This is a genomic window from Metamycoplasma orale ATCC 23714, assembly GCF_000420105.1.
Lineage (GTDB): Bacteria > Bacillota_I > Bacilli_A > Mycoplasmatales > Metamycoplasmataceae > Metamycoplasma > Metamycoplasma orale.
Genome location: NZ_ATUH01000007.1, coordinates 1 through 41,610, shown reverse-complemented (window position 1 = coordinate 41,610; position 41,610 = coordinate 1). Strand labels below are relative to the sequence as shown.

General features: G+C 24.0%; 37 protein-coding genes and 1 pseudogene. 30 read left to right on the top strand and 8 right to left on the bottom strand.

The window, feature by feature from the left end; genetic code table 4:
• Both F795_RS06600 and def read right to left on the bottom strand, forming a co-directional pair.
• Nucleotides 1-264, bottom strand: a pseudogene (locus F795_RS06600) (IS3 family transposase); the annotation flags it as partial.
• A gap of 152 nt (nt 265-416) precedes the next feature.
• Entirely contained in the window at nt 417-977 is a 561-nt protein-coding gene (gene def, locus F795_RS0101915; protein WP_022936047.1) for a peptide deformylase, read from the bottom strand.
• A 124-nt stretch (nt 978-1,101) separates the two neighbouring features.
• Here def and F795_RS0101910 point away from each other — a divergent pair, with 124 nt between their 5' ends.
• The 5 genes from F795_RS0101910 (at nt 1,102) to F795_RS0101890 (ending at nt 7,102) form a co-directional block, all read left to right on the top strand.
• Entirely contained in the window at nt 1,102-2,340 is a 1,239-nt protein-coding gene (locus F795_RS0101910) for a hypothetical protein (RefSeq protein ID WP_129619150.1), read from the top strand.
• A gap of 118 nt (nt 2,341-2,458) precedes the next feature.
• A complete protein-coding gene (locus tag F795_RS0101905; RefSeq protein WP_022936045.1) occupies nt 2,459-3,718 on the top strand; it encodes a CNNM domain-containing protein in 1,260 nt (419 codons plus the stop codon).
• A gap of 281 nt (nt 3,719-3,999) precedes the next feature.
• Complete coding sequence (locus tag F795_RS0101900; protein WP_022936044.1) at nt 4,000-4,851, top strand: HAD hydrolase family protein; 852 nt, start codon at nt 4,000-4,002, stop codon at nt 4,849-4,851.
• A gap of 126 nt (nt 4,852-4,977) precedes the next feature.
• Entirely contained in the window at nt 4,978-5,955 is a 978-nt protein-coding gene (locus F795_RS0101895; RefSeq protein WP_022936043.1) for an ABC transporter permease subunit, read from the top strand.
• Nucleotides 5,948-7,102, top strand: coding sequence for an ABC transporter permease subunit (locus F795_RS0101890; protein WP_022936042.1), 1,155 nt, complete (start codon nt 5,948-5,950; stop codon nt 7,100-7,102). The genes F795_RS0101895 and F795_RS0101890 overlap by 8 nt, the downstream gene beginning before the upstream one ends.
• Here the strand turns inward: F795_RS0101890 and F795_RS06595 are convergent.
• Nucleotides 7,099-8,118 carry an HxHSH motif-containing lipoprotein gene (locus F795_RS06595; protein ID WP_022936041.1) on the bottom strand — a complete coding sequence of 340 codons (1,020 nt, stop codon included), beginning with the start codon at nt 8,116-8,118 and terminating at the stop codon, nt 7,099-7,101. The two genes, F795_RS0101890 and F795_RS06595, sit on opposite strands and share 4 nt — an antisense overlap.
• A gap of 1 nt (nt 8,119) precedes the next feature.
• The gene (locus tag F795_RS06590) at nt 8,120-10,057 is read right to left on the bottom strand and encodes an MAG3240 family lipoprotein (RefSeq protein WP_022936040.1); all 1,938 of its coding nucleotides are present in this window, start codon (nt 10,055-10,057) and stop codon (nt 8,120-8,122) included.
• Between the two features lie 87 nt (nt 10,058-10,144).
• Between F795_RS06590 and F795_RS06585 the strand changes: the two genes are divergently transcribed.
• The 4 genes from F795_RS06585 to F795_RS06575 all read left to right on the top strand — a co-directional run bounded on the left by F795_RS06585 (nt 10,145) and on the right by F795_RS06575 (nt 15,612).
• Nucleotides 10,145-11,176, top strand: a complete 1,032-nt coding sequence (locus F795_RS06585) for a ZIP family transporter (protein WP_022936039.1) — start codon at nt 10,145-10,147, stop codon at nt 11,174-11,176.
• Nucleotides 11,155-13,668 carry an OppA family ABC transporter substrate-binding lipoprotein gene (locus F795_RS06580; protein ID WP_022936038.1) on the top strand — a complete coding sequence of 838 codons (2,514 nt, stop codon included), beginning with the start codon at nt 11,155-11,157 and terminating at the stop codon, nt 13,666-13,668. Before F795_RS06585 ends, F795_RS06580 begins: the two co-directional genes overlap by 22 nt.
• 11 nt (nt 13,669-13,679) lie before the next feature.
• On the top strand, nt 13,680-14,135 hold the full coding sequence (locus tag F795_RS0101865) for a hypothetical protein (RefSeq protein WP_129619148.1): 456 nt from the start codon (nt 13,680-13,682) through the stop codon (nt 14,133-14,135).
• 61 nt (nt 14,136-14,196) lie between these two features.
• Nucleotides 14,197-15,612 carry a hypothetical protein gene (locus tag F795_RS06575; RefSeq protein ID WP_022936036.1) on the top strand — a complete coding sequence of 472 codons (1,416 nt, stop codon included), beginning with the start codon at nt 14,197-14,199 and terminating at the stop codon, nt 15,610-15,612.
• A gap of 38 nt (nt 15,613-15,650) precedes the next feature.
• Here F795_RS06575 and F795_RS06570 read toward each other — a convergent pair whose 3' ends face one another.
• The gene (locus F795_RS06570) at nt 15,651-16,355 is read right to left on the bottom strand and encodes a hypothetical protein (RefSeq protein WP_022936035.1); all 705 of its coding nucleotides are present in this window, start codon (nt 16,353-16,355) and stop codon (nt 15,651-15,653) included.
• Nucleotides 16,356-16,484: 129 nt separating this feature from the next.
• On the opposite strand from F795_RS06570, the gene gap reads away from it, so the two are divergent.
• The gene (gene gap / locus F795_RS0101850) at nt 16,485-17,489 is read left to right on the top strand and encodes a type I glyceraldehyde-3-phosphate dehydrogenase (RefSeq protein ID WP_022936034.1); all 1,005 of its coding nucleotides are present in this window, start codon (nt 16,485-16,487) and stop codon (nt 17,487-17,489) included.
• A gap of 673 nt (nt 17,490-18,162) precedes the next feature.
• Here the strand turns inward: gap and rsmA are convergent.
• Both rsmA and F795_RS0101835 read right to left on the bottom strand, forming a co-directional pair.
• Nucleotides 18,163-18,945 (bottom strand): 16S rRNA (adenine(1518)-N(6)/adenine(1519)-N(6))-dimethyltransferase RsmA, encoded by a 783-nt coding sequence (gene rsmA / locus F795_RS0101840; RefSeq protein ID WP_022936032.1) that lies wholly within the window; start codon nt 18,943-18,945, stop codon nt 18,163-18,165.
• Nucleotides 18,945-19,706, bottom strand: a complete 762-nt coding sequence (locus tag F795_RS0101835) for a TatD family hydrolase (protein WP_022936031.1) — start codon at nt 19,704-19,706, stop codon at nt 18,945-18,947. Before F795_RS0101835 ends, rsmA begins: the two co-directional genes overlap by 1 nt.
• A 658-nt stretch (nt 19,707-20,364) precedes the next feature.
• On the opposite strand from F795_RS0101835, the gene F795_RS06565 reads away from it, so the two are divergent.
• From F795_RS06565 to F795_RS06540, 19 genes are all read left to right on the top strand, one after another.
• On the top strand, nt 20,365-21,060 hold the full coding sequence (locus F795_RS06565; RefSeq protein WP_022936030.1) for a PHP domain-containing protein: 696 nt from the start codon (nt 20,365-20,367) through the stop codon (nt 21,058-21,060).
• Nucleotides 21,061-21,076: 16 nt separating this feature from the next.
• The gene (locus tag F795_RS0101825; protein WP_022936029.1) at nt 21,077-22,735 is read left to right on the top strand and encodes an ATP-binding protein; all 1,659 of its coding nucleotides are present in this window, start codon (nt 21,077-21,079) and stop codon (nt 22,733-22,735) included.
• A gap of 2 nt (nt 22,736-22,737) precedes the next feature.
• Nucleotides 22,738-23,040: a hypothetical protein gene (locus F795_RS06560; RefSeq protein WP_022936028.1), complete on the top strand. Its 303-nt coding sequence runs from the start codon at nt 22,738-22,740 to the stop codon at nt 23,038-23,040.
• 160 nt (nt 23,041-23,200) lie between these two features.
• A complete protein-coding gene (rpmH, locus tag F795_RS0101815) occupies nt 23,201-23,347 on the top strand; it encodes a 50S ribosomal protein L34 (protein WP_022936027.1) in 147 nt (48 codons plus the stop codon).
• Between the two features lie 29 nt (nt 23,348-23,376).
• Entirely contained in the window at nt 23,377-23,718 is a 342-nt protein-coding gene (gene rnpA / locus F795_RS06555) for a ribonuclease P protein component (protein ID WP_022936026.1), read from the top strand.
• Nucleotides 23,696-25,798, top strand: coding sequence for a membrane protein insertase YidC (yidC, locus tag F795_RS03665; RefSeq protein ID WP_022936025.1), 2,103 nt, complete (start codon nt 23,696-23,698; stop codon nt 25,796-25,798). Before rnpA ends, yidC begins: the two co-directional genes overlap by 23 nt.
• Nucleotides 25,799-26,239: 441 nt before the next feature.
• Nucleotides 26,240-27,061 carry a Cof-type HAD-IIB family hydrolase gene (locus tag F795_RS0101800; RefSeq protein WP_022936024.1) on the top strand — a complete coding sequence of 274 codons (822 nt, stop codon included), beginning with the start codon at nt 26,240-26,242 and terminating at the stop codon, nt 27,059-27,061.
• Between the two features lie 42 nt (nt 27,062-27,103).
• The gene (locus F795_RS0101795; protein ID WP_022936023.1) at nt 27,104-29,032 is read left to right on the top strand and encodes a transketolase family protein; all 1,929 of its coding nucleotides are present in this window, start codon (nt 27,104-27,106) and stop codon (nt 29,030-29,032) included.
• A gap of 3 nt (nt 29,033-29,035) precedes the next feature.
• Nucleotides 29,036-29,911 (top strand): class II fructose-1,6-bisphosphate aldolase, encoded by an 876-nt coding sequence (gene fba, locus F795_RS0101790; RefSeq protein ID WP_022936022.1) that lies wholly within the window; start codon nt 29,036-29,038, stop codon nt 29,909-29,911.
• 189 nt (nt 29,912-30,100) lie between these two features.
• Nucleotides 30,101-31,462: a chromosomal replication initiator protein DnaA gene (gene dnaA / locus F795_RS0101785; protein ID WP_022936021.1), complete on the top strand. Its 1,362-nt coding sequence runs from the start codon at nt 30,101-30,103 to the stop codon at nt 31,460-31,462.
• Nucleotides 31,463-31,508: 46 nt separating this feature from the next.
• Nucleotides 31,509-32,612: a DNA polymerase III subunit beta gene (gene dnaN, locus F795_RS0101780; protein ID WP_022936020.1), complete on the top strand. Its 1,104-nt coding sequence runs from the start codon at nt 31,509-31,511 to the stop codon at nt 32,610-32,612.
• A 2-nt stretch (nt 32,613-32,614) separates the two neighbouring features.
• Complete coding sequence (locus F795_RS0101775) at nt 32,615-32,833, top strand: RNA-binding S4 domain-containing protein (protein WP_022936019.1); 219 nt, start codon at nt 32,615-32,617, stop codon at nt 32,831-32,833.
• Between the two features lie 55 nt (nt 32,834-32,888).
• Complete coding sequence (gene rpmB / locus F795_RS0101770) at nt 32,889-33,086, top strand: 50S ribosomal protein L28 (RefSeq protein ID WP_022936018.1); 198 nt, start codon at nt 32,889-32,891, stop codon at nt 33,084-33,086.
• Between the two features lie 69 nt (nt 33,087-33,155).
• On the top strand, nt 33,156-33,896 hold the full coding sequence (locus F795_RS06550; protein WP_022936017.1) for an MAG0920 family protein: 741 nt from the start codon (nt 33,156-33,158) through the stop codon (nt 33,894-33,896).
• A 2-nt stretch (nt 33,897-33,898) separates the two neighbouring features.
• Nucleotides 33,899-34,696, top strand: a complete 798-nt coding sequence (locus tag F795_RS06545) for an MAG0920 family protein (RefSeq protein WP_022936016.1) — start codon at nt 33,899-33,901, stop codon at nt 34,694-34,696.
• Nucleotides 34,697-34,815: 119 nt separating this feature from the next.
• The gene (locus F795_RS0101755; RefSeq protein ID WP_022936015.1) at nt 34,816-35,502 is read left to right on the top strand and encodes a 5'-methylthioadenosine/S-adenosylhomocysteine nucleosidase family protein; all 687 of its coding nucleotides are present in this window, start codon (nt 34,816-34,818) and stop codon (nt 35,500-35,502) included.
• Nucleotides 35,503-35,770: 268 nt separating this feature from the next.
• Nucleotides 35,771-37,156, top strand: coding sequence for an ABC transporter ATP-binding protein (locus F795_RS0101750; RefSeq protein ID WP_022936014.1), 1,386 nt, complete (start codon nt 35,771-35,773; stop codon nt 37,154-37,156).
• Nucleotides 37,143-37,997: an ABC transporter permease gene (locus F795_RS0101745; protein ID WP_197724026.1), complete on the top strand. Its 855-nt coding sequence runs from the start codon at nt 37,143-37,145 to the stop codon at nt 37,995-37,997. The genes F795_RS0101750 and F795_RS0101745 overlap by 14 nt, the downstream gene beginning before the upstream one ends.
• A complete protein-coding gene (locus F795_RS06540; RefSeq protein ID WP_022936012.1) occupies nt 37,990-38,880 on the top strand; it encodes an ABC transporter permease in 891 nt (296 codons plus the stop codon). The genes F795_RS0101745 and F795_RS06540 overlap by 8 nt, the downstream gene beginning before the upstream one ends.
• A gap of 770 nt (nt 38,881-39,650) precedes the next feature.
• Here the strand turns inward: F795_RS06540 and F795_RS0101725 are convergent.
• Entirely contained in the window at nt 39,651-40,178 is a 528-nt protein-coding gene (locus F795_RS0101725) for a hypothetical protein (RefSeq protein ID WP_129619147.1), read from the bottom strand.
• A 1,245-nt stretch (nt 40,179-41,423) separates the two neighbouring features.
• Between F795_RS0101725 and F795_RS03425 the strand changes: the two genes are divergently transcribed.
• Nucleotides 41,424-41,610 (top strand): helix-turn-helix domain-containing protein (locus F795_RS03425; RefSeq protein ID WP_040538414.1); only part of this gene is annotated, 187 nt, incomplete at its 3' end.

Sequence of the window (41,610 nt, the reverse complement as noted above, 5' to 3'; positions counted from 1 at the left end):
CAATGGAAATTTTTTTCTTGGACGGCCGCTTCCTTTTCCTTTTTTAGGTGATTTACCGGTTTTAGATTCTATGTTCATACCTAAATTATATTTTTTAATTTTAATTTTTATTCAACGAATTACATATCTATTAAAAATTTTATTTGAACCGCAAATTTTTAAATATTCATATTCAAATGCTCTCTTGGAAATTTTATTATTCTTATAGTTTTCATACAAGTCAAATACTTGTAGTCACTCATTAATTTTTAATTGTCTACCCATAATTATCTCCTTTACTTAAAATGAAAAAAAAGGACTCAATTTTTTTTAATTTGAGTCCAATTTTTTTGTCCTAGTTTACAATGTTGTGCTTTTTTGATAAAAAAATTAGAATAAAATTTTGTGTTCTAGTTTTAAAAAACAAAGTATTTTAATTATTCAAGAACTTCTGTGTTCTTTGGCAAATGTCAAGGTTCCTTTTTATCAATGTGATCAATAAATAATTTTCCTTGAAGGTGGTCATATTCATGTTGCATAACTATTGCTACATAATTAATTACATCAAAAGTTTTAATTTTCTTTTCTTTATATGAATAAGCTTCAATAATAACTCTTGAGTATCTAGGAACATAACCTTCTTGGTGTAATATATTTTGATCTACACTAAGGCAACCCTCTCCTTCGCCTAATGCAGCTTTAGAATCTGAATGACCTTTCATTTTTGGATTTACTAATGCATCATCAAATATAATGTTTTCATTTTCATCTTTTACTAATATATAAAATATATTTTTTAATATTCCATATTGCACAGCGGCCACTCCAACAGCAGGTTGGAATTTAGTGTCTTTTTCTTGACTATTTTGGACATGAAACATCATTTTTTGTATTAATAAATCGTCTTCCTTTGTTAAAGGCAAAGGAACATTATCAGATTTTTTTCTTAAAACTTCATTTGGTAAAGTAACTAGTGTAACATCTTCAAATTTAAACATAATATAAGTATTATATATTTAAAATAATTAATTACAATATAATTTATTTAATGAACAATATTAAAATTAAAATTGCAGATAAGAAAAATTGAGATGCATGTTTTACTAATTGGAGTGATTATTAATGAATAACGAAATGTTCGAATTACTTAACATGGCTCAAAGTGACATTCTGGGTAAAAAACCATCTAAAAGATTTTCTATAAATTTAGTTGGTTGCATTCTCTGAATTTTATATTCAACATTACTAGCCATTGGAGGATTTTTACATTTTAATATTAAAATAAAAACGGAAGCTCATATTATGCTAGCAACTAACATTGTTATGGGATTTGCAACAGCAGCTATTATTATTTATGATATTATTTTTGTACTTAAAGTAATTTTACTTAAATTAATTTTAGCTTATCAAAATCTTAATCCATATCTTTTTATTAAGTGGGCTATTGTATATTATTTAATTACTTTTCAATATCAATATTATAAAGAGATAAAAAAAGAATATGAGTCACTAAGAATAAAAAATATCAGTGATAAAAATTATAAAAAATTTTTAAAATATTTTGATTTTTATAATCTACAAGAATTGAAAACTATTTACATAAATAACTTTGGAAATCAAAATAAGTCAATTAATAAATGCAATATTTTCCTTGCTTTAGTAAAAGATTATGAACAAAACCAAAATTGTAAGCTTTTAAATATTTTTTTATGTTTAAACACATTTACCAATATAACCAAATTTAGATCTGTAATCAAACAAAATAATATTCAAATAAATCTAAATCTTTTTAGTGAATATTTATATTCATTCACTAAACTATCAGACATTTTTAATATTAATAAAAAGCACAATACTAAAAAGTTTCTTATTGTTAATGAAATTAATATATTTTTAATAATATTAAATTATTTTTATTTTATTGCAATGACTATTTTAGCCATTTATCATGATTCACATGGTTTTTATGGGTTGAGAGTTTATAGAGTTTATTTAGATACAGATATATTACTTAAATATATTACTTTGTATTTATTATGGGCAATAATTTTAATCTTTAATTTAATAACTTTGGTTTATTCAATTAAGTATTTGAAAACAGTTAACAATAAAGTAGCATTAATAAAATACATTATTAGATTTACATTAATTTGATTAATGAATATTAGTTTAATATTAACACATGAATTTTTAGAAAATATAACAGATGAAGAACAACATAAATATATCGTTTATGTGGGCGTTATATATTACTTATTAGGCATAGTTCCATTTGCTTTATATGTTAGTTCTGTAGCTAATATAAGTGTAAATTGAATTCAAAATCATTTTATAAGTTCAAAAACTAATCAATTAAATTAAATTATTAAAATACTTTTTAAGTTTTAATGTTAGCGCTTTGATTTTTTGCATATTAAAACTTTTAGTATATAATATTTTATTATATTTAAATTTTTTAATAAGAGGAGCTTATAAAAAAATGACCCCACTGCCGTGAGCAAAATACTTAATCTATTCAATTATTTTAATTTTACTTTTAACTTTTAGTGCCATTTTTTCTTCATGTGAAACAGCATATACTTCAATTAATCCTTCAAAAATTGAGACTATGATTGATAATAAAGAAAAAGGCGCTAAGTTAATTAAAAAGCAACACATGTTCTTTAATAGAACAATTAGTACTATACTAATTGCTAATAATTTAGTTAACATTGCTTCTTCAGCATTATTTTCTTATTTATTAAGTACATTAATTCCTACTAATAAGTCTAACTTACAAGTTATTATTTCAACTTGCGTTTTAACTCCTATTATTGTTATATTTTCAGAAGTAGTTCCAAAGGTAGTTGCTAAAGCACACCCTGTTGGAGTTATTAAATCATTTTATTGATTCATTGAAATGCTTTATTGATTATTTATTCCTTTAACTTATCCTATTAGTAAGATCGGTAAAAAAATATATATTACTAATACCGAAGAAGAAGTTAAAAGCTTAATAGATATTGCTAAAGAAGAAGGGGTTCTAGAACAAGGAGAATCTACTATGGTTCAAAATGCTTTGGACCTAGATTCTGCTAAAGTTTCACAACATTTTATAAGATTGAAAAATGTTGATTATGTTAGTTGAAAATCTTCTATGCAAGAAGTTTTAGAAAAATTTAAGGAAACAAATTATTCAAGAATACCTATTGAAAAAGATGATAACTTAATTGGAATAGTACATTTAAAAGATATTTTTTATTTACAAAAAGGGAATATTCTTAACTATATAAAGACAGTTCCTACAGTTTCAGCAAATTCAATTTTATCTGTTGCACTAGAAAAAATGCGTGATTCAAGAGCGCAAATGGCTTTTGTTGTAAACAATAATAGCTCAGATAAAGTAATAGGAATTATTACTATTGAAGATATCATAGAAGAAATTGTTGGTGAAATTTATGATGAGTTTGATAATGATGAAACCATCTATGAAATTAGCTTAGAGAAGTGTAGAGCTAAGGGAAATGTTGAAATGAAGACTCTTTGAAAGCAATTAGAATTTGAAGATTTGTTTGATGACTTTGAACTTCCTGAAGAAGAAAAAGATATGACTTTATATGAATGATTTAAAAAACAGTTACAACATACACCAAGAAAAAATTCCAAATTTGATTACAAAGAAAAAATTTCTTTTAAATTAATTGAGAAAAAAACAACCAAAAATTCAAGTGATATTTTTGAAATTGATTGAGGAAATTAATTAAAAAATTCATTTTTTAATGAAATTAATATGCATAAAAATAGAACAAATGTGCTTCAAATAAGTTAATTTGTTCTATTTTTTTTTATTAATTAAATTACAAGCTTTTTATTTAAAAACCTTTATTTGTTTTAAATGATTAATTCTATGTATTTTGTAATTAAAAGCCTTAAAATGCATATAAATAGTGCTTATTCAAGCAAGAAAGTTTATTCAAACTATTAATAAATTAAATTAATATATTATTAAAAACTTTTTATCAATATATAATTTATAACATTATGAACAAAAAAACTGATATAAAATTAACCTTTAAACCTCAAGCATTTTTTATTGATCTAGATGGAACTGCTTTAGATTCTCACAAAGCAAAATTGCATATAAGTGATGAAAATTTAAATGCAATAAAATTAGTAAATAAAAAAATTCCTGTGATAATTTCAACAGGCAGAATTAATTCTAAGATTGTAGTAGAACTAATGCAAGAGTTTGGAAGCCCATATGCGATTTGTCAAAATGGTGGATTAATAATTGATAAGGAAAATAAGATTATTGCTAAATATCCAATTCCTAGTGATGAACTAGAAGGTGTTATTAATTTCTTAAAAGAAGAAAAAATGTTTATGATGTTTAATAGTGCTGCACCTATATATGGAAAAGCTTCAAGAATTAAATGAATCAAAATGTGATCTAGACATTCTTCTGTTTTACCTTATGAAGATATTCCAGTTCTTGAAGATGGTTGCACTAAAATCTTAGCTTTTGGTAAGTCAAAGAAAAACATGTTGAAGCTAAAAGAAATACTAATGCAAAAGCATATCAATGTTGCAATTGATATTATTGCAAAAGGATACGCTTATGAAATAACAAGTTCTAAAGCTTCCAAAGGTTTAGCTGATTCTTTTATTTCTAAGTTATTAAATGTAGATCCTAAATTAACTGTTCATTTAGGAGATTCAGGTAATGACGTCACAACCATACCATTTGTTGGCGAATTTATAGCAATGGCAAACTCTATAAAATTAATTAAAAAACAAGCTAAAGTTATTGGACCCCATTATAAAAAAGCTGGCCTTGGCAAATTGCTTCTTAAACTTAGTGGTATTGATAATAATGATTCAAACAAAAAGTAGCATTTTAAAAAGTGCTATTTTTTTATTAATAATTAAATAATCTAAAAAATAATGCTAGTGTTTAAAAAATAAATTATAATTATAGATATTTATTACTTATTAAAGTAATGTAGAAACAGAAACTAAATGCGTAAAAAAACCATTTTCTTAAGAATATTAATTTATATAGCTATATTTCTTTTATCTATTATAGTTACATTTTTTGCAATTAATATTATGCTAAAAAACCAAATTGCAAAAAACTTTTCAGTATCATCAAAAATAGATAAAAACTTGTTTTCTCGTTTTATAAAATGAATTGAAAACTTCTTTCAATATAATGGAGGCAAAATTTATAGTCATGAGTTAAGTATGACTAATCAATCAATTGCATCATTATATTTTGATCAATTTAAGTGAACCATTTTATTTACATTGCTAGTCTATTTACTTTCAGTAATACTAGGAACTACATTAGGTATAATTTCAGGTTTTAATTATAATAAAGCATTAGATCAAACATTAAGCTTTATTGTAATTTTTCTAGCAACCATTCCATTAATATTAATAGCAATTATTGCTTTGAGTATGTCTTATATATTTAAATATCCATCGCAATTTTTAAATTCTAAATATACATTTAGTTCTTTATTTGTACCCATTTTAATAACTTCCTTTGAAACTATTAGTATGGTTTTCTTAATTGCAAGAAAATCAACTAAGGAAACAATTACAACTGATTACTTTTTATTTGCAAAATCTTTAGGGTTTTCTAAGAAAGAATTAATTTTTAAAATAGTTTTAAAAAATGTTGTTATAAAACAACTTCAATCTTTAGTTTCATTTTATATAGTTCTATTTTCATCTTCGCTAGTTATAGAAAGAATCTTTTCAATTCCGGGACAAAGTTTATTTTTAACATTTGCTTTTAAATATGGAGAAATAGATTTAGTTTTATATTATTTTGTTATTTCACTTTTAATTTTGTTTAGTTCTAAAATAATTATTTCCTTTATTTTAGATTATATTAATCCAATCCAACAAACTCAAATTTTTAATGCTTCATTATTAAAAGTTAAAAAACCTAACAAAATATTAATTAAGAAAGGAGTTTCAAATGCATAATAACATAAATGAATCCCTTTTAAAGTTTGCAAGTAATAAGAAAAATGAAAGCATAGAAAGTGCACACTACATTTCAACAACAAAGTTATATTGAAAAAGATTCTTTTCTAAAAAGTCCAATATTTTTGCTTTAGCATTTTTTGGCATTGTTTTATTAACATTTTTAATTATGCTTGCATTTGTCAAATATTCTCCAACTAAACCACTTTCAAACATTAATTTTGTTAGAAACTTACCTATTGCAGCTAATTCTATAGTAATAAGAAGTTTTGAAAAAGGTAAAGAATTAGACTTTATAAGAGAAATTGCGAACTTAGAAAATTTAGATAGTTCGCAAATATTTCAAATATTTTATGATTCTGCTTTAGATAGTGGCGGCGAGCTTACTGTTACTAGTGATATTGTATTTTTACAATATAACCCATATGATTTTTTAAAGGCTTTAAGTAAATATACTGATCTTAAATTAAATATTAGGCCATTAATTTTAGGTTCTAATGCTAATGGTATTGATATTTATTCTAGAACATTAATATCTATGCTTTATACTTTTTCTGTTATTTTAATAGCCATCTTTATTAATTTATTTATAGGCTTTAGTTTAGGCGCATTGTATTCATTGAACTCAAATAAATGATATGCAAAATTAATTGATTCAGTTGCTAATATTTTGAACGCAATTCCTGAAGTAATTTGGATATTTGTATTTTCAATTTTTATTGGTACTAATTGATGACAAATATTAATAACATTAATTTTATGTTCTTGAACTCAATTTTACGAAATATCGAAACACGAAATTAATGAGCTTAAATCTGAAGAATTTATTTTAGCTAGTGAATCAATTGGTTTAAATAAAATTCAAATTGTATATAGACATTTATTTAAATTAGTTTTGCCGTCATTAATTATTTTGATAGGAAGCAGACTATCAACATTAATTTTATGTTTATCATCTTTAGCATTTCTTGAATTTTTATCTGAAACTAATAATTTAAATATAGGGACAATCTTTAAAGAAGCACTTTCATCATTAACTATTAATCCTTTTTATATTGTTACTACAACAATTTTGATTATTGGATTTTGTGCATCACTTAAATTATTTTACAATGCTTTATCTGCAACTTATAATCCACAAATTTAATAAATATCATCAAAGTTTATTTTTTTAAGTCCTTCTTTAGTAGCAACAGAATTTAGCAAGAATTTTAATTTATCTAATATAACTTGTCCACTATGTTGAAACTTAATATCATTTATTTTTATTTCTATTGTATTTGATTTAAATAAATTAAGTTTGTCAATAATAACTTTTCTATTACCTTGTCAATTTATATTATTAGTATTATTAATAATATATTGATCTAATTTTTCTAAGTCACTTATTAGTTGACTGCCTTCAGTATTTAATTCCTTTAAAAGACGGTCATGTCATAAAGAAAGTTCATAAGTTAAATTAATAATTGCATGAGAGTGAGTATGCGAATTTTTATTGATTTTTAAATCTATTTTATCCAAATCTTCTTTTTTAGTTATTTTTTTTGAATTAAATAAATGAGCAACAACAAATTTTCAAACTGAAATTAAACCTTCTTGCAATTTTTCTAAAGGTATATCTTTTTTATTTAAACGGTCATCAATGATTTTTAAATTTGAAGTAAATTGTTTGCTATTAAAAGCTAAATTAGTGTCAGCTAAAACAGCCTCAACATCGGCAAAAATTAAATCATAGTTATTTAATGCAAGACCTAAATTTTTTGCTTCTTTATATTCTTTATCAGTTGAAGGGAATCAATTTTTTAAAAATTCTTTATATTCATTAAAATTAGCATTAGCTTGATTTTCGAATTTTAAATTACCATTTAAAAGACTTTTTAATATTTCATAATTTCTTTTTAAAGGTTGTCATTCCTTTTTGTATGCAAAATATTCTGTTTTTAAATTTGCAAACAAATTAGACATATCATTGGTATATAAATCATAAATATTTTTAGCAATTTGAGAATTATAAGTTATTTTTTCTGCTTTATTATCATCATTTGAAATATTATCGTCAATTTTTTCATAGTCTTCTGCTTTACATGAACTTGTTAAAATTGTTGGTAAAAAAGCAGGTATCAAACTAAAAGTTAATAAAGTTTTCTTAAATATTTTTTTCATATTAATTACCTTCACCCTCAACTATTTTTTCGATTGTTACAGTTTTACTATCTTTAGAATAATCATAGCCCTTAAATCCATTTCAATATAAAAATATTGATGCTAATGTTTTTTCACCCTTAGATTTAAATTTGTAATCTACTTTATCTTCAAAAGTAACAAACTTGAGTTTAAGATATACTCTTCCGAAATCATATGGCAAATCTAAAACTTCAATATCAATTCTTTTTATGCCACTGTATACTTTTCCTGCATTAGTTTCTAAAGAATATGAAAGCAAATAATTATTGATAAATGAATTTAACATTTGTATTTGAAATGAATCAGTATTTAAAAAACCAGCTTCATATGAGCTTCTTATGTCATTATTTCAATAAATTAATTCATCATTAAATTTACTAAATGCTTTATTTAGTAGCTTATAAAAAGCAACACTTTGATAAACCTTATTTATTTCGTTTTGATCTATTACTTCATTTGTTTTAAAAATTTTAGTATTAAAAAAATCTGTTAATTTTATACCATTAGGAATAGGACTAATGCCATCTTTGTAATTATAAAAGTTTGCAGTGTCACTTTCTAAATCTTTACCATATACATTTTTTAATATTTGTCCTTTCATTTTATGCCCGTGGTCATCAAAGTTAGAACTAATTCAAACATAGTTTTTCTTGGTTCCATCTTTTTTAATTACTTCAACTATTGCTTTGAATAGTTGGTTTGTTCCTAAATAATTAGTAAAGTCAAAACGCACTATTCTATATTTAAGATCTTCATCTTTTTTATTTTCAGGGATATTAATACTAAATACATTTTTATTTACTAAATAATTAAATAAATACATTATCCCTTTGGTTGATCAATATTCAAAAGATGCTGCGCCGCCTTTTATAAATTCATTAATATTATCAATTATGTTCATATATTTTCCACCATTAATTTCTAACAATGGGTTGGGAATATATTCATTAAATAAAGGATATTCTTCTTGTAGGCCTTGATAGCCTACACCAAATTTTTTGGTGCTTTTATAATTTCTAAAACCATTAATGTAATATGTAATATTACTTTTAGTTTTATCCATTATCGATTTACCTTCAAAATTAATAATATCTTTTATTTTAAAAGGTACATATGAACTTTCTCCTGTAAGCGAAAGTTTTTCTTCTAAAGTTCAATCTAAAATTAAATCTTTAATACCATAATTAAATTTGTTTAAATAAAGTATTAAATTATTTTTAAATTCTTCTCTTTGATTTTTATATTCATCTTGAAGTCATGTCGAAGCTTGAATGTATTCAGGATTTCACATAATATTTTTTAATACATTTTTATCTTTTGCATTAACTTTTCTTCTTGTGTTTAATAAATAGTAATTACTTTTGAAATCATTTATTACTTTGAAAATTACAGTTTGCATGTCTTCAAAATATGTATTGTCACCTTTAATATAGTCCTTATTATTTTTTTCAATTAGTTGTAATAATCATTCATCATTAAATCCATTAGCTAAATCAACTGAATCGAAACTATGTTCTACAAGTGCATCATTTACATTAGCAAAACTTTTAATATCAGTATTTGCAATATAGTAAGTATTGAAATTATTTAATTCTTGTTTTCAAAAATTACTTAATGTAAAATCTGGTTTATATATTACATTTTTATTTTTATAAGTTAAATGCATGTTTCCATTAATAACAGAAGCATTTTCATAATAAATTCTTTTGTTATGTTTTTTAAAATAAAAAATTTTGTATTGATTATGAAAATTAGCAAGCTGAAAAATATTTAATCTACTTAAATAATTTCTAGAAATTTTAGAGATATCTAAATAAGTTTCTTTTTTATTGCAACTTACAAGAGAAATACCAAAAGTAGGAACAGAAATTCCTAGTGTCAAAAAATATAGTAATTTTGGTTTATTATTTTTGTGCATTTTATTTTAAATATATTATAATTAATTTGAACATTTAAATGCAAAATAAATAAAAAAATTGCTTTGACAATTTTGTAGAAAGTAACAATGTTTTTTAATGTTGAAAAATTTAATAACAATTTTGAATTAACAATTTTTGTTAATCTTTTAATTTATTCACTAATATTATTTTCAGTACCATTACTTTTTATGGGGCTTTTATCATGCTTTAAAATTAAGATTAATAAAAAAGCAACCATATATATGTATGCATTTTCTACTGGAATGTTTTTAATAATCGGAGCAGCTGGTTTTATTAAAGAAGGATACATAGGCCTTGAAACTTGATTCCATGATTCAAGTGCTATAGGTGGATATCAATATACTGGTGGAAATGTTAGAATTGAGCAAGCGTTTATTGCTATTATAGTTTTAGTAACAGCTTTTTTAGGTTTAGGAATAGTTATTTTAAGTAAATACTTAATTGCTAAAAAATCTAAGAATGTTGAATTACATAAAGATCATGCAGAACATGGACACTCAGATCATATTATTTCATTTAATGATATTGATAACCCTAAGGCCGCTTGAGTTGCAATTCTTATGATGCTAAGTCATAGAATTATTGATGGCTTAGTTTTAGGTATATCAGTTTATCAACTTACTGCTAATGGAATAAATAAAGCTAACTTAGGTTTAATTATTACTTTTAATATTCACTTACTTTTAGAAGTAGTTTTAATTTATTATAGACAATTACAATATGGAGAAAAGAAAGGTAAAGCTATTTTATTTAATTTTGTAACTTTACTTTTAATAGTTCCAATAATGTTTATCGGAGCATTTTTAGGTAAATATATAAATAAAGTTGGTTGATTAATGCCTTCTTGAGAAATTTTTGGTGGTGTTATCATTGTCTTTATGGCTATTGTTGAATTAGTACCTGAATTTATTCACTTTAGAAATGAAGATAGAAAAACTATATTTACTACTTTAACTTTATTAGCTCTAGGAATTATTTTAACCTTAATAATGTTAAGTTTCCATACGCATAGTCAAGTGTCAAGCTCAATTAAATTTGATCCTAATTTAAAAATATTAAAGGAGGATATTAAACTATGAAAAAGATTTCATTTTTAACCTTATCTTCTTTAATCTTGGGTTGTGTTCCAACAATTTTAGTATCATGCACTAATGACTATAATAAAGATCATGATAACTTTATTATTAAAAGAAATTCTTCGAATAAAGCCGGCAATTTTGCTTATGCTTATCCTTTAAATTACAATAGTGACCTTTCAGAAATTAATTTAGCATCAGCTGCAAAGTTAATTAGATTAAGCAGCCAAAATCAGCCTAAAATTGATTTTAGGGATAATATTACAACAATTCCAACAGAACTTTGATATGAACTAGAACATTGTGAATCTATTACTATTAAACTTAATAAAGATGATCCAGGTATTATTTTTAATAATAATAGTATTAAAAAAGTAATTTATGGTTCGGCAGGTTCTGAAAGTGATATTTTATACCCTACACCAGATAAAGGAAATGGATTTTATAGCCCTTATTTATTTGTTGATTCAAGTAAAGCTAGATCAATAAATTCCAAAAATTTTTTTAATGCTTTAAAAAATGCTTATTCTATAACATTAAAAATTAATTCAGGAAGCAATCTAAAAAATTATTGAATAAATAATTTAGGTTCTAGTTTTATAGATAATAAACAATATCCAATTACTATGCGTGATTTTCGTTTGGGTTTGATAAGATCTAGATTTAAAAATAAAAACTTTAGAGACAAATTTATTCAAGACAATCCGCTGTATAAGAATTTAATAAATAAAGAATTAAGTAATTATGATGAATTAAATCCATATTTTAATGGTGAAGATATTGATGACTTTTTTGATTTTTATAATATAGACAAAAGTGTCCTAGAACCCGAGTCATTAAATGATGTAAATGAAAATGTTTTAGAGGAAATAACTTTTAAATCTAATAGTAATTTACCAATAGATATGACTGATTTTTATAAAAAAATTCTTATCTATTCAAATATAATGGATGCTTTACCATATGATTATTTAACTTTAAAATACGGTGATGATTTATTTGATTACAATAAAGGCTTTAATTGATTTTATGAATATGGAAAAACGTTTGATAAAACATTATTTTGTTCATATTATTATGTAACTTCTAACAATCAATACGAAACAAAATTATATAGAAATATTAATTATCAAACTAAGTTTACTTTTTGACAAAACCAAAGACATTTAAATGAAGTTATATATAAATATAATCCCTTACCAATAGCCAATGAAACTTTTGGATTACAAATGTTTAATGCCTTTAAGCAAAATATTGTTTCAACAGTTGATTTAAATTTATTAACTAAGAGCCAACGTGATGAAATATTTAGTAATTATGCTAATTATAATATTAGTTTTACAAAAACATTTTCGAAAAATTGTGCTCCAAGTAAAATTATTTTAAATAATTTTCCTAAAGGAAAAAATTTACATTTTAATAATCATTTTGCCAACCTTTACTATGGTCTAGAAAACTTTGATGAAAACTATGATTTAAAAAATAATCTTAATACTAAAACTATTTTATTTAAGAATTTAATAAATCAAGTTATAAATCAATATGGAATTATTGATATCTTAAATAATAATAATGAAGTTTGAGTTTCTCAGGCGCCAGTAGATTTATTAATTAATAGTTTAAATAAAAATGAAAATACAAATTATAGTAGTTTAAGAGATGCAATTCAAAATCTAAATTCAGTAATTGATTTACAAAATGGTGGCAAAATTTTGTTCCCATATATTAATAAAGAAAAAACTATTAATAATGAAAATATATTTAATATTAAAGAAAAATTAAAAGCTGCAAATTTTTCAAATATTAAAGAGAATTTATCAAACATTATTGAAGAATATTTTAAATATAAAATTAAAAGTAATATTGTTTGAGAAATTCCTATCTTATCTGACAATTTAAATAGTGACCAAAAAGAAGCAATAAAAGTAATTGAAGACATTTTTGCTGAAATTCACCCATTACTAAAAGCTAAAGTTAAATATATTGACAACTATGATTTGTATTATGAATATTTTAAAAAAGACGCATCTATTTATAAAGAACAAAGTTTAGATATTAAACAAGATAGTGCACTTTTCTTTATTAAAGAAATGTTATTGAATAATAATTGTGAATCTTTATCTTATATCATTCACTTAGTAAAATCATTGCAAGTAACAAACGAAAAAGTTTATAAAGAATGTAAATCATTGATTAAGGAAATTCAAGATGCTGACTTAATACTATATAACATGCTTTATAATAAAAAAGTTAATGATTTAATTACTAAGGAAGATCAAACTAAAATTAAAAATATATTGAACAACTATTTTAATAGAATTCAAATTAGTACAGAACAAATAATTCATTTAGTTAATGAAATTAATAATATCTTTTCATTAACAATATCATTTGAAAATAATATAGATAATAGTACATATTCAAAAGTTATATATCAAAAATTTATTGTTAAACCACTTACCTATAATGGGCTAAGTTATTTACAAGATGTTTTAATTAAGGGTAGTACGTAGAAAGGAGTACAATGCAGAAGAAATTTTATTTGTTAACAATGACTTTATTGCCAACTTTACCATTAGTTGCTGCAAAATGTAAAACTACAATTTTAAATAATGTTAAGTTAAATAGCAGTCAAATTGAAAACATTAGAAAAAAGTTTAGATTTGAATTAACTAATGCAGGTATAAATAAATACAATGATGGTAGTGGCAAAGGTAAAGAAGAAATTAAAAAATTATTATTTGATAAACAAGAACAATATAAATCAAATATTCAAAAAATAAAATTCGATCAAGAATTACGTAAGTACGTAATTATAGATTTTATGGATGTAAATAATTTGCCTTTGGGCCATGAATTAAAATTAAGAATTGTCACAGATCGTGAATTACCTGTTATTAGATGAACAGTAAGTTGTGCACAATTTGGAATTGAAAACCCTAATGGAGTTGCCGAAGAAGTACTTCTAGAGGTTTCTTAAAATAAAAAAGTATATAATATTAAATAAATACAAAAAATTACTAATTTAAGGAGAAATTAATATGAAAAAAATTAATAAAATATTCTTATCAAGTTTGGCATTATTGCCAACTACATTTGGTTTAGTAGCCGCAAAATGTAAAACTAATAATCCTAAACCAAATCCCGTACCAAATGTTGAATTTGCAAAAGCTTTAGGTATTGAAGTAGCTACAAAAGCAACAAAAGCTTCGGAATTTGATGTAAATACATTTGTTAAAGAAATTAGACAAGCTAAATCATGAGAAGCTATTGCTAAAATTTTTGACAAATATGGTATTCAATATAAATATAATCCTAAAGATTTAGAAGAAGGCGCTACTTTTGAAGTTATGGGTTCTACTCATGGACATGCCGATCAAGGAATGATTCACCTAGATATAATGAAAAAAGTTAATGGTGCTGAAAGCGGAAATACACGTTTTGAAATCTATGGTTTTAAAGTTGAAAAAATAGAAAAAGAAATTACCATTGGAAACTTTAAGTTCCAAACAAAAGCAAAAAAGGAAGCTAAAAAATTACAAATAGCTGAACTTAAAGACGAATTAGAAAAAGCACAAAAAGAAAGCTTTGATAAATTATTAGAAGTATTAGGTAAATACTTAAATTTTGAAAAGATTGATAAAACTAATACAACTTCAAAAATTTGATTTGACTTTGATGAAGCTGAAATACTTACCGATGCTGCACAATTACACTTAGAAGCATTTACTTATGAAAATGATGACTTAGCTAATAAAAAAGAAGCAGATGAATTAAAGATTACAAACCTTAATGATGGTAGCAATTCCGATTTTGAAGAACAATTAGGAATTGCTATTGGAAAAACTGCGGAAGATGCATCGAATATAAGCGCTGATGCTTTTGTTGCAGATATAAAATTTGCTACTTCTTGAGAAGATATTGCTAAAGTTTTAGACAAGTATAAAGTAGCATATAAATATGATAAAAATACTCTTGAACCTAATACTACTTTTGAAGTATCTCTATTATCACATTCACACAAAGATGCTGGATTAGTTCACTTAACAATTATTAAAAAAGTAAACGGCATTATCCAAGAAAGCTTTATGTTTGAAATATCAGGCTTTAAAGAAGAATTAGCGCCTGAAGAAATAATATTAGGAAATTATAAATTCCAAAGCAAAGCAAAAGAAGCAGCCAAAAATTTAAAAATTGATGAACTTCTTAAAGAATTAAACGATGCTCAAGCAAAAGGTTTTGACGAATTGCTTAAAGCTCTTGAAAAATATGTAACCTTTGAAAAAATTGATCCAAGTAACACTAGTTCAAAATTATTCTTTGATTTTATAAATGGAAATGAAATAGAAAGATCTAAAGGATATGTATTAATACATGCTTATGAATATCAAAATGACGATATTGCTCACAAAACATATTTTGGAAATTTAGAATTAACTAATCTTAAAACAGAATAAAATTTAGAATAACAAAAACCACAGCTGTGGTTTTTTTATTATTCTTTAAATCCACCAAATTCTTTGGCAAATATTGGGCCTAATTTATATCCTGGATCATGACGCAATATTGGTTTTTCAATTATGTTTTCTATTGCATTTCTTCATACGTGAGTTTTGTCAGTGTGATAAATTTGTGCATATAAAATAATTGTGTCACGAAAAGTTGACTTTTCAAAGTTATATCTAATTTCAAAAAATGTTTCATTATATTTTGAATATTTTGTTAAATCAGGGAAAGATATTTTAATTAAATCTAAAAGTTCTTCATTTGTTGAAAATAATTCTTCAAAGCTAATTCTACCTTCATCAAAATATCTACCATTACCTAATATATTTCTTCTAACTATATCCATCATTTTAGTATAGAATGCATCTCTAGTATATTTTTTTCCTTCTTTAGTTATATGTACGTCGAAGGAACTAAAAATATTTAGTATTTCTTCTTTACTAAAATCTTCAGCTTCAATTTTACCAATTATGGTTGTTATGGTTTTATCATTGGGCTCATTATGTTCATTAGGTCTTGAAATTAGATTATATTTAGGATTATCATAATAAGCATTTTCTAAATTATCTTTATTATTACTGCTAGTTACTTCCTTATTTCATTCTGGTTTAGGATTTGTACAAGACAAAGTCAAAGTTGGAGCTAATAAATTAGTTCCTATTATTAAAGGAAGAGTTAACAATTTCTTTTTCATAATAATGTATTATAAATTATATTATCAAATTAGGTTAGTGAACTAAAAATCTTGTATAATTAATTACATATTAATCAATATATTTAATTTAAATAAATAATAATTTTTAAAATCAAAGGAGATATAAATATGGCTAAAAAAATAGCAATTAATGGTTTTGGAAGAATCGGAAGATTAGTATTTAGAGAAATCTTTAAGGATAAAGATTTAGAAGTTGTAGCAATTAATGACTTAACAGATGCTAAAACTTTAGCTCACTTACTAAAATACGATACTGCACACCAAAAAATGGAAAATGAAATTTCATTTAAAGAAGATGCAATTATTGTTGATGGCAAATCATATCCTGTATTTGCTGAAAAAGATCCAGCACTTTTACCATGAAAAAAATTAGGTGTTGATATTGTTGTTGAAGGAACTGGTAGATACACTACACTTGAAGGAGCATCAAAACATTTAGAAGCTGGAGCTAAGAAAGTATTAATTACAGCGCCAGCAAAAGGCGAAGGTATTAAAACTGTTGTATATTCAGTAAACGAAAAAATATTAGACAAGGATGACAAAATTATTTCAGCTGCTTCATGTACTACAAACTGTTTAGCACCTATAATGAATGTTATTGAAAAAGAATTTGGTATTGAAAAAGGGTACATGACTACAGTGCATGCTTATACTGCAGATCAAAGATTGCAAGACGCACCACATTCAGATTTAAGAAGAGCTAGAGCAGCTGCGCAAAATGTTGTTCCTACTACTACAGGTGCTGCAAAAGCAATAGGAAAAGTTATTCCATCGCTTAGCGGAAAAATGAATGGAATTGCATTAAGAGTACCAGTTATTACAGGTTCAATGGTAGATGTTACATTAGAACTTAAAAAATCGCCAAGTGTTGAAGACATTAATAAAGCAGTTAAAAAAGCTGCTTCACCTTCTTTAATATATACAGAAGATGAAATTGTTTCAAGTGATATTATTGGCGCAAATGCAGGTTCAATTTTTGATTCAAAATTAACATCATCACTTACAGTTGATGGTAAAACTTTATATAAAGTTTATGCATGATATGATAATGAAAGTTCATTTGTTGGACAATATGTTAGAACTTTAAAACACTTAGCAAAACTTATAAAATAGTGTACATTAAATACGATATTTAGAAAGAAGCAATTAATTTGCTTCTTTTTCTTCTTCAATAAATAAGTAAGTTTAAATGTATAAGTTTAATGTTATAATTTTTATAATAACAAGTTGATAAAATTTTAAGGAAACAAAATGGAAAATAAAATTAAAAAATATTTTTTGACTTTTAATATTTTAATTAACATTTTGTTTTTGGCTTCTTTGATTTTTATAGCTATTTACATTATTATCGTTAATAATTACAACAGTAGATTGAAAGAGATTTGGCCACACCATATTTATTTAAAAAAAATGCAAAATTGAAAAGATATATACATTATTTCATTTATATTAATTTATTTATCATTCTTTATAATATGAATAACTCAATTTATTATATTGTTAAGAAACAAAAATAATTTAGTTAAAAGTTTTTTTGCTATATTTTATTGAAAACAACTTATTTTAATTGCAGATACTTCTAAGAAAAATAAAACTAATTTTATAATTGTGTCAATTTCATTGTTCATTTGTTTACTATCTATTATTATTTCTTCAGTATTTAATCTTATATCTGATTTTATACATTTGCCATTTATTATTTATTCCATTTATTTAATCACTATTTTTTTAATATATATTCCATTATGTATAACAACCAAAAAATAAATAACGAAAAAGAAGGCAATTAATTTGCTTCTTTTTCATTTTCAATAAACTTGAATATTTCAATTATTTTGGCTACTTCAATTTGTTCTGAACGAATTTCTTTTGGCAAATTAAATTTATCAAAAACTTTATTTATTAATGGTAATTTGTAGTTTGGTTTTAAATTATTTACCAAAGTTTTTCTTTTAAATTGAAAGAAAATTTTTAGAAAATTCAAAAACTTTTTAAAATCATAGTCAAGTTGTTTTTTATTAAAAACTATTTTGATAACACATGAATCAACTTGTGGTTTTGGATCAAAAAATATTGAAGGTACAAATATTTCATTACTGCACTTTGCAATAGCTTGAAAAGCTACAGACAATTTTGAATACTGTTTATTATTGGGTTTAGATGTAATTCTAAGGCCTACTTCATTCTGAACCATTAGAACACTATGTTTTATAAAATCGTGGTTTTCTAGTATTTTAAATAAAATTTCAGTAGTGATTGCATAGGGAATATTACCCACAATTATTTGATCTTTTTTGCCTTCTAAATTACTTTTTAAGAAATCTTGATCAATAATTCTAACATTAGAATTAGCAAATTTTTGTTCTAAAAAAGTTATTAAATCTTTGTCAACTTCATATGCAATTATACTTTTTGCGACTTTAGAAAGTGGTAAAGTTAGAGCACCTAAACCAGGACCAATTTCAATAATTTCATTATTTTTTGCTTCTGCAGTGTCAACTATTTTATTAATAATTTCGTCATTAATTAAAAAGTTTTGACTAAATTTTTTCTTTGCTTTTATTTCCATTACACACCAAAAACTTTCTTTACATTATCTCTAATTTGTTTAACTAATTCTTCTTCTTTAATATTTTTTGCATTAGCAATATATTTATATATATGTTCTACATATGGACTTATATTAGGTTTTCCACGCATAGGAGTGGGTGCTAAATAAGGAGTATCTGTTTCACAAAATATACGGTCTATAGATATAACTTGTAAAGCTTCTTGTAAACTTTTGGCATTTTTAAAAGTAACTACGCCAGAGAATGAAAAATATAAATTAGCATATTTTAAACATTTTTTAGCATATTCTATGTCACCACTAAAAGAATGAAATATCATTTTGAGATTTTTGTATTTAGGTAAGGTAATTATTTCAAAAGCATCTTCAAGTGCATCACGAATATGCAAAACAGCCACAATATTATGTTTTAAAGCAACATCTAGTTGAGCTTTAAAGCTTTCTTTTTGAGTTTCTTTTGAAGGGCTATTGTCATAATGATAATCTAAACCAATTTCTCCAATGCCTATAACATCCTTTGTAATTATAGATTCTAAAAATTCTCCATCACTTTTTCCACTGCATTCTGTTGGGTGTATTCCTATAATAGGATATAAATATTTTTCTTTTTTACAAAGTTCTAATAGTTCTAGACAATCACTTTTGCTAGTACCATTTACAAACATAAGTTCCATATTTTCTTTATATCATTCTTTTACAACATTATGAGGATTATCATAGTATTCTTTAAAAGGGTGTGTATGTATATCTATATATTTCATTTGCTTTCTCCTATAGTTTCAAAAAATCAACATTTGATTATTAAATATATTATAAAATAATTTATTTTTTCTTATCTTTCATTTTTTAATCATGATATTTAAATTTTTATTAAAAACCAAATTTATTAAGTAACTAGGAATTTTTATCTTTAATTTATATATAAATTAAAAACTACTAGATTATTAGATTTTATTTTATGATTATCAAAAATTACAAAAAATTGAAAAATTTTGCACACCTTTAAAAATAAGTGATGTATAATTTTTTTGTATGACCTATTTAAATAGTGATACAACAAATTTACTTTAATGAAATTTCTACCCCATTAGGGCTAAGTAAATTAAAAATAAGTAAATGCGTAAAAAGATATTTTTAAAATAGTCACTCGTGTTAAATACTTCATACAATTACATCAATAATAAAATAATAAGATGTAATTTAAATTAAATAAATGTAAAACATCTTTTATATTATTGTTTTAATTTATTAATTTTAAAAATAATATAAATCTATAAATACATAGTTATTTTGTAACTTATAAAAACTTAAAATCATATATTTAATATTTTTTAAATATCAGATATTTTGAAATAAATAATTTCTATTATATTTAAGAAAATCATAATTATGTTATTTTTAAAAAAATAAAGGAGTTCAATGAACTTAATTAAAATAGACCTTCATGTGCATTCAACTGATTCATCATATACTGGTAGTAATATATCAGAAGAATCTAATTTAGAAAAATTACTTATTTTGCAAAAACATAAAGTTAAAGTTGCTTCATTTGCTGATCACGATAATTTTTATTTGGATAGTTATATTAAAAGATTAAAGCTAATAGATGATAATAAAATAGATATTTTATTATTACCAGGTTTGGAAGTTAACCTTAAAAAATATAATGGTCAAATAGGCCAAGCAATAATAGTATTTGATCCTAATTCCAATTTAGAATCATTACATGCGCTTACAACTAAAGTTTTTAGGAATAATAATAATAAACTAACTTACAAAGAAGCTGTTAACTTGTTTAAAGAAAAAGAATTTAATTTTATGATTTTTCCACATGCCGGAAAAGCTCAAGATAATATGGAATGAGAAGATATTGAAGGTTCTCAAGTTGATGGGTTGGATGTAACGGATTTTAATAGCACTAACAAAAAGAAAATTTTAAAGCAAAACCCCGAATTACCTGTGGTTTACTTTAGTGATACTCATACTTGAAGAAAATACCCACAATACGGAAAGTTTTGTTCATATGTAGAAGTTAGTGATAAAAGTAATTTTACATTTAAAGAAATTAAAGAAAATATCAATAAAAAGAAAATTGATATGGACAAAATTATTTAAGAAAGGAAGCAAATAAATGTTAAAAAATTTAATTATAAAAAATAACATTGAAACAACAAAAATTGATTTGAGTAGTCAAGTTAATATTATAGTTGGCGAAAAAGGAACTGGAAAAAGTACCTTATTACAAATAATAGCTGAAGCTATTATAAATAAAAAAATGTTCAGAGATGAATATGATTGAATTAGAGATAAAGCTAATTTTGAATTAGATACTATCACAATTGATAATACCAAAATTAATGTCCAAGATTTTGGCTATTTCTTTGAGACTGAAAACAGGGAAAATTCTTTTGACTTAGCAATGTCTGAACTTCAAAAGCAACTTCCTGGATACATAAGTCAAAATGATAAAAGAAAAAATGCTTTAGATTCAACAGAATATGTAGAAGAAAGAAAATTAAAAGCTTTAAACTTATTTAGCAAAAAGATAGCATATAACGATTTAAATAGTTTAGATAAATTTTTTAATTTACGTGATAAAGTCACTGAATTTAATGCCTTATTAGATGAACGTTTACCTTTAACTACTGCAATTGACTTTGAATCTTTAAAAAGTTCAGGAGGTTCTACTAATAATATTATTTTAGTTAATTATGATAATAATGATATTTCTACAACTATATCTGAACTTTTACATGTAGTTTCTAAATATCGTGATGAATTAAAGGTAACCCAGCTTAATTGTAATTCTGTTTTAAGCGAAATTCACAAAGGAAATAGTAATTTTAATAATATGCTAATTAACGAAGAGTTAATTAAAGAATTAGAAAAAAACACCCAAGAAGCAATTAAAATAAATGCTGCTCTATATAAAACATATGATAAACATTTCAATACATTAAGCAAATATATAAGCGCTTTAAATTGTTTTAAATCTGTAATTACAAACTTGCAAAACAAGTATAAACTTGAAGTTAGAAAAACAGAAAGAGTTCAAATTGATAAAAATGAATTATTGGAATTCTTTTCAAAAGTTGGCTCATTTGCTAAAGATATTAAAAATAAATATCAAGACATTATTGAAAATGAACTTGAATTTGATGCCGAATTAGAAGAAATTGATTCTCACAATAGTAGCATTTCTTATAAAGTTAAAAAGTTTGTTATTAGCGAAGATCAAAAATATATGCTACTTAATAAAATAGTTACTGCTTCAAATAAATCACATACTGTTGCGGACGTTTTATTAGTAACACCAAAGCCCTCACAAGATAAAGAAAAAATAGTTAAGGAACTACTTAAAGATCAAATTAAAGTTTATGCAGGAAATGTAGAATATAAAAATCTTTCAACAGGACAAAAAACTTTATTTGGTGTAACTCACGCTATAAATTCTCTTAAAAATGTGCCTAATGATAACTATTTGTTATTAGACCAAATTGAAGATAACCTTGATAATAAAACTATATATGAAAATATTCTTCCTTTAATTCAAAAACAAGTTGAAAAAGGCAAACAAGTGTTTATCGTCACACATAATGCAAACATAGGTTCAATAATAAAAGGAAATAGCATTGTAACAAATATATTTGCAGATAAATTAGAAGACAAATTTGTAATTAATAAATTAATTAATAATGATGATGCAAAAATTGTATATCTTGAAGGTGGAACAAAAGCTTTCAATGAAAGAAAACAAATTTATGAACAAGATAAAAAAGGAGTTAAATAATTATGATAACAATTGATTATGTAGAAAAAAAAGATGGAAATAAATACATTACTATAACAAATAGCGCTGATTCAAAAAACAAAAATTCTATACAAATAGATTTAAGTCAGCCAAGCGACTGAAGCAAACAAAATATTAATAATTTTATTATTAGAACTGTGTCTATTGCTGAAGATAAATTAGAATTACCTAAATTAACAGAAAGTGCACAAAAACAAATTAATGAAAAAAGTGATGTTGCTGAATCAATCAAATTTATTAACGAATTATTTACCGAATTTGTTAATAAATACAATAATAAGTAGTTTATTTTCTTAAATTTTTTTCACAAAAATTAATAAAAAATCAAGTATAAAACGCAATTAATTTTCTAATTTTGAAAATATTGTAAAAATACTTGATTTTTTGGTAAAATGTTAATTATTTTATTTAATAATTTTATACACTAATTATAGGAGTAATAATATGAAAAGAACATATCAACCTAAAAAAGGTAAACATATTAAAGTACATGGTTTTATGTCTAGAATGTCTACAAAAAATGGTAGAAAAGTTTTAGCAGCTAGACGTGCTAAAGGAAGAAATAGACTAACTGTATCAGATAACAAATAATAAATATTATTTAATTTGTAATAAATAAAATGTTTAATAGAACTAATATTGTTAAAAAAAATTGAGAATTTCAAAAAATTATTGGAAAGAAAATCCAAGTTGTTTCTAAAAATTTAATAATTTATATAACAAAATCAGAATATTTTAAAATAGGCATTTCTATTCCTAAACAATTTGTAAATGCAGTAAAAAGAAATCACTTTAAGAATCAAATTAAATCAATATTAAGAAAATTAAATGTCGAAGAATATAAATTTGAATGTGTTTTAATTGCAAGAAAAACTTTTTTTGATTTAGATTTTTCAAAAAAAGTAATTGAAATTAAAAATATATTGGAGAGTGCTCAGAATGGCAAAGCAAAAAAGATCTAAATTTTATGATGATTTTAGAACAAGTGACAATAAAAGCAAGAATACTAATAATAATGCCTCAAAAAGCGTTTGACTAAAAGTATGAAAATGAATAAGAATTCTTCTTATTGTATTTTTTGTTGCTGTTGGTCTTGTAGGCTGCGTTCAATCATTTACAACAAAGACTAGTTCAAAAGTAGGCGCAGGTTATGAATTTTATGCGTCTAAGAAAGTTATACCTTCACCAAATGTTGAAGTATTAAAGTACGATAATGTAACAAATACTTTTAATGTTACTAATACAGAAAAAGATATTAAGAATAACCCATATGTAGGTCTTAATAATCAAAATCAAGATGTACTTAAAGCATTGAAAGAACAAGATGAAAAATCTGGTGCAGTTTATGCTGCTCAAGGTGGTAACTCATTAGCCATTCAATTCAAAGATTCAAATGAAAAAGAAGACATAATTCATAATAATGTTGGTGCTGATGGCATTAAACGTTATGAATATATAAATTTAAGTGATAAATTTGGGACAAAAAAATATAGTCCAACCCAAGATTTTTTATCGTGAACTGCTTTAGATATTACAGTTCACAGCGTAAAAATTGGTACAGATAATAGAAACTTACCAGAAAAATTAAGCAAGTATAGTGAATTATATGTTACTGAAAAACACTTATTAAGTGATGCTGCAATTAGTTTATTTGCACGTGATGTTTTAGAAAGTTTATTTAAATTAACTTATAAAAAGTGATTTGATGAATCTATTAATGAAGGTAAAGGAATTTCTAGAATTAATGAATTGCTTTATGATGCTAAATTTGCAAATGCTATAGGAAAACCAACTTTACCATCAAATGCTACATTTGAACAAAAACTTGAATATCTTAGATATTTACATAATGTATTTAAAGAAGCTAAAAATGATGCTAAATATGCAGATGCTGGATATATCTTTGCAAACCACCCATTTTGAAATCAAAATCTTGCTGAATTTGGCAATAAAAAATACGGTGAACTTTCAAACGAAGATAAATTAAAAGCTATTCAAAAATGAGAACTTTATGAATGAGTTCAAAAAGCGCAAACATTTTTAATATATGAAGCAGCAATGTTTAAAACATATTTCAAAATGTTTAACTACAAAGTTTCAAGCAGAGAAGTAACGAATCTTAATGGAACAAAAGAAATTGATAATTATGCACAATCTAATGTTTCAGAGTTAGGTAACTATTCATATAGAAAACCAGTATTAAGTCTTTTACCAAATGATGCTAATACTCCTCACTATGCTCTTACTTCGTGAAAAGATTATTGAAAAAGAGGTCCTTTCTTTGGATTATTCATTTATCCAATTAACTGAATTTCTACAAAGATAATTGTTGGATTAGGTACTACAGGTTGATCTGTCATTCTTGCTTTAGTTATTGTTGTTATTGTAACTCGTTTAGCTGCCTTTTTCTTAAGTCTTAAAACTTCTTTAAGTCAAGGAAAAATGGAAGAATTAAATCAAAAGAAAGCAAAAATTGAAGCTAAATATGCTGACGTTGCTAAGAATGATAAAGTAGCGCAACAAAAGAAACAAATGGAAATTTCTCAATTATATAAAGATGAAAAAATGTCTCCATTTGGTTCTATAGTCTCAATGTTTATAACCCTTCCTATTTTAATTGTGGTCTTTAGGATTATTACAGCAAGCCCTGAAATTAAACACACAAGTTGATATGGTATTCAACTAGCTGCAACTTCAATCAGAAAGATAATGAATAAAGAATTTATATATCTTCCTTTGGTTCTTGTTTCTATGTTAGTTCAAGGGTTGGCGCAATATCTTCCTAAGATATTAAATAGAAAGAAAAAATCATTGCGTATGGATGCTTATGCAAAAGCTGCTAATAAGAAATCTAACAAGATGGGAAATATGCTTCAAATTATCTTTATAGGTATTGGAATACTATTTAGTGCTGGTCTTCAAATTTATTGAATTATTAGTGGTATCTGAACAATTATTCAAACCTTGGCAGTTCATTACTTTACTAAATCTAAATTCTATAAAGAAAAAGTTGAACCAAAACTATTTAAGAAAACAGCTTAATAATTACAATGTGGGTAACCCCACATTTTTTATTATTAAAGACGCCCTAGAATATGATACCTTTTTGTAGTATAATTATTATGTCCTATAATTGGATATATATTTGCATTAATATCATAATAAAAATTATTACTTTTAAACTTTTAGGTATTTGTTAGTTCGACTTTATTTTCTACTTAAATAGCAAGTATAATTATTGGTTAATTTTTCCTTCATAATATTCTTTTATGTAATTCCATTAATTTTTATTTCCTCCTTTCTGAATTGGTTATGAATTTTCTCTCTAATTTGCAAATATATTTTTAGGACAGACATATTAGTGAATTTGTTTATTACCACTAGTAAATAAAAAAACATGTTTTAACCTCTATTTGGGCCCAATAGAGGTTTTTCTTTTTCATAAAATAAATATATTAATTTAAAAATATCTATAATTAATGTATGCAAACACATTACAATTTTAAAATTTATTTTTTAGACATGGATGGCACATTTGTTGACAAACCAGAAGAATTACCAGAAGGCAAATTAGGAATTAGCCAAGAAAATTTAGACACTGTTAGCAAACTTGCAAAATCTAAGCCTGTTATTATTTCAACAGGTAGATCAAATAGTGATTATCTTTTAAGAGTCGCAAAACTTATAAACGCACCATATTGTGTATGTCAAAATGGTTCTTTAATTGTAGACTCAAACAATAAACAACTTCAAAAGATTGAAATAGATGAGCATTCTACTCAAGAACTCATAAAATATATGCAATCAAGAAACTTATTTTATACAATGGATGAAGGTGGCGTAATTTATTATGGTAAAAATTATAATTGCGATTTTGAACGTCCATGAGTAAAATTGCTTAAAAAAGTTCCTTATAAAGATATGCCAAAAATTAAGAAGGCATGTAAATTTTTATGCTATGGTGTTGATAAAGACGGAATTAATCAAATTATTGAGGAATTAAAAGTTAAGTTGCCACATTTAACTTTTCATAAAGTATCTTATGGGTATTCAATAGAAATAACAAGTGATAAAGCATCAAAAGGTAAAGGCAATGCTTTTGTTGCTAATTTATTAAATATAGATCCAAAAGAATGCGTACATATTGGCGATACAGGAAATGATACAAATGCATTACCTGAAATTGGCTCATTTATAGCTATGGGAAATGCTACTGACGAAGTAAAATCATTTGCAATGAAAATTGCACCTGATTTTAGAAACGCCGGACTTGCAAAATTAATTAAAGAATTAGAAAATATGTAAAGAATATATCTTGCATATTTTTTTATTAAAAAAAGGAGAATAATGAAAGACGAAGAATTAATTTCAGTAATGCGTGGACTTGCTATTGATAGTATTAATAAAGCACATGGTGGACATTTAGGTATGGCAATTGGAGCAGCCCCTATTTCATATTCGATTATTGCTAAAAACTTAAATATATCTAAGGAAGATCCTAAATGAATTAACCGTGATAAATTTATTTTATCGGCTGGACATGGATCTATGTGTTTATATTCTATATACCATTTATTAGGACTATTAGATATTGATGATTTAACAGCACATAAGACCTTATATTCAAAAACTCCAAGCCACCCTGAAATTGATAAATTTAATTTTGTTGAAGCTTCAACCGGCCCACTAGGTCAAGGAATAGCTATGGGTGTTGGTATGGCCATTTCACAAAAATATTTAGCTCAAAAATATAATAAGCCCAACTTTGAAATATTTAATCATCATGTTTATGTTTTACATGGAGATGGATGTTTACAAGAAGGAGTTGCTTTGGAAGCTATTCAATTAGCTGGAACTTTAAATTTAAATAAATTAATCTTACTTCATGATTTTAATGAAACACAAATAGATAGTAAATCTTATGAAGTTAACAACATTGATTTTGTAAAGTTTTTTAAATCAAATAACTTTAATGTTTTTGATGTCAAAGATGACTCCTTAAAAAATATTTTAAAAGCTATAGCTAAAGCTAAAAGATCATCAAAGCCTTCATACATTAGAATTCATACTCATATTGCAAAAAATACACCATTTGAAAATAAACCAAAAGGACATAGTGGTTTTTTAGATGAAACTCAAACCATTGAATTTAAAAAGAAATGCAATTTAGAAAATTTTGTTCCTTTTGAGTATGATAAAAAATATTATGATTTTGCTAAAACATTATGAAAAGAAAAAGATGCAAACTATAATTCATGGCTTAAATTATTTTTTGAGTACCAAAAAACTTATCCTGTAGAAGCAAAAGAAATTAATGAATTAATAAATAAAAGTTACACTTTTAATTTATCTAAGCCGCAACTTTCAAATAAAGCAACAAGAGATTATGTTGGCAATTTATTAAATGAGTTAGAAGCTAATCCTTTTATTATAGGAGGTTCTGCTGACTTAAAAAGTTCTACTAAGGTTGGTTTTAATAAGGATTTAATTCATGGCGGTAAAAATATTAAATATGGTATCCGTGAATTTGCAATGAGTGCAATTAATAATGGAATTTATTTAGCTTCTAATTTAAGAACAGTTGATTCAACATTTTTAGCATTTGCTGACTATGCAAAAGGTGCAATTCGTTTAGGAGCGATGATGAAAATACCTGCAATACATATTTATAGTCATGATAGTTATCAAGTAGGCGGTGATGGTCCAACACATCAACCATATGACCAACTCACTATGTTAAGAGCTATAGAAAATGTAAAAGTAATTAGACCTTGTGACGAAAGTGAAACTTATCTAGGCTTGCAATATGCATTAAATCAAAACACTAATCAAATTGCTTTTATTACATGTAGACAATCAATTAAATCATTTAATGTATTAGATAAGGAATTTAAACCAGCTTATATAATTAAAAAAGCAAACGATTTTGATTTAAGTATTTTAGCTAGTGGCTCTGAAGTAGAACTTGCTTTTAAAGTGGTTGAAGAACTTAAACATAAAAAAATTAAAGCACAAATTATTTCAGTGCCTTTATTGCAAGATTTAGTAAATAATGAAAAATTAATTAAACAATTAAATATTTCAAAAAAGCCAATATTTGCATTGGAAGCAAGCAGTGACTCAATGTGATACCAACTTGCAAAATATAATAGGTTTGATTGTATGCTTGCCACTACTTTTGGCGAGTCAACTGATGGAAAAGAAATATATGAATTAAAAGGATTTAATATAATTAATATAGTAACTAAAATTAAGAAGTTATTAAATAAGGAGTAAATAATGAAAGAATTAGTAAATATAAAAAATATGTTAAAAAAAGCATATAAAGAAAAATATGCAGTGCCACACATCAATATTAATAATTTAGAATGAACTAAAACAACATTACAAGCTGCACAAGATTTACATAGCCCAATTATTATAAGTGCTTCATATGGAGCAGTTAAATATTTTGGCGGATATAATGTAGTTGTAGGTCTTGTTAAGAACTTAGTTAATGATTTAAATATTACAGTTGATGTTGCTTTACATTTTGATCATGGTACTTATGAACAATGCATTAAAGCATTAGAAACAGGTTTTAGTTCAATTATGTATGACGGTAGTCATGAACCATTTGACATTAACTACAAAAATACAAAAGAACTTGTAAAACTAGCAAAAAAATATAATGCAAGTGTAGAAGCAGAAATTGGACAAATTGGTGGCGAAGAAGATGGAATTATTTCTTCTGGCGTCATTGTATCTGATGTTACAGAAGCCTTAAAAATGAAGGCACTTGGTATTGATGCATTAGCAGTTGGTATTGGCAATATTCATGGAAAATATCCAGAAAGCTGAAAAAGTTTGGATTTTAATACATTAAAGAAAATTAATGAAGCTTGTCAAATGCCTTTAGTATTACATGGTGGTAGTGGAATACCTAGTGATCAAATTAAAAAATCTATTCAAAATGGTATTTCAAAAGTCAATGTAAATACAGAATTACAAGTAGTTAATGCAAATGCTATTAAAGATTTTGTTTTATCTAAAAAAATAGATGAAGCTAAAAACTTTGACCCTCGTAAAATTGCAAATTATGGAATGGCAGAAGTATATAAATTACTTGAAGCAAAATTTAAAGAATTTGGTTCAATAAACAAAGATAATAATTAGTTTTGAACAAATATAATAATAACAAAAACACAATTCTCGATTTTTGTAAATTTATTAAAAAATGTCCTTAATACAAGGGATATTTTTTCTTTTTAATTGTTTATAACTATGTTAATAATTATGTTAATAACACATTTTTGAATGTAAAATGTAAATTACTATAACTTTGTTCTTTATAATATTTCCATTATGATAAATGACGAAAAAGAAGAAAAATTATTAGATTTAAAGCTAAACAATATGGCTTTTAAAAATGAACTTAAAAATAATATTGGAGACGAAGTCATATTTGAACAACTATTTGCAACAATTGAAATAGTGCACAAAGAAGCAAATACTATATATATTTTAGTTCCTGCAACTTTTAAAGATATTATTAAATCTAGATATCATGATTTAATAAGTAGACTAATTAAAAATATTTTGGGTAAACAAAACAATGTGATTTATATTACACATTTAGATGAACTAAAATACTTAGAGGTTATAAGTGATGAAAAAAATAACCAAAAGAAAACTAATATTAGAAGTGATTTAACTTTTGAAAATTATGCAAGTGGTAAGTTTAATGATTTAGTTTTAAAAGCCGCAAAAACAGTTTATCAAAGTAATGATGTAATTTTTTCGCCTTTATTTATATATGGTGGAAGTGGACTTGGAAAAACACACATTTTACATGCTATTGGAAATCAACTTTTAGAAAAAGGAAAAACTTGTTTTTATGTAAATCCAGATGAGCTAACTAGAAAACTTGTTGAGCAATTAAGAAATAGAAATCAAGAAGAAATTAATAAGATTGTTGATGAACTTACAAGCTATGATTGTTTAATGTTTGATGATATTCAACAATATGCAAATAAAGAAAGTACATTATCTGTTTTATTTAATATTATTAATACAATGATCACCAATAAAAAGCAAATCATTTTGTGCGCTGATAAAAAACCTGAAGATCTTGGCGGATTTGAACAAAGATTTATAACTCGTTTTAATGGGGGATTAATTGTAAATATATTAAATCCTGAAATGGACGATGTCATTTCTATTCTTAAATTTAAATTAAGAGTAAATAATATTAATCCGATGCTTTGAGATGATGAATCTATAAAATTTGTTGCTAGAAACTTTTCTTCTTCAATAAGAGCAATTGAAGGCGCTATAAATAGAATAATTCTATTTAGCCAAGGCGATGAACAATTTTCATATGACATTGAAAATATAAAAACTATATTCAAAAGTATGTCTCAAGTTAAAGAAAGTATCACCCCAGAAAAAATAATTGAAATAGTTGCTAAATATTATAAAATCAATAAAAATAGAATTGTAGCTAAAACTAGAAAAGAAGAAGTTGTTATGGCAAGAAGACTTGCTATGTGATTTATTAAAAATAATTTTAACTTTTCATTAGAAGAAATTGGCAAAATGTTTGGCAATCAAACTCACTCTACTGTTATTGTGTCAATTAGTTGAATTGATAAAAATATTAAAACAAATTCTTCACTAAAAGTAGCTGTTGAAAATATTAAAGATAATTTAAGCAAAATACTTTAATTGTGTAATAATCTATCTAATTAAAAATATAGAAAAAGGAAAAATCATGGAAATAAAAATAAATAAATTACTTTTAGACAATGCAATTGAAACAGTGGCTAAAGCTGTTGATCCTTTGCCATTTGATCCTATTATGAAAGGAATTTTAATTTCAGCTGAAGATAATCAAATTGTTTTTAGTGGATCAGATGGGGAAATTAGTGCTAGACACACAATTAAAACTAGTTTAGATGCTATTATTAAAACACCTGGAATTTGCCTAGTTGAATTAAGTATGTTTAGAAACTTAGTTAAAAAACTTGATGATGATATTTTAATTAAAACAGATGAAAAAATTATGACTTTATCATCAAATCTAGACGTTTTCACACTTAATTTATTTACAAGTTCTGATTATCCTGATATTGATTATTCAGTTTATGGGGATACTTTAAAGATAAATTGAAACAAATTAAAAAATGTTGCCAAAGATGTTTGATTTGCGGCAAGCATATCAGATGCAGATTTAATTTTAAATTGTGTAAATTTATCAGTTAAAAATAAAAAATTAACTTTAATGGCTACAGATAGATTTAGATTTGCGCAAGAAACCATAGAAGTTAATTCAAATGATTTGCCTAATGATGTTTCTATATTAGCTAAAAACCTAAAAAGTTTAATGAATTTTAATTCTGATGATGAAGTAACTTTATATATATCACAAAATAAAATAGCTTTTCAACTTGAAAATACTGTAGTTCAATCAAAAATTGTTGATCAATCTTATTTAGATGTAACTAATTTAATTCCCAAAACATGTAAATATAAAATACTAATTGATAAAAAAGAATTAAACTCAATTTTAAATAAAGTATCTACAATAACTAACGAAACCAATAATAAAATTGTTTTAGAAATTAAGAACAAAGTTATGACTTTAAGTGCGTCAAGATCAGAAATTGCAAGTGCAACAATTAAAACTCAAAACTTTAGTTTTGAAGGTATTGATTCTAGATGAATAATTAATGTTAAATATTTAAAAGATGCAATAAGCGTTTTAGATGGTCAAATTACATTTTGTATAACAGGCGAAAGAACATGTAAATTCTTATTAACATCTAATGAAAATCCAAATGTTGTACAATTATTTACACCACAAAAAGGATATTAATTATGGAAATAGAAATTACAGGACCTTTTATTAAAGTAAGTCAATTACTTAAAAAATTAGGAAAAGCGCCTACTGGTGGAACTGCTAAATTCTTTTTAAAAATACATAAAGTTTTAATTAATGGTGAAGAAGCTATTGGTAGAAATTCAAAAATAAAAATTGGTGATACAATTTGAATTGACGATAATATTTATAAAATTGTAGAAAAAAAAGAAATTTAATATAAAATGTTAAAGATATATTTACATTTTACACATTATTAGTAAAGGAGAAATTATGGCAGGTAGAGATCAATTAACAGGACAAAAAGCTTTAAGTGGAAATAGAAGATCACATGCATTAAATGCTACAAAAAGAAGATTTAATCTTAATCTACAAAAAGTAACTGTTCTAACTGAAAATGGTGGTAAACAAACTGTTCGTGTAACTGCAAAAAATGCAAGAACATTAAAAAAACTTGGCTTAACAGCTTAATTATATAAATAATATTGCTAGGGTTTCCTAGCTTTTATTTTTTTTATTTTTTTTAAATATAATTAATGTATGACAAATTATATTTTATATAGTGCACTAGGCATCTTTATATTAAATTTAGGTTTAAATTCAATTATAGAAATTTTATTTTTTATAAATTACAAATATTTTTACATTGGCTTTTCTAAATTAAATGCAAAACAATATTTTGTTGAAAATAGCATAAGAGTCAATAGTTTAGTATTTCAAATATTTGAAAAATTATTTAAAAAATTTAGGAACATTTTTATTTCAATTATTGTTGTTTTTTCATCTCTTTTGTTTGTGTGTTTTGCATATGCTATAGTTATTACAATCAAATTTTGACCTATTATTAAAAATAATCTTCTTGATTATTTATTAATGTATGGTTTAATTTTTGTTGATTTTATATTTTTTGCTCCAATTTACTATATGCCTTCGCTTCTTAGAAAATGAAGTAATTCAAAGTTAATTCTTAAGAATTGAAAAGAAATTAATAACAATTTTCAAGAAAAAGATTTAGAAATAGAAAATGTTGCTGAATATGAAAAATTTAAAAATTTAATTTTATACAAAGAAGTAATCTTTGAATATTCATATGAAAAAAATAATATTAAACAAACCTTTGTTAAATGATTTATGCAAAATAAGAGACCATTTTTAGATAATGGAAATATTGACAAAAACAAAATAATTGAATTTTTAATATGTGATTATCAAAATACAAAATTAGATTATGTTTCTTATCCTTTTTCATTTTATCTAAAACTAATAAAGGAATTTAGTTAATTATGAGTGACAATACATTAAAAATATTAACTTATATAACTTTAGCAATATCTTGTATTTGAATTTTAATTTTCTTTATTTGATTAAAAGTTAAATTTTCATACTTATATATGATGTTAAAACTAAAAGATTTTGCACATTCTGCTTTTTTAAGTAGAAAGTTAGCAATTAATAATTGTGTATTTGACATTTATAAAAAGAATTATAAAAATTTATTATTTTACTTATTATTATTATTTGGCATTAATATTCCTATTATGGCTTTGTCGTTTACAATGTTTGTATTTAATGCAATTTCATTATCTAATGATTTAGATAATAAATTTATGATATTGTTTCTTATAGGTTTTTTTATACTTTGCATTCCATTTGCAATATTTCTCTTCTTTATTATCATTTTAAGTTCTATAGCTAAAATTAATAAATCAATAAAATATTGAAAACATTTAAATGCTACATTTACAAATAGTTTTGATTCCCTTATTGAAAATCAAGACATTAAATTTAATAATGAGTTATATGTAAGAATATTTAATTCTTCAGATTTAATTTTTGAAATCACTAGAGAAATGCGGGGGTTTGATAAATCAGTATTTTTTAAAATAAAAAATTGGAAAAATATATTTAATAAAATTAAAGACATAAAGTTTGATGAACTACTTTATTATTTCTTAATATTTGATATTGATCAGACAAGGTTAAACGGTAAATATTATTCAATTGAAGAATTGGCATTTATTTATAAAAATAAAAATTCTTTGGTAACGCTTTTAAATCAAAATTTTAGAATAAACCAATAATAAAAATATTGGTTTTTTTAATTTTAAAAACTAAATATTTATTTTCTTTACAAAAGCATATTTTGTAAAATTATCATTTTACTATATAATAAATGTATTAAAAAATAGGGGGATAAAATATGCTACTAATAGTTGTTGCTGAAGAAGAAGAAATTGAACAATTTATACCTCATTTAAATATTAAAAATATTTATGAATTTGATACATTTTCATTTTGCAAGTTAATGTATGTAAGTTTAAAAAATAAAAATTTTTATATAGCGATATCAGGTGTTGGAAAAGTTAATTCTGCATTATTCTTATCTTATTTACTTTCAAATAAAAAATACAATATTACAAGAATACTAAATATTGGACCAGCGGGTTTTATAGGCAAAAACGCTCATATAAGCGACGCTTTTATGATATCTGATAGTTTTTATTATGATGTAAATTTAACTGTTTTACCACATTATGAGTATGGTAAATTACCTAATATAAATAAAGAATTTTTAACATCAAAAGTTTTAAATAATGAATTGAATTCTAAATTAAATTTAGCTTTTTGTCAAAATGTAACCGCTGATAAATTTGCTAGTAAATCAGATGTTGAATTCATTCAAAAAAATTTTTCTAAATTTACAACTGTTGATATGGAATTAACTGCTTTAATTCATACAAGTAATTTCTTTAATATTCCCATTTCTTCAATAAAAATAATTTCAGATAAATTAGAAGAAAATACTAATTCTAATAATGATTACAAACTAAAATCTTTAATTTGAAAAGCGAAAATTGCTACTATACTTTTAAAATTATTTTCATAATTTAAAAATATATTTAAATAAAAATCTTATAAAAAATTATTTTTATTATAATTGTTAATTATGTTAAAAATACAAAATTAAACCTTATAGCTAAAACTAAATTTAACTATTGATTTAAAGTATTTTTTTATTTTACTTATAACTTAAGTAATATATGACAAAAAAGCTTTAACTTTAATATAATTTAGTCTTGCTTATTAATTTGCTATGTATCTTAAGTGATATTGAATTACCTTATTTTATGCAAAAATAAAAAGGAGTGTTAATAATGGAAATTAAAAAGAATGTTAAAAAAGAAGAGCAACCAATTATTGATCTTGTTAATGTTGTTAAAGAATTCGAAGACAAACGTGTTTTAGATGATGTTAATCTTTCAATTAAAAAAGGTGAATTTATTACTTTGTTAGGACCATCAGGTTCAGGTAAAACCACTATTTTAAGAATTATTGGTGGTTTTGAATGAGTTACTCGTGGTGAAGTTAAATTTAATGGTAAGGATATTAAAGATTTAAGTCCACATAAAAGAGATGTTTCAACTATCTTTCAAGATTATGCTTTATTTCCACATCTTAATGTTGAAAATAATATTAAATATGGTTTAGCATTAAAAAGATTACCAAGAGAAGATGTTCCTAAAGCTTTTTATAGTAAACTTAGTGTTAAACAAACTATGTGAAGAAAAAAAGCACTTGCTGAAATGAAAAGACTAGATCAACAAATGACTAGTTATGAAAATATAATCAAAAAAGAAAAACTATCTGAAAAGAAACGTGATAAATATCAAACTTTAATTGACAATATGGACTTTAAATATTCATATTGAGAAAATTATACTGATTTAAAAACAGAAGCTTATTCTAAAAGATTTTTAACTCGTCCTATTACTTCTGAAGAAATGAACGCTGAAGTTAAGAAAATTATGGAACTTGTTGGTCTTACAGGTAATGAAAAGAAAAATGTTAATTATCTTTCAGGCGGTATGAAACAAAGAGTTGCACTAGCTCGTTCTTTAGTTATAGAACCCGAAATTTTATTATTAGATGAACCCCTTTCAGCATTAGACGCTAAAATTAGAGAAAAAATGCAACGCTTCTTGAGTGACATTCAAAAGAAATTAAAATTAACATTTATTTTTGTAACACATGATCGAAACGAAGCTCTACAACTAAGCGATAGAATTGCAATTGTAAGAGATGGTAAAATAGAACAATTTGGTGAACCAAAACAACTTTATGATTATCCTGTTAACAAATGAGTTGCAAACTTTATTGGTGACTCAAACTTTTTTGACGCCACTTTTGTATCAAAAAATAAGGTTAAGTTTTTAGGCAAAACTTTTGATACTATTCATGAAGAATTTGAAACAGATGAAAAATTAGATGCATTAATTAGACCTGAAGATATTAATATTATTAAATCTGCTACAAAAGCAAAATTAACTGGTGTTATTGAAAAAGCAACATATCGTGGTAGTTATTATAATTATGATATTAATGTTAAAGGTACTAAAATATTTGTTGAAACTTCATACAAATATGAAGAAGGTCAAACTGTTTATTTAGATTGAGATCTTGATGCTATTCATTTAATGAGAAAAGATTTAAAACTTGTAGCAGCAGAAGAAGGTTTAGAAAATGTTAATGAAGGCCAATAATAAAACTAAATCTACTAAGAAAATATCTTCTGCACCTAAGTGACAAATCGCTTTATTAATACCTTATTTAGTTTTTTCAGTTATATTCATTATTCTTCCAATCTTTCTTATTTTATATTATGGCTTTAAACCACTAGATGGTCAAAAAGTTTCTGAGACATGAGAAATAGTTGGAAAAGCTTCAACTTGAAGAATAATGTTTAGATCATTATGAACAGGCTTAATTGCTGCCATTATTTCTTTTATGATAGGTTTTCCTTATGCCTATATATTATCTAGATCTAAAAGTGTTGTAAAAATATTGGGACTTTCTTTAATTTTAAGCCCAATGGTTATATTTACAATATCAAAAGCTCTTGCAGTGCGCGGTTTATTTTCTGCAATGTTTGATGAAAATAAATTAAATAATAGTGCATTTATGATTTTTGGAATGGTTTATCTTTATTTGCCATTTATGGTTATGCCTTTATATCAAATTCTAAAAGACATGCCTAATAATATAATTGAAGCTTCTCAAGATTTAGGCTATTCTAAATTTAAAACTGCATTAAAAGTTATTATTCCTTATTGTTATAAAGGAATTTTATCTGGATTTTCAATAATTCTAATGATGTCTTCAACTTCAATTATTATTGCAGATAAAATGTTACCTAATGGTTCTCAAAATCAATTAATAGGAAATCTAATTAACCAGTTTGCAAATACTTCTAACCCATTTGATTTAGCAACTTCTTCAACATTAGTTATAGTAACAATGCTTATATTAATGACTTTATATGGACTAATATATGGTATACCATATATAATTTCAAAGAAAAGACAAGGAGGTATATATGAATAAATTTAAAACTTTTTTAAAAAACTTTTATATTGTAGCAATTTTGCTATTCTTATATATTCCTATTTTCTTTGGAATGATTTATAGTTTTAATGAACCTTCATCAAAAGGAATATTTTCAGTTACTACATGAAATAAATCTTCTTGACAAGCTTATCGTGAATTATTTTCAAAATCACACAGTATTGCATTTGTTAATTCATTTTTATTAGCATTTTCAACATCATTAATTGTTATAACAATTTCTCTTCTTACTGTTTTTGCACTTTGAAGACAAAAAAATAAGGCTATTAGAACTTATACTCAAGGTTCTTCAAACATTCCTTTAATTAATCCTGATGTTATTACAGGTTTTACTTTAGCAATCGTTCTTAATTTAATTTTTATGGGAACATTAAAAGCAACAAATGAAGGTTTTTTTAGAGCCGTTATAGCACACACTGTAATGTGTTTACCATATGGAATTTTAATTATGCTTCCAAAAAGTGATAAGTTTTCAAAGAATATTTTTGAAGCTTCTCAAGATTTAGGATATTCAAAATTCAGAACATGATTTAAAACTTATTTTGTTTATATGTTAGGTTCAATAGGTTTTACTTTTGTTATTACAATGACCTTATCATTTGATGACTTTGTTATCACTAAAATAGTATCGAATACTGAAACTTTAGGAACCCAATTATATGAGGGGCAATTTCAAGCTTGATCATTAGCAATTGGCGCAATAACTTTAATTATAGTTATATTTGGCAATGCAATATATGTAACATATAAATTAAATACTGATAAAAAAGAAAAAAGAGCAACGGCATTAAATAAAAAATCTAGTTTATTTGTTAATAGTGTAAAAGTTATTAATCAAGGTATGCCAAAACAAATTGAATAAACGCGTTTGAAAAAATATTTTTATTATTCTTTTAATAGTTATTACTTTTGCCATATTTCTTAGTGTTATTTTAGTTAAACAATTTTTAGGTTATTGTCCTAATATTTATAATTATGTTTTTTATTTGCATCCTTCAATTATTAAAAAGATTAAGGAAAAATATACTTACAAAGTTTTTAAAAAAGTTAATTAGTTTAGCCAAGCATTATATGTCGATAAAACAATTGCTGGTGTAGGTTCTGATTTTCGAGCAGCTTAGCTTGTTTTTGATAATAAACCTGACCATATTTGAGAATATATAGTTTCATATTATTCACAAGATAAAGGTATTGTATACACTTTAGATAATTCAATTAGATCTCGCTTAAAACATGTAGATAATTTAAAAGAAAAATTAGAAGAAAAATTAACAACAAAACTTTCTTGAGAACAAATTATTAATGTATTAAAAGAACATAATTATGAACGTTTTGCTTGAATAGATGCTTATTACGATAATTTAATGATTAATTCAATTTATCAAAAAAACACACAGTATAATAAAATTACAAATAAAAACTATAAAAGCGTAATAGATTATTTTGTTGATTTTGTTGAAAAAATAAGTGGTAATTCAATTCAAAATAGAAAATATAATATTTTATAAGTAACGATGGTCTTTTACTTGCTGACCATTCAATTGAGTCTAAACAAAAAAGATCTGATGCAGCCATTTTATATAATGGTGATCCTTTAGATTGCTTATTATTCTAATGATAATCATAAATATATTAAAAATTTTTATTATTAATTTTATCGATCATTTCCCGTTTTTTTGTTAAATTTAAATTGAAAGATTCTTCAATCCAATTAATTTCATTTTTTATCTTAATAGAATTATCACAAATATACTCTTTATTTATATTTTTTTCTGACCCTTGTCTTTCAAAAAAACAAAGAACATTTGAAATGATATTTCCTTTAAAATTAATTATATATCTATGTTCACAATGCATTTCATTATTTGACGATGTATCAAATTCAATGCATACAGAAAACGTATTGGTCTTTAATTCTTTATAAAATCTTTTTTTGAAATTTTTCACTTCGTTATATTCTTCAACTAAATTGAATTTATTTTCTTTATAAGGCAAGAAACCTTGGTATTGACGAAATAGTTTAATAAAAAAATTTGGACAAAACGCTATTATAAAATGTTTTATTGGATTTTTATTTTTATTTCTGTATTTTATCAATCCCAAATCACCGATTTTTGCAGAGTAATAATAATTGTTTAATATATTAAGAATTTTAAACATTTTGTTTTTTACAGTTTTTCAAAATCTATAAAAATAAACAATACTAAAAAATCATTGTTTTTCTCATAATGAATAATCGAAAAAACTAAATGGGTTTAATTCATCATTTTTTTTAGTTAAATCTAATATAGTATTTGAAAATGAACAAAAAAAATAACTTTTGACTTTCAAAGATTGCTGAAATCTTTGAAAAACTATTATCTGTTGAAGTTGCAGATAAATACATTCTATAAACTTCGCTTACGGCATCAAAAGACTTTTTTATTAAAAATTTTTTGATTGTTTTATACAAAGAATAAAAAACAAAAGTTATTATAGCTAATACAAAAGTTAAAATGTTTCAAATCATATAGCCTCTTTCTTTTTTATATTGTACATATATTTTTAACAAAAAATAATTTATTTAAAATAAATTAGAATAAATCAAAATATCTATTTTATAGTGACAAAAGTACTAACTGGTTAGTTCCATTTGCCAGTTCATTTTTTTATTTATTTCAAAAAAGATAAAATAAAGATATGAAAAATTTAATCGATCAAAAAAGTAAAATAAAAAATTATAACTTATTTAATTTAATATTAGAAGATAAATTAAAAATAGGCACCACTTAAAGTTTAATTTAAATTCATAGTTATTTATTTGGTGAGTTTTATTTTTTTGCTGTTTAAATTAGAAAAAAAGATATTTCAAAAAGTGGCATCAGATTTGCTAATTCTGCATATTTAAATGTAACACTTAAAAATATCTAAAATATGCTGAAAGTAATTTGAAACAAATAATAGATAAGTATATTGAAATGAATATAGCACATTCGTTTTTAGAAGGCAATGGTCGAAGTACTAGAATTTGATTTGATTTAATGTTAAAAATGAATTTGTAAAAAGCAGTTAATTGAAGTTTAATAAAAAAATTGATTATTTACAAGCAATGCAATTAAGTCCTTATGGTTATTCAAAAATTAAAAATTTAATTAAAGGGACTGTAAAAAAATGTGTAAAGTTCTAAAATCCTTTCTTAATAAATAAAAAATTATCAAGATGGTATGAACCCCAAATATTGGACTTTTTAATTATGTTTGGACTTATTCCTGTATTGAACAGGACTAAGTCGCTACATTGCAACATGAAGTGCAACACTTGACAAATTTGTTAAAGTTGTTGCATTTTTTTTATAAAATAAAATTGAAGGGATACTTTTCCCTTCAATATAACTCTTATGCATTGCTTAAAAAAAGAGGTTACAATATGAATTATACACATATTAATTATGAAGAGAGAGTTTTAATTGAACATTATTTTAATTTAAATTATTCAATTAATAAAATCGCTAAAGAAATTAATAGATCTCCTTCTACTATTTCTAGGGAATTAAAAAGAAACTTTGATAGCAACATAATGAATTACAATTCGAACTCTGCAAGTCAATTAGCAC